Source organism: Streptomyces sp. NPDC058646 (genome assembly GCF_042716875.1).
Taxonomy (GTDB): domain Bacteria; phylum Actinomycetota; class Actinomycetes; order Streptomycetales; family Streptomycetaceae; genus Streptomyces.
This window is the reverse complement of sequence record NZ_JBHXRK010000036.1, coordinates 1-54,235: the sequence shown is the minus strand read 5'-3', so window position 1 is coordinate 54,235 and position 54,235 is coordinate 1. Positions and strand designations below refer to the sequence as shown.

Here is a 54,235-nt window from a genome sequence, read left to right as displayed (position 1 = left end):
CAGCGCGGTGTGGGCGCGGCTGATGGACATCCAGGAGACCGCAACCGATCAGTCCGCCCGAACCGGCGCCTGGCGGGCCCTGCGCCGGCTGGAGGGCCGGAATCTGATCAAGTGCAGCCGCTCAGGAACCATGATCACGGTCACCCTGCTGCGGGAGGACGGCAGCGGCAGGGCGTACGACCGTCCCGCCGGGAAGACCGAAGAGGACCGCTTCCTGCAGATCCCGACCACGTTCTGGGCAAAGGGGTACGACGAGAACCTGGACCTGCCGGCCCTCGCCCTGCTCCTGGTCGTCGCCCGGGAGAAGGCGTGGTCTGCCTTCCCGGCCGAGAAGGCTCCCGAGTGGTACGGCTGGTCCGCGGACACCCACGAACGCGGGCTGAAGAAGCTCCTCGACCTCGGGCTCGTGGAGCGCATCAAGGTCTTCAAGAAGGCTCCACTCGCCCCCGCCGGCGTCACCGAGGCGTACCTGTATCAGCGGACCGCGATCACCAGGCCCCGCAAGCCTCGACAGGCCGCACCGACCACCACGAAGTCCACGACTGTGAAGAAGAGCGCCGCGAGCCCTTCCCGGAACAAGGGGTGACCTGATCAACCAGACCCAGGGGGGACCCCACTCCGCAGGCAGGCAGAAGCCGGCCTGGCTGGACGAGTCCTTCTACGAGAACAGCGAGAACGGCTTCTACATCCTCGCCGCCACCATCATCGACCCCACCGTCACAGACGACGTCCGTGCAGCAATACGCGCGCTGAAAGGGCGACGGGACACCAGCAAGTCCCATTGGACCGAGATGGACCATCGGCAGCGGCGCGACGCCGCCCAGCTCGTAGCCGGTCAGAGCGGCCTCCACGTTGTGGCCGTCGGGACACCGGTGCCCAAGCGGAGGCAGGAACGGGCCCGGAGTAAGTCCTTGACCGCGCTCGTCGTCGAACTGCACGGGTTCAAAGTCGACCAGCTGTACATCGAGTCACGCGAGGCCGCACTCAACAAAAGCGACATCAGCACGGTCGCCCGCGCCCGGCAGACGGTCCTGCCCAAGGGGGCCGTGTTCCGTGCGGATCATGTGCACGGCCACGTTGAGCCGCTGCTCTGGATCTCCGACATCGTCGCGGGAGCCGTTCACGCCCATCGCAAGGGCGATCCGCAGTACACCGCGCTGTTGGGAGACGCCTTGCTCGACTTCGAGGTGCCCACCGACTGCTGAAACGCCCCCGGAAATGCGCCGAGCCAGGCTCCCGGTCTGCCCCAGGTCACCTGGCTCCACTTCCGGCAACCCGCGGTCACCGGCTCGTTCACCACACTACATGCCCCATTACAGGGCGCCAACAGGTGCGATTCCACACGCCGCGCACGGAACCGCCGGGGGCACGGCCGATATAGCCGAGGTCAGACCCGTTGGGTCTAACAGGTCTGACCACATCCGGCCCCGGCTCCCGCGCCCAGCCTCGCCGTGGGCTAGGCCGGGCGATCCGCGATACCCCCGACAGAAAAAGGCCACCATCACCATCGTGGTCATCCACGTCGGCCGCCTCGGCTGACACCCCGCGCAGCAGACGGCGAAGGGCCGGACCGATCACGGTCCAGCCCTTCGCCGTCTCCGCCAGACCTGTTAGTCCTAACAGGTCTGACCTGTTCTGAGGTGGCCGTCTCCCCGGCGCAGGGGCCTGAGGGGCGGCGCTCCTACTGCTGTGCGCGGAGCTGGTCGCGGCGGGCCTGGACCAGGCCACGCCAGCGGGCACGAACGGAGTCGGGGCCGTCGAGCCAGGACACCGTCGAGGGCTCGGGCATCCGCAGGTCGGCCATGTGGTGGGCGGCGTCGACGCAGTAGCGGTAGTCGCCGGTCCGGGTGAGTTCGGCGAGGCGGCTGATGGCGGCCTGGGCCTTGTCCTGCTCGCCGATGACGGCGTGGTGGAAGACGAGCGCGAGTTCGAGGACGGCCTGGGCGGCGGTGATACCGGCGTCGTGGATCTCGGTCCGCAGGGCGCGGGCCTCGTCGAGGGTGTTGAGGGTTCCAGCCTGGCGGGCGAGGGCGGCGACCTGGACGGTGAGGGCAGTCGCGCGCTGGTCGAGCCCGGTCAGGAGGTGCTCGGCGAGGGTGATCTCGTCGCCAGCTCGGCCGGGGTCGGCGAAGGCGTAGGTGAGGGCGAGGTTGGCCTGGGCGATGGCCTGCTCGCCTCGGTTGCCGTGCTGCTCCGCTTCGGTGCGGGCGGTGGTGAAGGCGGTGGCGGCCTGGGTCATGTCGCCGTGGGCGAAGTGGATGTCACCCAGGACGCGGCTGCCGCGGCCGGGCCAGCCCAGGTTGCGGGCGGTGGCGAGCGCGGCGGGGAAGTCGCCGCTCACGCGGGCCAGGTGGGCGAGGCCGCGGGCGGCGTCGGGGGCGAGACGGCCCCCGCCGTCGGCGACCCGGCGCATCCCTTCGCGGGACTCCGTCGCCTGACCGAGGTCTCGGTAGGCCTTGGCCCGGTAGTACAGGGCCAGGTCGGCGAGCTCGGCGGGCAGCAGGCCGCTGTCGAGGACTTCGGTGAGCCGGGAGACGGTGGTGGAGCGGTGTTCGTGCTGGCGCCGGGCGAGCGCGGACAGGAGCTCGGCCAGGGCGTCCGCGCCGGTGGCGATCTCCTCGTCGCCGTCCCGGGCCGGGAGGGGCAGCGGTTCCCACACGTAGTCGTCGGTGTAGGCGAACGCGGCGTCGGTGAGCCAGCTCAGGTCGAGCCGGTGGTCGCGGGCCAGGGCCAGGCCTTGGCGCAGGCAGCCGACGAGCAGGCGCCGGTCCGGACCGGGTGCCGCCTTCCACTGCGCGCCGAGCGCGGCCAGGGCGCGGGAGGCGGCCTGCTTCCAGTCGGTGTCGGTCCAGCGGTCGTCGGTGGAGTCGTCGGCGGTGCGCAGGGTGGAGCGGATCAGCGCATGCAGGTGGTACGGCCACAGGGCGAAGTCGTCGCGGCGGACGAAGGGCCGCTCCACCATCCGGGCGGCGGCCGACAGGTGCGGCAGGCCGGCGGTGGCGGTGGCCAGCGGCAGGTCGAAGGCGTCCAGCAGCGACACTGCGCGCAGCAGGTGGCGCTCGTCGGGGGTGAGGTCGGCGAGGGTGCGGGTGAGCAGCGCGGGGAAGTCGGTGCCGAAGTCGCCGGCGGACGGGGTGCGGCCTGTGCGGTGCATCTCCAGGAAGCGGTGGGCGGCGAGGTCGAGGTAGAGGGGCAGCCCGTGGGACTGGTCGGCGATGACCTCACGCAGCGCCGGGGCGATGAGGGGCCGGCCGTCGCGGGTAAGGCGTCGGGCGAGGTAGTCGGTGCAGTCCTCCGGGGAGAAGTCGCCGATGAGGACCTGCCGTCCGGCCCCGGTCGGGTTGCCGCCGGGGCGGGGGCCGGGGACGGCCTGCCCTGCCAGGCCCGGCCAGGCCGTGGGGCCGGTGTAGTCGAGCTGGCCCTCCAGGCCGGCGTCGGCCCACTGCAGGCGGCCGCGGCCGGTGACGACGAAGAACGCGTTGGGCATCAGCCACACTAGGCGCTGCAGCAGGCGTTCGAGGTCGCGGTGGGTGCGGGTGCCGGTGTCCTCGAAGGTGTCCAGGAGCACCACCGGCACGACGGCCTGGTCGACGGGGAGCCGGGCGAGCTCGAAGGCGAGCAGGTGCGGGTAGTAGGAGAGGGCGTCGAGGTCGGGCTCGGCGTCCAGGAGGTCGGCCAGCCGGTGGCAGGCGGCCAGGGCCCGTACGGTCTGCCTGCGCTCGCGCAGCGCGGTGGTCAGCGCGCCGGTGAGGGCGCCGACCGCGGTGCCGACGGTGCCGGGCAGCAGCAGGGCCTGGGCGACGTCCGAGAGCACGGACTGCACCTGCTGCGGCAGTGCCTTCCCGAACCGGGCAGCGAGTCCGCCGCGGGTCAGGTACTCCTCCAGGCTCTCGCCCTGGTGCTGGTGCTCCCAGTACCGCTTCAAGGCAATGTCGAAGGCGGGCAGCGGGCGGCCCAGGTGCGCGGCGAGGGCAAGACGCAGCGTCAGGATGATGCGCTCGAAGTCGGTGCCGGCGGACCGCGCGAGGTCGACGCGGACGGGCAGCAGTGCCGGGCGGGCGGGCCAGGCGGGTTCGCCCCACCGGGCCGGACGTTCCCCGGCTCCGGCGAGGGTGGCTTCCAGGGTGCGCGAGAAGGTGGTCTTGCCGATCCCGCCGACCCCGTGGAACACCAGGACGTTGGTGCGCGGGGCCTCCAGGTCCTCGACGTCGATGGAATTGATGCGGGCCAGGTGTTCGGCGAGCGCGCCCTGGACCAGCTCCCACTGCCCCTGGCGGTTGGTGAAGGCCTCGGCCGCCTCCAGCCTGCGGTCGTTCGAACTGAACAGCGCCCGCAGATCTCGCCCGTTGCCTGTCATCGCATACCCCCCGTGATCGCCTGTAGGGCCAACCTAAGCCCAGGTAGGACGTGGTGAGGCTGCGTCACGGACAATGGCCGACCACGTACGCCAGCACGGCCTTGAGGTGCACCACCATGACCGACCCGCTCCCTCCCGAAGACCTTGACCGGGCCCCGTTCCAGCTGCCCGGCACGGACCGCGATCAGGCCCATCGGCTGGTGATGCGGGTGGTCGAGGCGTACAACGCCCGCCTCGTTGCCGCCCGCCGTTCCCCCGACCCAGAAACGGCAGACGTGTTGACCGCGTGGCGGGATTCCCGAGACCGCGCGGTCGAGGACGCTGACCGGCTGGCCGACGCGGATGCGGACGAGACCGCGCGGATCGCGATGGCCTATGCCGCCCGGCTCCATGAGCTGCAGGAGGACGGTCTCGCATAGCCGCGATCCCTCAACGCGCGGCTGCACGCCCCCTACTCTGACGGCCAGATCTTCCCGGACCTGAAGGGTGGCCGACGTGCCCGACCAGAACGCCCGCAATGAGGACGGCGGGAGCACTCCCCCCGCCGACGGCGCAGCCTTGAGCATGCTCAAGGGCGCCGCCGCCGTAGCTGCCATCGCGGCAGGCCTGCTCATCAAGGCCGCCGTGAAGCGGTCCGGCACCAGGGTTGCCGAACCCGACAGGTCGCCCGGCGCCCGCAACCTGACGCCTGAGGAGATCGAGTTCGACGCCATCGTGCGCGCCGTCGCCGAGAGCAGCTTCAAGGTCAGGAGCGTCGTCACGAACGGCTTCAACGTGGAGGCGCGGTTCCGGTCCAACTCCGGAAGGGGGACGTGGACCGCTTCCTTCGTTTTCGACCCAGAGACATGGACGTACGACTGTTGGGTTCCCTACGGCGCGAACGCGCCTCGGTTCTTCGGTAACGAGGTCAGTCGCCGGATGAGAGAAGCAGCGGCGGCCGACTAGCAGTCGGGCCCGGCCGCGGGGGCCATTGCTGGCCAGGGAAGGCGGGCATCGGCAGGTACTCGCGGTCGGCTCTGCTCTCCACCTGGCGGGCCTGCCACGCCGGAGGCATCAGGGCCTGCGCCTGGACGGTCAGGCCGTTCAGCTCGTCGCCCAGACGCGGCAGGCGCTGGTGCAGGGCCCGCTGGACGGCGTGGAAGCGTGCTGCCTCCTGCGCGGTGTAGGGGCGGCGGCGGGCTGCGGCCAGGGACCAGCAGGCCCAGTGGTCCGCTCCCAGTGCGCGGTGGTCGCCGTCGATCACGCGGACCGCCGTGATGGCCGGGTCGGCGGCCGCGGCCGCCACGATGTCAGCCCCGACGGTGCAGGCCCGCGCGTGTGCTGCGGGTGTGGGCAGTTCGGAGTGCACGTCGAGTTCCAGGGCCCTGGCGTAGTTGACGAGGGTGCGCTGGCGGCTGTCGGTGGGCCGGGCGGCGATGGCTGCGACCTCGATGCGGTAGCCAGCCCGGGCGAACCGGGCCGCGCTCACGATGAACTGGTCCACGTCCGCGAAGGCGGATTTGATCACCAGCTCGCCGCGCCACTCGCGTACGTACGCCTCGGCCTCGGTCTGCCACGCCTCGGTGTCTGGGCGGACCGCCTCCGGTGCGGTGCGGGGCTGGTCGATGACCAGCTGGAAGTAGTCGGGGTGTGAGCCTCTCAGCACGCCGGGGTCCAGCAGGACCGTGCCCGGCCTCATGGCCCGGCGCAGCATCCATCCGGCTTCCAGGGACCGTGCGCCGGGTTCGGCGACGAGGTAGACCACCAGCGGGTCCGGCCGGAAGACGGCCCGGCGCAGGAACGAGGGGGCGATCAGCTCGTCGAAGACCCAGGCGTGCTCGTCGGCGTTCAGCCGGTGGTAGCCGGTGCCGGGCGGGCCGGGAAGAGGGTGGGCGATACGGCGGACCGGCTCGGCGGCGGCGGCGGCCCGCTCGGCGTCCCGGGACACGGCAAGCCTGCGGTCCGCCGGCAGACGCTCGTCGTGGACGAGGACTTCCGCGCGTACGAGGTCGCGGCGGAAGACACGAGTCTGGGGGCCGTCCCAGGGGCGCAGCCGTTCGGCCTGCAGCACGGCGGCCGCGGCTTCCGGGCCGATCCACCCGTCGGCGGCCAGTTCGTTGTCGTAGAGCGGCACCAGTCCGCGGCGGACCACCATCACCCGGTCCACCAGCCGTTCCGCCTCGACCAGCGCCACGGTCTTTGGCAGGCCGGTCGTACAGGCGTCCTGGTTGTCCCAGGCGACGTAGCGGCCGTCCGGGCCGAAGAACCTCTGCAGGACGGCCAGCTGGCTGACTGCGTCCGCGACGGCCAGGACCACCAGCTCGATCCGGTATCCGGCCGCCCGGTAGACGGCGGACACTGCCCGGATCTCGGACGGATCCGCCAGTGCCAGTTCCAGCACCACGTCGAGGCGGGCCGAGCGCGCGTACGCCTCGACCTCGGCCTGCCAGCGCCTGGTGTCCGGGCGGACCCCTGTTCCGGCCGTCCGTACGTCCTGCTCCCGCAGTCGGGCGTACTTGCGGTGCGCACTCTTGTAGAGGTCGCTGCTGATCCGGACGGCGCCTCCGCGGGCGGACAGCGCGGTGTGCAGCAGTTCGGCGATCGTGGTCTTGCCGCTGCCGGGCTGACCGGCGACGACCACGAGTACGGGCTGGTCCTGCGGGACCGCGCCCGCCGTCCACTGGGGTAAGCACGCGGCGAGGATCTGCTGGTGCTCTGCCTCCCCGAGGGGCACGGCGGACACGGTGCCGGTGGTCACTGCTCCTTCCTTCCTGGTGCGGTTGTGCGGGTCGGGCGACTACAGCCAGCGGAACGCGTCGCGGACCTGTGAGGCCGCGTCGGAGAGGTTGTCGACGTGCAGGCGTCCGTCGAACTCGTACGGGTCCTCCAAGTCGTCCATCACGGCGGTGGAGGCGGCGGTGAGGACGTCGGCGAACGCGTCGTGCACCCCGGCCTGCTTGAGGGCCTCGACGACGACGTCGTGGTCGGTACCTTGGCGGATCGCGTCGGCGAGGAGCCGCAGGGCGGCGGCCGCGGCGGGGGCCAGGTCGGCCAGGCCCTCGTGAGCCTCGGCCTGTCGGGCCGGGGACTGGATGCCGGTGATGCGGGCGATCTCCTGCGACGGCTTCATGGTGGGTCTCCTTCTCCGGCCGGGCCGGGGTGGGCGGTTCAGCGGGCGGTGATGAGGGCGAGCGCGGCGGCCGCGGTGTCGTGGAGGGTCGTGAGGACCGGGACGCCGTGGCGCCGGGCGACGTAGATCAGGTACCGGTTGCGCTCGGGGTTGGGGCAGTCGGGCGGGCAGCCGAGGACCGCCCTGCCGGACGCGACGTCGAGGCCGAACTCCACGTTCGTCGTCATGCCGGGCAGGGTGCGCAGGTCGCGGGGGATCCAGAAGAGGATCGCGCTCGCGGCGGCGCGGGCGTCGGTCTCCCAGTCGACCTGGTGCTCGTAGCGGTCGGCGCGCTTGCCGTCGCGGGACTCGGGGGTCAGGACGGTCAGCGGCTGCTCGCCGGTCCACTGCGCGGCCAGGGCTTCTACGGCGGCGGGCCTCCAGGACGGGACCGGGGCGCTCTTGTCGGGGGTGGGGCCCGCGAGGAACACGGAGGGCCCGGCGGGGAGGGGTTCGCGGGCCATGACGACGTCGATGGCGTTCACCGGTGGTCTCCGTTCTCGGCGGTGGCGCGGGCGGCGTGCTGCGGGGTCCAGGGCAGGGGCAGGCCGTCGTCCTCCTGGCGGGGCACGACGTGAACGTGGAGGTGGAAGACGGACTGGGTGGCCTCGCGACCCTTGCTGGTGATCAGGTTCGCGGCGGGCTGCTCGGCCATCAGCTCGGCGGCGCGGCGGTACACCGCGGCGGTGACCTCCGGGTCGGTGCCGGCGTCGGCGGCGTGGACGCGCGGCATGACCATGACGTGGCCCTCGGTTACTCCGCCGGTGCGCGGGCGGATCGCGAGAGCGTCGGGCCATTCGCGGACGACGGCGGCCGGGGCGGTGCCGGCCGCGATGGAGCAGAAGACGCAGTTCTCCATTCCCATCCTTCGGGTTAGGGGTGTTAGGTCTAATGGGTCTTTTGCGGTGCTGCCGGGTGATCCCGACACCGGAAGAATGCCAACTCAAAGTTGGCATGTCAACGTGTGCTTGGCCAACAAATAATTGGCTAACGGGGATTGGGGACACGGGTGCGCCCCCGACCTGCGCGGATGGTCGGGGGCGTTGGGTCTAACAGGTCTAAAGCGGGGTGAGGTGCAGTGCCCTGTCCAGGGCCCGCAGCAGTTCCGGCTCCCATCCCGCGCGCGGGGCGTCGACGGCGAGCAGGCCCCCGGCACTGAGTGCGGTGAGCTGGACCTGATGCTCGACGCCCAGGCGCCAGGCCTCGCGCAGGACATGGCGAGCCTTGTCCCGGGCGGCCCGGCCGGTGGTCGCCGCCTCCCGGGCAACGGTGAGTGCGGCAAGTTGGCGGGCGGCCTTCTCCAGCCGGTCCATCAGCTCGGCGGCCTTCTCCGCATCTGGGGCGGGCGGCACCAGGTGGAGCTCGGGGGGCGCGACCCCGCGGCGCAGCTGCTCCATCCGTACCGGCAGCGGCGACCAGCCCGGCGTCCCGGCGAGGTCGATGTTCACCCGGGTCACCGTGGCTCCGTAGGCGCGGCCGGTGCCCCACGCCTGCAGGGCGGTGCCGGCGGGCCGGTACTCGGGCTCGGCGTTCTCGGCAACGACGCCGCCGTGGTTGCCGCGTACGGACACCCACAGCCAGTCGGCGCCCCCGGTGACATCACCCATCAGCATGCGGCGCACCAAGAGGTAGCGCTGGAGCGCAGCCCGGGTGGCCCGGCGCAGCGGGTAGACCTCGACGGACACCGGGCTGTCGGGGTGGGCGTTCTGCGGGTGGCGCCGGATGCGGACCTCGCCCAGGGCGGGGGAGAGGTCCTCCAGGCGCAGCGCGCACAGCTCTCCGACGCGGGCGCCGGTGTCCAGGACCACCGAGGCCATGGCGAGCATCCGCACCCAGCGGGGGTAGCCGTGTTCCATCAGGCCGCCCTCGACGCTCCAGCGGGTGCGGCGACCGACGTAGTCGGCCAGGGTCACCAGGCTCTCGCGCAGCTGCTCGCGCCGGGCCACGTCGACCGGCTCCTTACGGGGGAGCTCCTTGAGCTGGCGCAGGTAGTGGACCTCCAGGCCGAGCTCGCGCTGGAGCAGGGCCATCACCCCGGAGCGCACCATCGCCGTCGCCTCACTCGTCGGGCGCTTCTCGCCGCGGTCGCGGAGCTCGCCGTCGAGGGCCAGGCGCTCGTACGCCCGGAGCGACTCGAGGTCGAAGATGTCGGCGAGGTCGTCGCCCGTGCTGAGCGGGTGGCCGGGGTGCTGGAGGGCGCGGACCAGCTCGCGGGCGTGGGCCCGGATCTGCCGACGGCGGGCGTCGGAGGGCGCCGCTTCGCATACGGCGTCCACGGCTTCCTGCAGCTCGGGCACCTCGTCCAGGAGGTCGGGCTTCTTCGTCACGCCCCGCACGGTAGCCACGTCCGGACAGCCGCACACACGGAACCCTGGATTAGACCCATTAGAACCAATAGGCCCAACCGCCCCTGACATGGTCCGGCTGGAGAGGGTGGCGGCCTGCCGTGGGCCGCCAGTCCGGCGACTTCCTGATGCGCGACAGCCCGGCGCGGACAAGGGTGGGGAGATGTCGATCCCCAAGCTGGTGGTCTATGAGCCCGACGAGCGCGGCTGGAGGAAGGTCCGCTTCGACGGGCAGATCCTCGGTACGGCATACCGGGCCTCCGACATTCCGGAGCTGCTGAGGCAGGCCGGGATGGAGAACGCGGAAGATTTCGACCTCACGCCGGGCGAGTTCGTGGAGTGGCGTGGTGGCGGCCCGGAGACGTGGGCGGAGTCACCGCCCTGACCGCGCCCTGAAATGGCGAGGGCCCCACCGGCAGCGGTGGGGCCCTCGTGGTGCGCCGGCTACTTCGTGACTGGCGGGCCGCTCTTGAGGTTCTTGTTGCGGCGCTGCGGGAACGGAGCGCCGTTGTTGTACTCGCGCTCGTCCCGGCGCAGCTGCGCAAGCACGGCTGCCTCCACGTACGCGGACAGCGACACCGGCACGTCGGCGTCCTCGTCGTCGATCCGCTGGAGCGCGACCACGGCGTTGCGCAGCCGGTTCATGGTCTCCGGGCTGACGTAGGCCGGGATCTTCTCCTTCGTGCCCGGGCCGGACTTCTGCGCGCCCAGCTCCTTGCCGAGGAGGGTCCCCTGCCCGAAGGGCATTCCGTTGCTCATTCTGCAGCTCCCCGCGGCGCCACCAGCATGTGACCGAGCTGGTCGAAGTCACGCGTGGTGGTGGACCGCTTGTTGTACTCGCGGATGGACTGGTTCTCGTCGGGCGCGGTGGTGGCGTCCACCGACCTGCGGATGGGGCACACGAGCGCGTCCGGGTAGTGCGCGGCCATCTCGTTGCCGACCGAGCGGGAGATGATCGTCTTACCCCAGGCCGTGAGCACGGCGGCCCGCACCCTCACGTCGTACTCCTCCTGGGCGTCAGCGATCGTCCTGCGCAAGGGCTCGTTCGACTTCTTGTCCAGGCCGCTGAGCTGGCTGGGCACCAGGACCTCGCCGCCGATCGCCAGGGTGAACGTGCTGAGCTTCCCGACCTTCGGTGGGCAGTCGACGATGGTGATGTCGACTGGCGCCTCGCTCCGCTTGATCGCCCGGCGCAGTGTGCGCTCGCCGTTGACTGCCGGGTCGTACTCGACAACCGCGCAGTCCTCGTAGCTGGGCACGATGTAAAGGTTCTTGTACCGGGTGTAGTAGGTCGCCTCGTCCAGGCCGGCCTCGCCGTACATGACGTTCTTGAGCGTCAGCCGGTGCTTGGGGTCCAGGCCTTCGGGATAGACCGGCGCCAGCCACCCGGTCAGACCGGCGTCCTGCGGGTCGGCGTCGATGATGCGCACGGTGTAGCCCATCGCCGCCCAGGCACACGCGAGCTCCAGGGTGGTGGTCGTCTTTCCGGCGCCGCCCTTGCGGTTGAAGACGATGAAAACGCGGTGCTCGCCCGGGGCGATCGGGGACGGCCCGGTGAATGCGGCCGGGAGCAGGATGCGCGGGCGCAGCTTGTTGGCCGGCTCCGTCCACTCCCGTTCGAAGACGGTCGGCATGCGCAGCCGGTCCGGGATCTTCAACGGCTCCAGCGTTACCTGGACCATGGCTCGCTCCTCATTCGGGTCTCTCCCCGTCCACTCGTCACCGCCAGACCGTACCGCCTCCTCCCGTCCCGTACGCGGACCTGGCGGCGCTCCGTCTGATCGAGGAAAACCGCAGGCCAGCCTGGTGCCCCTAACAGGGTTGACCCCATTAGGTCCAACAGGGCCGGGACCCTGGTGCGTTGACCTGGGCGGACCACCCGGGACTCCGGTGAGACCCCCGCGCCCGCGCGCGCGTAGGACCGTCGCGTAAATCGCAAAATGCGTGACGCCGGAGACGCAAGCGACCAGGTGTACGTACGGTCCGCCCGCATGAGAAGAAGCACCCGACGCCCGGGCCGGCCCTCCCTGCTGACGCCGGAGCGAATCGACAGCATCGTCAAGGCCACCGCCGTGGGCGTCGCCACCTCGCTCGCCGCCGAGGGCGCCGGAGTTTCCCGGGCCACCCTCGCCCGGTGGATGGCCCGCGGCCGCGACGCCGCCCAGGCCCGCGAGGACGGGGAACCCGCGAACCGCGCCGACGATGTGTACGTCGAGCTGTACCGGCAGGTGAACTCCGCGCGGGCACAGATGGCTGCCCGGGCGCTCGCACGGGTTCTGCAGGCCGGTGCCGGGAGCCTGGTCCTGGAGGAACGCGTGCGCACCTACAACGACCCGGTCACCGGCCTGGACGTCGAGGAACGCCAGACCCGGTACCTGCGGCCGGACTGGCGGGCGGCGGCCTGGTGGCTGGCCCATGTGTTCCCCGAGCACTACGGCCCGAACGCCCAGAGCTGGGAGCAGGTCCTCGACGCGTACGACGCCGAACAGGCCGCCATCGAGCACTCCGCCGGCCCCAACGACCCGCACCTCGCCGAACTCGCCGAACGCCTCGCCGCCACCCTTGCCGCCCAGGACTCCGAACTACCCCCTCCCCTCCCGGCCGCTTCCCCTGATTCTCCCGGCCCTCTGCGACACCCGTCCGCGTGAGCAGCATGCGAGGAATCCAGCGAAAGCCCGGTGCGCTGGACTGCACCCGGGCCCTACCGTCGGCCCGAGGGCAGTTCGGCCCACCCGCACAACGAGGACGTAGCCGTGGACCAAGAGCAGTTGTTGCGCATCATCGACGGCATGACCGCGGCCACGGTCCGGCGCGCCCCACGGACACTCCAGCGAGTCGTACGCCGCCGCCAGATGTTCGAACGGCGGCTGCGTCGACACTGGGGCCGCAGCCTCGACCTCTGCCTGCTGACCTTCGCCCAGGCCGAGGAACTGGGATCGGAATTGAGCCGCCTCACCCCGACGCCCTGCGACATGGTCACCGCGGCCCTCATACAGCTGCACGCCCGCGCATGCCGGGCCGCCGACGAGGTGTACTGCCTCCTGTCGGCCGGCCACGGACAGGGGGCGATGAAGCCGGCCCGCCTGCTGTACGAGCTGGCCGCCGTCACGAGTGTCATCGGTGCGCACGGCCGGAGCCCGGGACATGAGGACCTCGTCGACCGGTACTACGCGTACGAGGACTACACGGGCTTCCGGGCCATGCAGACCTACCAGAAGTACGCCAGCGAGCTGGGAATGGAGCCTTACCCGGAAGAGGAGGTCGAAGAGGCGCGCCAGGCTTCGCAGGCGGCCTTGGACCGGTTCGGGCCCATCATCAAACAGCAGATCGGGTGGGCCGCAGGACCTCTCTCCAGCGTTGGTGCCCACGTCAACACCGAGGGCCTGGCCTCACTGGCAGGCCTCGCCCATCTCCACCCCTACTTCGAGTGGGCCTCCGCCGAAACCCACGCCGGCGCGCAGGGGATGCGGCTGAACCGGGCGGAGACTTGGCGCGGTCCCGTCCTGCAGACCGGCCCGAGCGTGGTGGGCCTCGTCGACCCGGCATATCTCGCCCTGCAGTTCATCTGCCACGTCACTCATGCCGTCATCGAGTACAGCCAGCCGAAGCCCGAGTCGGAGTTCTGGGTACACGTCGCCGTCATGCACAAGCTCCAGATCAGAGCACATGCCGCTCTGGAGGCCGCTCACCGCAAGACCCGGGATCTTCCGCTCATCGGGTAAGAGAGCGTTCTCGCGCTACATGTAGCCGAGCGTCGAGCAGGCCGCAGATCTGGAGAAACTGGCACGGCTGTCCCCGACGCCCCCTTGGCGCTCGCGCTGCTCCCGGGGTGCGGGCTTCCGCGTACGGTGATCCAGACATGAGCGCCGGCCATGAGGCATCGACGGGGCGCCAGCCCGGTAGCGGGTGAGGCGCCCCCGTCGACTAGATCAGTGGTGGGTGTTCCACCACAGGACCGCCGCAGAGACAAGCAGGGCTCCGAGAGAGGTTGCGGCCCCCTTCACGAGGCCTTCGGCAGCCGTATCGACCAGCCGTCGGGCTGCTCCCGGACTGTCAGACCTTGGCTCCGGGTCGTGCTTGCGCATACGGTCGTCGTTGGTGTGGATGGCTTCTCCTTCGGTCGAATCGTCCATGCATTCGTGAAGACGGCTCCCTGTTGGCGCAGGGGGCCGTCGCCGTTTCCGGTGACGGCCGAGTGCCGCGGATGGCACGCTACTGAACCACTAGTCGTCGCAGGACATCACGGGACATGGAAGGGGAGGCGATGCCCGCACACTGGAAGCCAGTTGATCCCAGTTCAGGCGAGTTGTCGGAGTTCGCCGAGCGGCTACGGGACGCGGTCAGCAGCAACGGATACGCCGTACGGGAGATCACCAAGTGGCATGGCATTTCGCGATCCACCGTGTACGCCGTGCTGGCGGGCGAACGGCTACCCAGCCAGCGGCTGCTTGAGCAGATCCTCATGCACCAGGCACCGAGAAGGAGCGCCCGCTCCGCCGACCCCAACTGGCTCTTCGCGAGACAGAGAAAGTTGGAGAAGGCGCGCAGGAGCCGTTCGCAGCCTCCGAGGCCTCCTGTTCAGCTGGGACCTGTCCCCGAGCAGGAGCGTTTCGCAGAGGCGTTGAACACCTGGGTGAAGAACTACCGCTCCCACTTCATGTACTGGTGGCCGGAGGGCACACAGCCAGGCGAGGGAGTTTCAGCGGGATGGCTTCAGCGTTTCCTCGACGGCAGGGCGATCCCCTCTGAGTCGGGCCTGGGAGCACTTCTGCCGCGAGAGTGCCCCCACGACATGGATCGGCGGCTATGGAACAGCTGTGTCAGCGACCATGAGCAGCTGCAGAGGCTGGCCCTGGACGCCCGAAGAAGTCGGCGTACCGCCCGGGAGGTCATGCGCATCCTGCAGGGCGGTCGCTGATCAGTGACCCCCGGCAGCCTCGAGATCCCGCGTGGCTGTTGCGGCCGCCCTCTCGTCGTGTTCGCGGAGCATCCGCATGATGGTGGGCGGGGAAGGGTGCTGCCCCTTCTTCGCTCCGGTGGTGATGACGAGCCGGGGCGCCATGTCGCGCAGGCTCACGCCTTCGGCCCGCATCTGGAGCGCCATGGTGAGCATGTCGGAGTTGGTGACCGTGGGCCCGCCGATGGTCTTGCCGCGGTTGCGGGCGGACTCGTGGCCCTCCAGGGTGCGGTCGCGGATGTATTCGCGTTCCATGCCGGACAGCGCGGCCAGCACGTTGAAGACGACGCCTGAGGGGTCGTGGGAGCCCTGGAGCTCACCGGTGAGGAATTGGAGGCCGACATCGGCGGCCTTGAGGTCCTGGGCGAGCGTGACCAGTTCGATGCCGCGCCCGAGTCGCTTGTGCTCGTGGACGACGAGGGTGACCCGGGCTCCGGAGGTGCGCAGCTCGCGGGCGAGGGCGACGGCCTTCTCCAGTTCGGGCCGCTGGGCGACGCGGGTGGAGATCTTCTCGGAGAACACACGGGTGATGCCCTCGGCGGCGAGGGAGTCGAGCTGTGTGTCCAGGGACTGGCGCGCGGTAGAAGCCCGGGCGTAGCCGATGCGGATGTGCCCGACCGGCTCGACGCCGGCGGCGGCCGGGCGGGGGAGCTCCACCCAGACCGCTCCGGGCTTCCGCACGGCGGGCGTCGGCACGTTCAGGGCTTTGGCGAGCGCGGGCACGAGCCGGAAGCGGGCGGTGTGGTACTGGATCGCCACCTTCCCCTTGGTCGTGCGGCACGGGGAGCCGGCCGGGGCGGCGCAGCTGGACATGGGGCAGTCGTGCGTCTCAACGCGCTGGAAGTCACTCACCCCGCCAGTGTTTCATGTGTACGTTTCAAGAGTCCAGTATTTTGAAACGACACATGAAACAACAAATGCCCAGCGTAGACCTGTTGGGGCCGGGCGTTTCATAAGGGACCACCTATGAAACACCTGGGGCCCACCCGATTCACCAACGGCCTGACGCCCCGCCCTTGATCCGGCAAGCTGCTCGTGGGGAGAACATTTCGAGAGACGGCGTAACGACAATGCTCTCCCCTGCCCTGATACAGGGCGTCCTCTCTGAGTTCGTCGGCAGCCTGGGTGCCGCCTTGACCATCTCTGCTGTCGCCTGGACGGTGCGGAAGGCGCGCGCTCGCAGGCGTCGCGAGCCGGACGCTCCTGCCGAGGACCACTCATGAAACAGGCCGCGCACTCGCGGGCCGGCCACCGGCACGTGGCCCCGAGTTGGTACGCCGTGCAGACGTTAGGTGGCGCTCATGCCTGGCGGCGACGAGGTGTGGCTGCGCATGTCCACCGACCGATCCAGCGTCGCCGTGTGGACCATCCAGCAGTGGCTGGACTTCACCGGGGAGCTGCCCGGGGCGACGCCTCCCGACTGAACCACTCGGAGCAGGCGGCTACGGCTGGACGCTCGGACCACCCTCGCCCTGTCCGCGATTCTCGGATGCCGCCCGGACAGCCCGCCACCAGCGGCCCGGACAGCCATCCCCCAGGGCGACAGCCACCCGGGCCGTGCCGGTTCGCCAGCAATCCCCCTTCCCCTCGCACTCCCCACCCCCACCTACCCTCCAGCCATCCAGCGCCGACCTCGGCTTCGCCAGGAACAACCCTGCGCAGGAATCTCCCCCTCGCCCCTGTCGCCGAAGGCTTTCGCCGCCTCAAGGGCCGGAGGGCAGCGCGCCCTTCACGGGCGTGTTGCCCGCAGGCCGAGGGAGAGACTGCGATGGAGTGGATGGACACCGTGCGCGAGCTGGCGGGGGACCCGCTGGTGCGCCTGCTGGTGGGGGAGGGCGTCCGCGGGATCGCCCGGCGTGTGCGGCGCGGGCCCAAGGCGACGGCCGCGCACAGTGAGGCGGGGCCGGCCAACGCGGCCGGGGCCACCGAGAGAACGGAGACGCCGATGATGGCGGTCACTGACGGCACGACTGGCAAGCAGCTCGCCGAGGACCTGCTGCGGGGCGTGGGCAACGAGGGAATGCGGGCGGCCACCCGGCTGCTCGGTGCGCACCAGGACGGCTTCTGGCTGCGGCGCCTGCTGGAGGAGGAGACGGAGCTTTCGGCGGCCGCCGACAAGCCGGTCATCGACCGCAGCGGTTCGCACCCCTCGGTGGACTGGGACATGATCGGACTGCTGATGATCTCCCGGCCCGGGGCGCTGAAGTGCTCCAGTAGCGAGATGGCCGTGCTGGAGATCGCCGCGTCGCTGGTGTCCCGCTGCGCGGTGCAGCTCGGCGAGGTCGTCCGGGTCGTCAACGAGAAGGAGCTCCGGCTGATCCTGCGAGCGCTGGAGGAGACCGCGTACGGCGACGGACGCTGACAACGGCAACCGCCCGGCTATCGGGGTGGCAACGGCCGTGAGCTGTGCGTTATCCACTCCGTAGCCACGCGCCGCGGGCGGCGTGCTGGGCTGCCCGGCGGGCGACGGCCGGGTCCACGGAGGTGAACGGCCGCAAGCTGAGCTGCCTGCCGGTGCCCGGGCGGGGTTCGCCCTGCGGGAGCAGGCCGAGCTCCTGGGCGACGCCGTCGGCCCACCGTCCGTCCGGGCCCGGGCTGCCCTGCAGCTGGCGGACGACCGGCTCGGTGGCCATGTAGAGGACCCGGCGCTGTGCCTGCCGGTAGGCCCGCAGGATCGTCCGGATCGCGGTGGGGGACTTCGCGGTGAGTTCCACTTCGACGGCGATTGGGAACCTCGGGGTGGGCTCGACGACGAGCAGGTCCGGCCAGTGCACGGCGTGGGCGCCGACGGGCACGGCCAGCGTCTCCCCGCGTCGAGCATCGGCGGGTACCCCGGGTACCCCATGTACCCCGGGTACCCCAAGGGCTTCCAGGAGTTCCACCGCGCGGCCGGGGACGGCTTCGACCGCGTGCACTTCCCGCTCGGAGAGCACGCTGTACCCGTTGGCCTCCAGCCCGATCCCGGCGTCCGCGACGGCCAGGCGGTGGAGCAGCCGCTCGCCCGGCGGCCGCGGAGCACTCAGGCCAGTGTCGGCGATCCGGGCACCGCGCTCGGTGGGCCACAAGACGGTCCGCGCCCAGCGCACGTCCGCGTTCCGGTGCAGCAGCCCGGCCTCGACCATGAGCCTCACCCGTCGCCGCGCGGCCTCTATCCGTCCGCCCCAGCACGCGTACGCGGCCTGGTGGAGCGTCAGCGTGCTGTACCGGGTCGCCAGCCGGAGCAGCTGCTCGTCCTCCTCGGTGCGCTGCCACCCGTCGCCGCGGGCCTCGCCCGTCCCCTGCGTCCGCCGCCGGCGCTCCGCCCGCTCCCGATAGACCCCCGTCGTACCCATCTCCACCTGTCCCTCTCCCTGTAGTTGGCTCGCGGCCGTGTGCATCGCCACGGCGCGAAAGGGAGCCTGACCTGCGAAGCGGACACCGGCGGCAACCGGTGTTGTCCGCCGCCGGGCGGAGGACCCGGCGGAGGAGCGGACGGAGGAGCGGGAGTCTCACATTCGGTCGAGACCCAGCATCCGGTTCACGGCCTGCTTGATGGTGAGGACACCTTGCTCACGCTGCGGAGGGACTGCGGGCGCGGGAGTGGAAGGGACCTCGACGGCAAGGACCTCGACGCGCTGGCCGGGGGCTGCCTGGGCGGCGATACGGCTGCGTTCTCGCTCGGAGGCGGCAAAGAGGACGAGCGGGGCCAAGCGGTTGCGCAGGGCGGGAACGCGGCTGGCCACTGGGCAGATGACCGCGTACGGCTTGCCGCGCACGTACACGGGCACGCCCATGGCGAATTCGGGGATGCCGTCGCGGGCAACGTTGGGGTAGGCGCCGGCCTCGTGGTAGACGAACTCCACCACCGGCTTGACCAAAGCCTTCTGGCGCTGGAGCAGGGCCTCGATCGCCGCCAGGTGCTCCTGCTCGGCGGCTTCCCGTGCCTTTCGCTGCCGCTGCTGGACGGCGAACAGGCGGTCTATGATCTGCTCGCGCCGGGCCGTCGCCTGGACCTGCTCCTCCTCAAGCTCGAAGTACGAGCGGGTCACCCATCGCCATTTGCCGTCGTCTCCCCATCCCTTGGCCCGCAGGCGGTGCGGGCGGGTGGTGTTCGCGCAGATGGCGGCGATGAAGCGGTCCAAGGGGAAGGGTTCGACGGTCGGCCATTTGCCGTGGCCGCCGCAGGGCAGGGGCCCGTCGATCCCCGGGCCGCAGTCCTCGCACTCACACAGGCCGCAGTCGGCTCGGTCCTCACACCACTCGGGAACGAAGCGGGCGGCGCCGGCGGTGATCTGGACGGGGCCGCCGTCGTCCGGCCGCGCGATCTGGACGGAGGGAACGTTGTCGAGCCAGGGAGCGGTCTTGCGGTCGGTGAACCAGCACACCTCGACGTCGGCCGCACGGTACCGGTCGGTGCGGGCCTCGATGTCGGTGACCGAGATGGCCGACATCTGTGCCTCCAGGGCAACGCGGCGGCTGCCGTCCGGAGAAGTGGCCATCACGTCCGCGCGCCAGGAGCCGTCCGGGGCGGCGACCTCGTACTCGGCGGTCCAGCCGGTCGCGCGGACGTGATGGGCGAAATCGAGTTTGAGGAGGTGGTGGGCCATGCCCTCGCCCGCGAGCCGCGCCTCGCAGTGGGGCGCGTTGTTGGCATGCCGCAGAAACCAGAGGTCGTACGAGCCGTGGGTCTTGTGGACCAGGTGAAGACGCCACTCGCACTCGTAGCAGGTCAGCGGCGCGGGCAACTTGGTCTTGTAGATGCTGCTTCGGTCCTGGCCGCATCCGAGGTCAGCCTGGGTAGCGTCGATGCGCCCCCACTCTCCGTGGACCCCGACGAACACCATCGCTTTCTCCTTCGTCCCGTGGCGGAGCCGTGTCAGCGGCGGACGATATGGGCCTCGTCTGACATGGCATCCCCCGGACGGAGCAGCGCGCTACGCCATTCGCGGTATTGGTTTCGCCCTCCGTGGGGGCGGGGCCAGTCTCTTGTTGACGGGGGCGGGGAGCGGTCAGCGGCGGGTGCTCTGGCCTCAGTCAGACCTGTTGGTTCTAACGGGTCTGACTCAGCTGGGCCAGGTGCTCGCGCACGGGGTCGGCCAGCTCGGCGTAGAAGTCGACGCGGTCCTGGGCCTGGAGTACCTGGGCGCACACGGTCAGCAGGCCGGCACGGGCCTCGGGCCGGTCCAGGACGGGGGCCAGTTCGGCCCGGACGCGGGCGGCCGCCCCGGGGGACAGCAGCGCGTACACGTACAGGGTGGCCGCGTCGTAGCCGTACGGGGCGCGGCCCCATCCTTCCCAGTCCAGGATGTGCGGGCCGCGGGTGATGTTGCCGTAGTGGAGGTCTCCGTGAGCGGTGGCCCAGGTGACGTCGTCGACCTGGTGGCCGGTGAACTCGGGGATGACGCGGCGCAGGTACTCCTCGCGTACGGCCTCGCGGTCCGTCGGTGGTGGGACGTCGGCGAGGGCGTCCAGGGCGGCGACCATCTCCTTCCACCACGTCTCGGGCAGGCCCGGGTCCTCGTCGAGGACGGGGCGTGGGGAGACGATCGGGTCGGGTGCGAAGGCGTACAGCTCGGCCCGGTAGGCGTAGCCCTCGGTGGTCCAGTCCCGGATGCGGAACAGGTCGGGGCGCGGCACCGACGCGGGGAGAGCGCGGGAGGTGGACGGGCCGTTCCACAGCTTGCCGCCCTCAGTGCCGGCCTCGGCGCAAACCACGCGCAGCCAGTGCGGGCCCGCGGCCGCCGACAGGGTCCGACCCCGGTACCCCCACACCCGGCGGCCGGTGGCACGCAGGCCGAACTGGTCGGCGGCGTGCTGCTGGGCGGCCAGCATCCGGTCGACGGTGGCGGGGGCGGGGGCCTCGAACATGGCGGGTCCTACCTGTGGGAGACGGCTGCCGCGTCCTTGGATACCAGCTCGGTGGCGAGCGCCGCGACCTGTTCCACGGTGAGACCGGAGCGCCCGGCCAAGTCCCCGAAGGTGAGCCGGGCGCCGGACACCAGGGCCTCCAGCGCGGGGCGGACGGACGGGTGGAGCTCCCATTCGTGTCCGGCGGCGCGCAGCACGACGGCCCCGTCGGCTCCCTCCAGCGCGGCCCGGGCGGTGGTGAGGGTCAGGACCAGGCCGGAGTCGGCGGGGACGTCGCCGATGTACGGGAGGGATGGGGCAGGGCGGCCGGGGTCGCGGGCGTCCAGCGAGGCGGCGAACTCCGAGACGATGTGGGGATGGAGGGCCTCGGACACCTCCTTGCGCAGCTGCTCGGCGTACGCGGTGCGCTCGGCGGGGCCGGCCACGGTCGGCACGCCTGCCCGCAGGGTGGGGGAGTGGAGAAGCTGTCCGGCGAGCCACACCAGGAGGTGGTGGCCGGTCGCCGGGGTCAGACCGCACGTCAGGTGCAGGGAGCGGCCCTCGGTGGCGGCCACCGCGTGCCACCAGCCCCGCGGCAGGTACAGCATGTCCCCGGCCTGCAGGACCACTTCGGCGAGTGGCGGCCCGTCGGGCTTGGCGGGGGCTTCGACGTCCAGGCGGAGTGGGTCCGTGCGGGTCGCCCCGTACAGGTTCCAGCGCTTCGCCCCTTCGAGCTGCACGACCACGACGTCATGGTCATCCCAGTGGACGCCGAAGGCCTCGGTGGGATGCCAGGACGCGTACAGGTTGGCCTGGACGTCGGTGCGGAAGTGCCTCTCCAGCGCCTCGGCCAGGGCCTGGACGCCGGGGTGCAGCTTGTCGACCGCGTCCAGCACCAGGGAGGCGCCGTCGGCGATCTGCCGGTGCAGGCCAGAGGGTTCGACCCGGTGGCGGACCTCGGAGCGCTTGGTGACCGAGGTGTGCAGGTACTCGTACGGCGGGATCTGCTCCCCGTTGTTGAACAGGCGCAGGCGCGGGGCGTCCAGGCGGTGGCGTGCCACCAGGTCGTTGAGGTCGTCCCACGTGAACAGGCCGCGCAGCCCTGCGGCGGCCTGTGACCAGTGCTGGAAGGAGCGGCCGAAAGCCCCGGCGAGGAAGTCCCCGCCGAGGCTACGGACCGCCGCGTCAATCGCGGTGGTCATGGTCGGCGGCCGTTAGTCGTTGCCGTCGCCCTTGCCGGTGCCCCCGCCGTCGGGGGTCCGGGTCGCGGCTCCCTTGATGGAGCGGCTGGAGAGGATCAGGTTCATGACGTACTCCTTCTCTGTGTCGGATGGAGCGCTGGACGGCGCCCGCCGCCCCCAGGCAAGGCGGGCGCCCAGTGCAGGACCGGCCGGAAGGGGGAGCCCCTGGAGGCGTTGTCCCGGCCGGTTCCGTTCGACCATTGAAGTCCCGGGGAACACCCCAAGGGAGGGCCGCACTGGGGGGCCGATTACCGCTGCGGGGTGCCGTGTTGGGGGGCCAGGATGGTCTTTCGACACCCAGACAGGGGAGGCCCCAGCATGGTGAGCCCGGACGGAATCGGCGAACTGCTGCGCACCATCAGGGAGCGGGCGGACCGGACCCGCGAGCAGCAGGCCAAGCGCATGACCGACGCCGGCCTCGTGTGCACGGTCGAGAACCTCAAGAGGTGGGAGACCGAGAAGCGGTTACCGACTCCGGTCTGGCGCTCGGCGATCCGCACCGTCTACGGCCTGACCGACGAGCAGCTGGACCAGGCCCTGGACAACACCCGGCGCCACCGCAGGCAGCGCAGGAAGGAGAGCGACGACATGAAGCGACGCAAGCTGTTTACCCTCGCGGCGGCCACGGGGTTCGCCGTACTGCCCGGTATCGCACAAGCCCGGGAGGGAATCGACACCGGCCTGGACGCCGACGGCGCCGGGGACCTTGCCTACCTCGAGGGCGCCTTCGAGCGGCACCGCGGCGGCTACAACGGGCGGGCGCCCGACGCGGTCCTGGGCGAGATGCGCGAGGACCTGGCGCTCCTCGCCGCCGTCCTTCGCCGGCCCCACCCCGCGCGGGACCGCACCGACCTGGCGCGCACGGCCGCCGGAATCTCCGGCCTGGTGGCGATCGTCCAACACGACCGGGGTGACCAAGCCGACGCGCACCGCTGGTTCGCCACCGCGGCGAAAGCCGCCCGCGAAGCCGGAGACCGGCGGATGACGGCCTGGGTTCTCGGCCGTCACGCCATGGTCGGCCTGAACTACGGCGCCCCAGGGCAGGCCGCCCGCATCGCCGCCCAAGCCCGCCGCGAGGCCGGCGCCCGCCCCTCCGGCGCGGCCGCGCTGGCAGCCGCCGTCAACGCCCGCGCCCTGGCCGCCGTCGGCGACCTCCCCGGCGCCCGCCGGGCGGTGGACGACGTCCGCACCCTGGCCGAACAGCTGGACGGACCCGAGGCGGCAGACACCTGGTTCGGGTACCCGGCCCAGAAGCACCACGTGCACCTGTCCCAGGCGTACACGCTGCTCGGAGATACCCGCGCGGCGTACCGGGCGCAGGACGACGCCTTGACCCTCACCACGTCCCCGTCGGTGATGACGCGCGCGCTGATCGCCATGGACACCGCCGCATGCCTGCGGGTCGACGGAGATCCGGGCGCGGCCGCCGCGATGGCCGCCGCCGTCTACGACCGGCTCCCGGCCGCGTACCGCAGCGGCCTGGTGCATTCCCGCGCCCAGCTGCTCCACCGGCACCTCGACGGCGCTCCACGCCAGCTGCTCGGCGACGCCCTCGCCTGATCGACCCATTGGGTCCGAAAGGTCCAATTAGTCAGGCTCGTCAGCGTACGGGAAGCCGGGCTCCTGCCTTCCTGCACGCGGGGGCTTTCTGAACGCTCCTTCTGGACGCCCGAGATGCACAGCCGGAGTGCTCGCGGGCGTGTGGGCGGGGGTGTGCGGAAACGGATCGATGCATGGACACGGCCCAGCCCACTCAGTCCTCGATCAGGGCAGTGAAGGCGGCGGTAGCGGTCGGGGGCTCGTTGGGTTTTTGACTTCCACCTCGATCACTTTGAGACGCTTTTCCCTGTTGGTGCGGTCCCAGTTTCCTTGGCGATTGTAGAGGGCGAGGTCGCCGGGGCTGTTGGGCTGGAATGTGTCTTTCAGGCCCTCCTGGAATGCCTTCTTGATCGGTTCAGCTAGCCAGGACTCTTCGTAGGTCTCGGCGCCTTTTACGAACAGGGCGCCGATCGCCGTAGTGACGGCTGCACTTAGCGCGGTGACGAGGGTCTTGGCCTCGTCGGTCCAGCTATCCTTCGTCTGCAGGTAGACCTCGACGAGGATGATCCCAGCGGCACCTGCCGCAGCTAGAGAGCCGGGCAGGAGGATCTTCCACTCCATTAGCCGCATGGCCTGTCGCGGGTTGATGGGGACCCGGCCGCGCCCGGAGCGGAACAGTGCCCATCCAGCGAGGCATCCGAGCACAGCCAGGACGGCGGGAAGCCACCAAGCTACGTAGAACCACAGGCAGGCCATACCGGCCCCGGCGAGAGCCACGCACAGGACCGCGAGTGCTGCCACGGCAGGTCTCTACTTGCCGATGGGCTGGGTGCAGTGGCTGGGGTCGTGGCCGCAGCAGTAGCGCAGCCCCTCGTCGTCATAGACAGGGAACAACGGCTCGAAAGGCCGGCCTCGACGGCATTCTCCGTTGCTGTCCTCCAGAAAAACAGCTAGCCCACGAGTTACCAGTTGAGCATCGAACGATCCTTGCCTCAGCTGGGACGCCACCAACTGCCTGACTTCCCGAACCCTGGTTCCCTGCCTGCCGCGAGACTTCTTGGCGAGACCGGCGAGAGCCAGGGTATTGCGCCTCTGATTAGCCATTCGCTACTCCCGGGGCATATGCAGGCCAGATTCAAGAGCAGGCTGGCACGGTGCCATGTCACCTGCACGACGGCGAGGGCCGGACGGGTGCAAGCCAGCGGTCCGCGCTGGCTTCGCGTACAGGAACGGCGCCATAGCCCACCACCTATGCGACGTTGCCCTGTCGGGGGTCGCGCACGGGCGGGCGCGGATTCGGTCGCGGCTTGCCGTCGCCCTTCGTGATCTCTTTGATCACGCCTTTGACGCCATCCCAGATTGCTCCGGCAAGCACGCCCCCCGCGATACCTCCACCTCCACCGGAGGTGCCTCCAAGACGATCCGTCCAGGCGTGGCGCAGAGGCTCTACGTCTGCGCCCAGTACCACGAGGCGCAGGTCGCTTCCGGGGGGAAGGGTTTCAAGGGGCTTCATCGTTCCAGGGAGCAGTCCAGCCTTTCTGAGCTGGACAAGCCATGCCTCGTCCGGAAGCAAGTCGGGGTCCGGGTAGTAGCAGCCTCCCGCGCCAAGCGTCAAGACCACGTTGTGGTCGAGTGAATACGCGTGCTGTGGAGAATCGGTTTTGCTGTCCATACAACCAGGTTGGTTCTTGATCACCCGATTCGCACGTTTTGACGCCTAGAGGTGATCAACCATAGCTTCCGACGACCCCTCACCGGAGGGGCGCACCCTCCATGATTGAGGTCCAGGTGCAGGCGTGTGAAGCGCATCAGAACCCTGCCCGCGGTGCCGTCGGGGAGGCTGCGAGACTTCGGCGGTGAGCACCCTGCGCCGCCCGCTCGGGCACGGACCGGATCCCGTCGTCGAGGACCAGGAGCCGCGTGTGGCGCGGGGCCGTACCGCTGCGGAGCGGGCCGCCGAGGACACCGAGCCACTCCAGCCGCGAACCGCAGGCGGTACGACCGCCCGCCGGACGCTGGGGGCCGGCCCCCGGACCTGAGATCCGGCCGAGAGCCGACCTGGGCGATCACCGCAGCCTGGGCCCCTTCTGAGCCTGCTGCTGTGTCGGGGCCGCGCTGGCGGCCGGGACGTGCTGCTGCTGGACGACCTTCGGCTTCGGCTGTGGCTGGGTGGCGCGGGCCTTGACCTCGGTCTCGTGCAGCTTCGGGTACTTCTCCGCGATGTCCCGGCGCTGCTTCTGTTCACCGGCGGCGAGTGCGGCGTAACCCCGCGCGTCGGCAGCCTTCTTCGCCTGTGTGCGGGCCGTCTTGCTCAGGTCGGCCAGCTTGTTCTCGTCCAGCTCGTCCTTGCGGTGCCCCTGCTGCGACAGGGCGGCCCGCATCTCGGCGAACTTCTCGGCGATCTCGTGCAGCTCCTTCGGAGCGAAGCGGCCGACGGCGAAGGCCTCGGCGTACTCGCTGTCGCGGACGGTCTCCCACGCCTTGGCCTTGGCCTTCTCGCTGGCCCGCTTGGCGCGCATGGCCTCGTCCTCCCCGGCGATGGCCTCGCCGAGGACGTGCTCGTGCACTCCCTTGACCTCCTTCTTGCTGGTGAAGGCCAGGCGCAGGCTCAGCCGCGTTGCCTTCAGGCGCTTCTCAATCTCCGGAAGGATCTCGCGGGCACCCTTGGCTTGCTTCTCGGCTGCGGCGCGGGCCTCGGCCTCCTTCACCGCTGTCGTGAGGTGGCCGACGGCGGTGTCGAGGACAGCGCCGGCCTCTTGCGCCCACTTGGTGCCGCGGCTGGTGCCTTGAGCCTTCTCCTGCTCCATCTGCTCGTGCAGGACGCGGAACGCCTCCGCGGCCTTGGCTGCCCTCTCCTCGGCCTCCTCGGCGCCGTCGAGGAAATCGCCGATGGCCTTCTGCAGGGCGGTGTCGCTGTATGTGCCGTACGGGCGCATCTCCCATCGCGGGACGGTCCGCATGTCGCTGTCCAGCCTGAGCTGGTCCAGCTGCGCGCGCTGCTCGTCGCTCATCTCGGGGAGTTCGGCGGTCTGCCCCTGGGGGTCCCCGGCGACGTCGCCGGGGACGTCGGGGATGCCGGGGCCGGGGGCGCGGGCGGGCTGGGGGTCCGGCTCGGGGGCGAGGCCGGTGTCGACGAGCGGCGTGCGCAGCTGGGCTTGCCGCTCGGCCTCGCGCCAACGGGCCTGGGCTACGGACGGGGATACCGCCCGTGCGGCGCGCGCGGAGACGCGCCGGGGTGGCGGTCCGGGTGCCTGCTCGGGGATCTCGACGTGCTCGGCCTGCCGGGGTGCCGCCGCGACGGGCTCGGCTGGGGCCCGCAGTTCGTGGCTGATCAGCCCGTCCGGCTTCGACTGGTTCAGGAAGTGGGCGAACGCGGTGATGGCGCGGTGCAGCTGCTCGGTCTCGGAACGGGCCTTGCCGAGCTGGGCCCGGGTGGTCTCGTTCTCGATCGCGGCCAGGGGCAGCCACAGGTGGTTCGCCTTCTTCGCCCGGGTGATTCCCGGGTACGTCGCGAATGCGTTGGCCCCGTGGCCGTAGAGGAGCGAGGTGTGACAGGTCAGCCCCTGCGACGCGGCGACGGTCATCGCGTAGCCGAGGGAGAGCTTGCCCTCGCCGATGTCGGCCGGCTTCATCCACGCCGACTCGGTCCGCACCGTGCCGTCGGGGTTGCGGTCCTTGGTGCGCCAGGTGATCTCGACGTGCCGGTCCTCGCGGATGGCGGTGACCACGGCCCGGTAGCCATTGAGGACGTCGGGCCCCTGCCCGCGCCGGGAGCGGTAGTCGTTGGCGCGGACGCGGACAAGGTCGCCCTCGGCGAGGGAGATCTCGCCCCCGCCGGGCAGCGCGTACCGGTGGAAGTCGCCGAGCTCGTCGGCCTCGCGGCGGATCTGCTGGGCGCCCAGATTCAACGCGTTCACGTCGACGTTGCGGGCCGCCAGGACGACAAGATTCTCCAGCAGATCCTGCTCGTCCGGCCACGCCCGGCGCAGCTCGTCCCAGGCGGTGAGCATCTCGGAGCGGGCCTCGTCGGCCGTCTCGACCGCGTGGACCCGGCCGCCGGCGGCGAGCATCTCCAGCGCCTTCTGGTGGTCGCCGGTGCGCCACACCTCCAGCGCGGAACGTTCGGCCTCGTTCTCCTGGCGCCGGTTCTCGGTGAGGATCTCGCCGTCGACCAGACGGTGGACCTCGGCGAACCAGCCGCCGATCGCGACGGCCTGGAGCTGCTTGGGGTCGCCGATCGCGACCAGCTTGGTGCCGGTCCGTACGGCCTCGGTCATCAGCTTCGCCGCGGACCGGTCATCGGTCATCACCGCCTCGTCCAGGACGAGCACGTCGATCCCGGTCAGCCCGCGGCCGGTCTCGATCTGCTGGATCCACGACTTCACGGTCCTCGAGGGGATCGCGGAGGCATCCTGCAGGCCCTTGGCGCCGACCGCCGAGAGGCAGGCGCCCGCGTACGTGGTGCCGGTGGCGTCCCACGCGATCCGGCAGGCGTCCATCAGCGTGGACTTGCCGGCGCCCGCGGTGCCGATGACGGCGTCGATGCCGTGGCCCGCCGTCAGCAGCCGGGTCACCACCTGCCGCTGTTCCTCGGACAACGGGAACCCGGCGGCGATCTCGAAGATGCCGAGAGCGGCCTCGGCCTGGTGGAGGGTGAGGACCGCGCTGCGGTCGCCGTAGCGGGCCCGGGCCTGGGCGACGGCGACGTCCTCGGCGTCCAGGACGTCCTGGGTCGTGTACCGGTCGGTGGCCGACATGAGGGTGGAGCCGATGTGCGGCAGGCCCACCGCGTAGCCCTCGACGCGCAGCACGTCGTCGGTCAGGCGGTCGAGGTCGCGGAGGTCCGCGCCGATCCCGTACGGCAGCGCGTTGGCGACGGCGGCCAGGAGCTCGGCGCGGTCGAACGCCTTCCTCGACGCGGTCACCCCGGTCTCCGGGTCGAAGACGATCGCCGCGATGTCCGCCGGCGGCGGGATGCGCGGCCCGCCTCCGGCCGGATCGATGCCGATGCCGCCGTCCGGTCCGGGCGGTCCCGGCGCGGCCGCGGCCAGCATCGCCTCGACGTCCACCCCCATCGCCTCGGCCCGCTCCCGCCACGACTCCCGCATCTCCGCCGAGCCGGTCGCGTGTTTGGCTCGCCGCGTGTCCGCCGATGCCCGCGCCATCTCCTCCCGGCTGGCCCCCTCCCCGGCGATCTCGACAACCTTCTTCGCCCGCCGGGAGTACGCGTCCCGCACCTCGGCGGGGATGCCCGCGACCTCCCACGCTCCGGTCCGCTCCGCCTGCTCCCGCCGCACCCCGAACTTCTCGTACGTGAGGGCACGCAGCCGGGCTTTGAAGAACCCGTCGATCGCGCTCGCGTGCCGGTGCATGTCCTTGCCCCGGGCGGCGATGGAACGCCACACGCCGTCCTCGCAGAGCCCCAGATTGGCGATGCTGATGTGCAGGTGCAGGTGCGGGTCCCCCGGGGTGCCGTCACCAACCGGGCGCGCACTGCGGTGCTCGGTGGACCACGCCAGCAGACCGCCGGTCGCCAGGCGGACCATCTCGCCGTCCTCCCCGCCGACCGAGTACCCGATCCACTTCTCGTACAGGGCGATGGCGTCGCGGCTGGCCTCGTGGACCAGGTCCCGGTACGCCTGCTCCGCATCGTCGGGCAGCAACCCGGCGAGCACGCTGTCGGACTTGGAAATGTCCAGGACGAGGTCGAAGCCGCGCGTGCGGGAGTCGACACGCTCGTCCTGGTACTTGCGCACCTTCGCCAGCTCCGCCTCGGTGAAGACGTCCGCGAGGTCGACGCCGGCGGCCCGCGCGAGCTTGCCGAGGGTGGCGACCTGGAGCCGGTGCCCCTCGCCGAACCGGTGGACCATCCGCTGCTGCTGCGCCAGGAGCCGCTGCTGCTTGGGCTTGCCCGCGAGGAGCTCGGCAGGCTCGACGCCCTTCTCGGCGGCGGCGGCCTCGATGGCCGCGGTCACCCTGGCCACCGTGAGCTTCGACTCCGGGTGCGACCTGGAGGAGTTCCTCGACTTGAACAACCGGGCCCCCGTCAGCGGGTGGCACCCGTTCATCAAGTTGCGCGCCGCCCGCTTGCCGTCCTCGTCGAGAACCTGCCCGGCGGTCAGCCCCACGGCGTCCAGACCCGAGCCCATCCACACCAGAGGGGTCTCCCCCTCCTGTTGCGTACGGTAGTCGACCACCTTGTCGACGCCCTCGACCAGTTCGGTCTGCTCCGCGACCACCAGGTCGCAGCCAGCCCGCTGCTTGAGCCGGTACTCGACCTGCTCATCCGTCGCGATCTTCGTCAGCCATGCCAAGCGGAATCCCCCCTCTTACTTTGCCGTTGACCGGCGCCGCCGCAGCTCCCCCCGAAGGGGGGAACTGCCTTTGTCCATCACCCGTTTTTGATCATCACCCAACCAACCCCCACCCACCTCCACCAACCAACCAACCCAACACCCCAACCAACCCCCCATTCCACCCCTCCAACCCCCAGCCAACCAGCATCGATCCACGGTAGACCCACATCCCCGGTTGACGAAAAGACAGCCCATCCGACGGCCAGATCAGCCCCTGGAGCCCGCCCGGCGGGACACTCCACCAACCGGCCGACCATCACACTGTGTGGTCTTGAGCCTCGGCCACAGAAGGTGCGCCCACCCGATGCCAGCGGCCGAAGACCGGCCCGCAGGGCGCTACTCCGCACCACCCCCGGTCCCAGCCACTGTGCTCGCTGTGACGGCGCTCGAGCCGGGTCTGCCGACGGCTGCGGTCGGACAGGTCTGTCAGCGGGTCTGCCAGCAGGCCTGACGGCGCCCCCGAGCGGCGTCCGCGATTCGCGGACGGAATCGGCGGCCGGTCGCGGACCGCGATCAGCGGGCGGGCGACTCCGGCGGGGCCGACGGGCATCGAGCCGGACCACGATCGGCGCCGGGGCACGGGCGGCAGTGATGCCCGCGCCGCTCTCCAGTGCGCCGACGCGGAGGCGCCGGGCGGGGTACCGCACGTGCCAGACGGCGCCCTTCCGATACCTCCGGGCCGCGGTCCCCGCGCGCTCAAGGCCACCCGCGCTCTGCTCGTTCATGGCGTCCTGCGGGGACCGTGACGCGCACGCTCTTTGCGTTTGCTTTACCCGTTGGTCCGAGCGGTTTCGTGGTCCGCGGTCCCCCGTTGTTGGTCCGCGGGGGCCGTCTTGGGCGGACCGGTTGGCGCGCGGTTCCTGTCGCTGCGGACCACGCCGGAGTGACGGTCCGGGTGGTTCTTGGTCCCCCGTTTCTGGTCCGCTGGTCCGCTGGGACCGGTCCCCGATGTTGGTCGGCGCGGTCATCGCACCCTGCCGCAGGGGCCGCCTGGCGGGCACGGTGCTCAGCCCCGGGCCAGATTTCTGGCCCGGGGCCGGCGGTGCCCGGAACGCAGAAAGGCCCCCGCTCCGTCCGGAATTAATCCGGCGGAGCGGGGGCCTCGGCTGTGCGGGTCGGTCCTACCTGCGGACCAGGGATGCGGGGTCGAACGCGATCGGGAACGGCTCGTCGATGTGCGCGACAGCGCCCGCCAGGAATGGCGGCAGGTCGGCGTACACGCCGTTGTGGAGGTGGCCGATCAGGAGCCGGGGAGCGGGCTCCAGCTCGATGCGCCAGTAGTGCTCGATGCCCGCCGCCGCGTACAGCGACGGCTTGAGCTTGCGGTCGGTGACCCGGGTCGACGGCGAGGCGATCTCCACCACCGCGAGGACGTGGCGGGCGGAGACGGCGACGCCCGACTCCTCGGCGGCGGCCACGTCGATGATGGCCAGGTCCGGGATCAGCAGCCCGTCGGGGACGATGACGTTGATCCCCTCGAAGACCTCGGCGTCGGAGCCGGCGGCCGCGGCGGCCCGCTCCAGCAGGTTGTGCAGCCGGTGCGAGGCGCGCTGGTGCGGCAGGCCGGGCGCGGGGCTCATCATCAGCTGCCCCCCGACCAGCTCGACGCGCTGCGTCCTGTCCTCGGGCAGGGCCAGGACGTCGTCCAGCGTCCAGGGCCCGGCGTGGCTGTAGGCGACACTCACGGTTCCTCTCACCTCCTCCCGGACTGGCTCCAGTGTGACCCGGCGCGGTGGCCGTTGTCTCTCCTGGAGCCGTCCGGCGTGGTCGGCAACGGTCAGGCGCGGAAGTCGGGCAGGCCGGTCACCAGTGGGCGCCCTCGTCGCCGATGAGCTTGGCGACCTGGTGCCCGGCGGAGGCGTTGATCTGCTGCACCGCGAGGGCGACGGCCTGCTTGGCGTCGTCGATCAGCAGCTCCTCGACCGGCCACGTTCCGGCGGGCTGGTGCAGGGTCCAGCCGTCCGCCGGCAGGCGCAGGGTCGCGGTCAGCAGCAGGGTGGGCTTCGACTCGTCCTCGGGGGCCTGCAGGGCTTGGGGGCCGTCGGAGTGCGAGTACCGGTCGGTCTCCCAGTCCCGCACGGTGTACGGCGGGCGCACGCCCTGGGCGAGCTGTCCGTGCTGGACGGGGGTCTCGATGACGACCACGAGGCGGCCGTCGTACTGGGACTGGACGAGCCGCACCGCGCCGAGGTCGGGGCGGACGCGGACGTAGCCGGGGGACATGATCGGCGGGGTGGCGATGGACCAGGCCCAGGCGAGGAAGGCGATCGGGTCCTTGCGGTCCTCCTCCCACAGTCCGTCGAGGTTCTGGGTGAGGTAGCGGCCGAAGCGGGAGTCGAGCGGGGCGCCGGTGTCGCCCATCTCGCGGTCGTAGTCGTCCGCGACGCGGACGAGGGTGGTGGCGGACCAGTCGGTCACGGGGGCTCCTCAAGAGGAGCGGGGCCGGTTTCGGCGGCCCCGCCGGAGGTCGATCGTGGTGGTCAGTGGCGGAAGACGGGGCCGAGCTCGCCGCGCACGAAGGCGCGGATGACCTCGGCAACCTGGGAGGCGCCGGCCTCGGTGGCCGGGGCGACGATCGACATGACGGAGGCGCCGTCCGCCGCGTACGAGAAGTTCCAGCCGCCGTCGCTGTGGATGCGGACCTCGACGTCGGCGTCGCCGTCGCGGCCGCCGCGCGGGGTGTCGGGGCCGCGGTCGACGATGACGCCCGGGCCGCTGAGCCGGGCGGTGAGCCCGATCTCTTCGGAGGTCAGGGCGCCGATCAGGTGGCCCTGCAGGGCGACGACCTTCGCGGGGGTGCGCACGGGGTCCGGGGCGCTCTCGTACTGGCGGGCGACGACGTCGAGCGTGCCGCCCGCGAGGTCGGTCGTCCAGCTCCACTCGGAGGAGGCGACGCCGTACTTCTCGCCGGTGGCCCACAGGCCGGTGAGCAGCTCGGCGGCGTGCTCCAGGACGCTGGGCACGTACAGGGCGCGGCGGCTCTTGGCGGCCTTCTCGACGGCGGCGTACGCCTCGGTGGAGAAGACCGGGCCGTCGGCGGTGGTGGTGTCGGTGGTGCTCATGCTTTCCTCTCGTTGAGCCCGGGGCCGGTTTCGGCGGCCCCGGGCTTCATGCTGTCGCCCCGTGGTGCCCCGGCGGGCTGGAATGCCGGGACGAACCCGTTGGGGGCGTTGGGTCTAACGGGTCTGATCCGGATGTACGGACGTGTCGAGGTGGTCCAGCGCGCGCTGCAGAAGGGGCCGGTGCGCGGCGTAGAGGGTGCTTCCGGCGGCGGTGATCGCGGCGTCGAGCTGGGCGAGGGTTCCGAACGGCCACCAGGCGACGGCGACGGCGTCGTCGCCCGCGACGGCGTCGACCTCGGCGGGGATCTCGTACAGGGCGGCGGTGCTGGCCACCCACGCGTGGTCGGAGGCGCGCCAGTCGTCGACGATGCCCCGGCTGAGGATGACCGGCTGGTGGTCGGAGAGGTCTACGCCGGCCTCCTCACGGAGTTCGCGGATCAGGGTCTCCGGTGCGGTCTCGCCCGGATCCACCATCCCGCCCGGGATCGCTTGCACCCCGATGTCGCTGCGGGTGATCAGCAGCACCTGCCGGTGTCGGCCACGGCCTGCGACGACGATCGGGTCGGCCGCGCGATTCTCCCCCCACAGGCCCAAGTTCCGGCCGACGCGGCCGGTGGGGCCGTCGGGGTGCATCGGCCAGCCGCGGGCGTCCAACTGGAACGGGACGAGCGCTGCGGCCCGGCGCGCGTCCCAGTCGGTCACGCCGTCCGGCGTCGGCGCGGCCTCCGCCCAGTCGGGCACGTGGTGGGCCAGGGCTGTCGGCCGGAGCTCGGGGGGCGTGATGTCCTCGGGCGTGTACTCGCTCATGTCTTGTCCTTCTCTTCGGGGTGGGCGGCGTCGATGCGGACGCCGGGCAGACGGGTGTCGATGGCGTGGCGCTGGCCGTCGTCGGTGATGACGAAGACGGTGAGGTGCTGGTGTCCGTCGGCCCCGCGGGTGAGCCAGGCGGTGTCGACGTCGGCCTCGAAGGTGACCTTCACGCGGCGGCCGCGCCGGGCGAGGGCGCGGTGGCGGGCCTCGTCGTCGTCGAGGGCCTGGAGGCGCGGGGCCGGCGGGGCGGGCAGCACGGTGACGGTGGTCGGGTGCAGGGTGCGGACCGGGGTCTCGCAGCTGCACGCCGCGTCGACCAGCGGCGGCGCCGACTTGTAGGCGGCGCGGCAGCGGCCGCAGTACCAGACCCGGCAGGTGCCGGGCCTGGCGCTGGCGGTCACGGGCCGGTGGGGGCGGCGAGGGCGGCCCGGGCCCGGTCGATGCGCTGGGCGGGGTAGTCGGAGGCATACCCGGCGGCCTCGTCGAGCTGTTCGGCGGCGTCGCCCTCGGGGAGGTCGCGGCTGGTGTCGGTGATGAGGTCACCGAGCAGGTGCAGGAGCCCGTCGTCCCCGCCGTCGGGGCGGTGCAGGGCGTCCAGGATGAGCTGGCGGTGCTGGGGCTGGAGGGGTCCGGCGGAGGCCTCGCGGTGGGCGTCGGCGAGGGCGTGGCGGGCCAGGTCCAGGAGGTGGGCCAGACGGCGGCCGGTCGAGTCGGGGCTGTGGGTCATCGCTGGTCGCCTCCGCGCGTGGTGAGCAGGACGGTGACGGCGGCGGCGCTGACGCCGATGATTCGGTGGAGGGACTCGTCGAGCTCCATCCACGCGGTCCCGGGTCCGTTGATCTCCGCGTGGACGCCGCCGTCGGGGTCGAGGCGGACGGCCTGGCAGTGGTCGATGTAGCCGCGCTTACCCGACCGGTCGGCCAGCCACAGCAGAAGTCCGCCCCTGTCGATCGCGGCGTGGGTCAGTCCGTTGATGGCGGCGCCGGCCAGGAGCGCGGTCGGGCTGACCCGGTAGCCGAACGCCCGGGTGAGGGCGAGGGCTACGCCGGTCTGGGTCGCGGTGTACTCGGCGGCATGGCGACTCGCGGCCCTCTTGCCTCGGGTGGAGGCGGTCGTGGTCGGCTCGCCGGTCCGGCCGTCGCCCTCCCGGGCGGTGGTGCCGTCCGCGTAGACGAGGTGCTGGCCGTAGAGCCGCTTGCAGCGGGCGACGGCCGAGTCCTGCCCCCAGTGGTCACAGAATCCGTGGACCGCTTCGAAGGAGGCGAGGAGGGCGCCGAAGAGGGCCAGGCGCTCGATGGCGGAGGCCGGGCGGCCGAGGGTGGCCGCGGCGCGGGTGAGGCGTAAGGCAGAGCGGATCATGCGGAGCTCTCCATGGGTCTGGTGCAGGCGGGAGGGGCTTGGGGTGGCCCGGCGGAGCCGGTGCTGCGCCGGGCCGGGTGTCAGCTGGTGCGGCGGCGGGGGCCGCCGGCGGTGCGGCGGTAGGGGACGCGGACGGTTCCGGTGACGCTGCTGGCGATCACGTCGATGTCCTCGTCCTGAGCCCCGTCGATGGCGGTCACGGTGATGGCGCCGGACACCGACTGGGCGGTGATGTCGCCGCCGGTCGTGGCGTAGACGGTGATGTCGCCGGAGATGGTGTGGAGCCGGGCGGTGCCGCCGAAGTCGCCGATGGTGACGTCGCCGGACACCGCGCTGACCTCGGCGAGGTCGGTGCGCCCGAGCCGGATGGTTCCGGCCTGCGTCTGGATGTGGAGGCTGGGCGAGTCGTACACGTCGATGGCGCCGGACTGGGTGGAGATGATGGCCTGCTCGACTCGGTCGTTGACGGCGACGTCACCGGACTGGGTGTTGGCGGCGACGGACGTGAGGAGGCCGGAGGCCCGGACGTCGGCGGAGTGGGTGCGGACCATGACCGAGCTGCCCTCGGGGACCACGGCCGCGATCTCGACCAGGGAGCTGTCGGTGCCCGCGATCGGGTGGGTGCCGCCGATGACGACTCCGCCGACGATGGTCTGGCTGATCACGCCGTAGTTGTTTCCGAAGACCTGCACGCCGCCGCCGGTCACGGCGCCGGTCTGGGTGCCGCTGCCCTCGACGTGTGCGACGACGGCTCCGCGGGCGTCCCAGTGGAGGCGGGCCTCGCGGACGGCGTCGGCGGCGGGGCCGGTCTCGTCGGCGGTGCGGATGGCGATCGTGGCGGCCGTGGCGGTGGCGTCGGCGCGGACGGTCACGGCGCCGCGGGTGCCCAGGAGGCTGGCGTCGATGGTGATCGGTCCGGTCTGCGGGGCGGTGAGGGTGCGCTCATGGGACATGCTGGTGATCTCCTCGGTTCTGTTCTGGACGGGGAGCCCCGGGCGGCCGTGCCTCTGGCCGATGCTGCGGCCGCCCGGGACCTGCGCCGGCCTACTGGTCGGCGGTGTAGCGGATGAGCTGCTTGCGGACGTGCTCGCGGCTGAAACCGAGGTGCGCGGCGATGGCGGCCTGGGTGAGGTTCTTCGCCTCCATCTCGGCCTTGACCGCTGCCCAGTAGGTGCGCTGGGCGGTCTCGACGGCCTGGTCCCGGGCGGCGGCCGCCTGGTCGAGGCGCTTCTTCGCGGCGGTGGTCTCGGGGGTATCGGGTCGGGTGGGGGTCATGGTGGTCGGGCTCCGTCTCGGGTGTGAGGGACGATGTGGCTGCCCCCTGCTCCGGGTTGGAGCGGGCTGGGACGCGGGGCGGTCGGCGTCAAGGTTGGTAGCCGGGTGGCCGACCGCCCCGTGCATCAGGTCCGCGGGCCGGTGCAGCCGTGGGCGTCGGGGTCTCCGAGGAGCCGCTCGGCGGTGTTGATGTCGTGGTCGGACCACCGGTCCGCGCGGATGGAGGTCCCGCAGGAGGCGCAGGACCAGGTACGGCCGCCGCGCAGTTGCCCGTTGATGCGGGCGGTGGTCTGGCGGAGGGCGTCGCCGAAGTACGTCTGGGCGACGATTCCGGCGGCGACGGCGAGGCCGCCCAGGAGGGCGAGCCGTCCGGCCTCGGGCCCGGAGTCGTGGAGGTAGGCGTTTCCGGCGAGCAGGGCGGCGACACCGGCGAGGATCGGGCTCACCAGCTCGGCGCCGATCACGGCGGCGTAGCGGATGCGCAGGCTGATGCTGCGGGGCGAGGGTGCCGGGGTGTTGGTGGTGATGACCTCGGTCATGGAGGGGGCCTTCCTGTTCGCGGGTCGGGCGGGATGGTCAGACGAGGGTGACGGCGAGGGCCAGGGCGAGGGCGCCGAGCGCGCCCGCCGTGGTGAAGATGGCGATCCGCAGGGCCCTCATCTTCTTGAGGGCGATCTTGGAGAGGGCCACGAGCCGCTCGGCGCCGCGGTCGACGGAGAGGTCGGCGGTCACCTCCTCGGGCGTGCAGGTGGCCCAGTGGAGGTAGGAGCCGCGGGTGTCCCCGCCGAGGCGGGGCAGGACGATCGCGAGCACCATGAGCATCGCGGCGGCCAGGCCGGCCACGCCGAGTCCGACGAGGACGGCGGCGGCGGCCGGGAGGTCGCGGCCGGGGACGGCGGCGATGAGGACCGCGAGCGGGATGCCCAGGACGGTGAGGAGCGCGCTGGCCTTGGCGTCGGTCCGGCCCATCTCGGCGATGACCTCGGTGCGGGCCTGCGTCAGGCGCGCGGTGGTGGTGTCGGCCGGGGTGGTGGAGGACTGCGTCATGGCGTTCGGCTCCTTCGTCTCGGTCTGTGCGGGCCGCTGCCCACACCCAAAGAATGCCAACTCACAGTTGGCATGTCAATAGAAAGTTGGCCAACTTCAAGTTGCCCAACATGAGTGAGCGGATCAGACCTGTTAGCCCCAATGGGGTCAACCGCGACGGAGCTGGGGTCACGCGTACTGCGGGGTGCTGGCGGGCAGGGCGCAGGCGCGGGCCAGGGTGGACCACAGCAGGTCGTCGCGTCCGTACTCGGGGTCGACGATGGTCAGCTGCGCGGCGCGCACGACGGCGGCGTGGGCGCCGGGGCCGATGAGGCGGCGGGGCCAGGTCGACTCGAGGACCTCGTACCCCTCGTGCACGCCGAAATCGGTGAGGGGGTGGCCGTCGAGGGTGGTGACGACGAAGCCGTCCGGGCAGGGTCCGGCCGCCACGACGGTGTGGAGGGCCACGCGCAGGCCTGCCTCGTCGGCGGCGGCGACCAGGCGGCGCAGGAGCACGATGTCGTCGACGAAGCCGCGGACGCCGGCGCGCTGGCGCCAGTGCCCGGTGGCGTCGCACTCGTCCAGGCCGGGCTGGGAGTCGACGGTGACCAGCCCGGCCCGGTTGAGTCCGGCCAGGACCGGAACCAGGTGTTCGGTCTCGGGGTCGGGCCCGTAGCGGGGGATGAGGCCGGGCGCGCTGGCAATGGCCCCGGTGAGCCACAGGACCATGCGGTCACCGAGGTCCTGCAGGGACTCAGCGCTGCGCCACAGGGTGCGGTCGGTGTGGCTCATCCAGGGCAGTCGGATCTTCACGGTGGTCGCCTTCCGTGGGGCGTTGGGAGTGTTGGTTCCAACAGGTCTGACCGGTGCTGGTCTGGGGTTCAGCTGTACGGGTCGCCCGGCTGGGCCGGGGCGGTGTCCTTGGTGCGCACGGGCGGGTTCCAGCGGGGGACCGCGTCCCGGTGGCCCCATTCGTGACCGCAGTCGGCGCACCACCACAGGCGGCCGCCGTCGTCCTTGTCCTGCCAGAGCAGGTCGCAGCCGTCGCAGCGGGGGCACCAGTGGCTCGGGGGCCGCGGGCGGCGCAGGGCCGCCCACCTCACGGGTTGATCTTCGAGACGGTGGAGGTGACGCCGTCGATGCCGTCCTGGATCTGGGGGGCCATGGTGGTGCCCGCGAGGAAGAAGCCGAACAGGACGGCGACCAGGGCGGCGGGCCACTTGAGGTGGCCGCCGCGGATGAGGACGACGAGCACGAGGGCCAGGAGCAGGACGAGGGAGAGCGAGAGCTGCACGGCAGCCTCCTTCGGTTCGGTGATGGCCGCCGCGCCCGCGCCGGGGGGAGCCCGGGCGGGCGCGGCGAGAGGGGTTGGACCTGTTGGGGCTAACAGGTCTTCGGGGTCTTCGCGAGAGGCCGTGGGGCTTCCGGAGTCAGCCCGCGATCATGTGGGCGGGGTGGCCGTGGAGCATGTGGTCCACGCACTCCGGGCAGTCCTCGCGGGGGCCGAGGTGCTTGTGCATCTCGCGGGAGTCGTAGGCGTGGCGCCAGCACTGCGCGCACTCGCCCCGGGGCGGGTTCAGGGCCGTCTTGCTCGGCATCGCGCTCTCCGTTCAGCGGGGTCGGTGGTGTGTGCGGGGCCGTGTTGGACCTGTTGGGGGCAACAGGTCCAACACGGGCTGAGCTGTGCTATTCGCCGTCGCCGGAGTCGCCTTCGCGCATCTTGCGCTCGTGGCGGCGAGATCCGTACGCGCCGGCCTCCTTGACCCCGTCGCGGGCCAGGCCGACGCCTTCCTTGCCGAGGTCGGCGGCGGATCCGACGATGCTGGCGGCCGATCCGGCGACCTGTCCGGCCGCGCCCGCGATCTGTCCGGCGGCTCCGGCGGTCGCGGCGATGGCGCCGAAGAAGGCGGTCATCGCGCCGCCCCCGCCGCGCGGCACCCGGGCCGGGGCGGCAGGGGCCGCGCCCTTGCCGTTCTTGGCGGCGGCGAACGCCTGGGCGGCCTTGCCGCCGCCGGCCTGCGCTCCGGCCGCCGGGGCGCCGAAGGAGATGATCTCCGCGTCGACGGCCTTGCCGGTGGGGAGCTTGCCGCGCACCCGGCCGGTCTTGTTCGGGGCGGCGAGCGCCTGGAGCTCCTCCTTGGTCACCTGGGCGACCTGGAAGACACACTCGGCGGGCTTGGCCTTACGGCCGTCGTCACCGACCGGGCGGTGGGTCTGCCCGCAGGTGCCCACCACCCCGGCCGGGGTGACGTACAGCTTGATGACCTTCGAGCCCCAGCCAGGCTTCGCCTCGGGGCATTCGACCCAGTGGCCGCCGAAGGAGGGCCGGCCCTTGAAGACGATCTGCAGTGCTCCGGCGGCCATCAGTTCTCCTTCCAGGTACCGGAGCCGGAGAAGGTGAAGGTGCCGGACTTCTTGCGGCGGCCGCCGACGAGCACGCGCAGGACGACCAGGGCGACGACGGCGACGCCGATGACCTTGAGGGCGGTCAGGGTGGCGGCCCACACGCCCGCGGCCGCCGCGCTGATGCCCGCGCCGACGGCCGGGCCGTAGATCGCGGCACCGGCGGCGATGGCGCCGCCCCCGGCGAGGTAGACGGCGGCCTTGAGCTTGCGGGTGTTGGCGGTGAGCCAGTCCGGCAGGCTGCGCCGCCCGGCGCCCTCCGTCTCCGCCCGGGCCGGGGTGCCGGCGGGTGTGAGGGGGGCGAGGGGGACGATCTCGTACTCGACGCGGCTGCCGCCGTCCGGGGTGGTGTGGTGGACGGTCTTGAGGGTGTAGCCGGGGGGCGGGACCGGCACGGTGGGGGCGGCCGGGGCGGCGGCCGCGCGCGGGGTGGGCTCGAAGGCGGATTCGAGGAGCTTGGCCTCGTCCAGGAGCTGGCGGACCTTCGCGGCGGCGGTCGGGTCGACGGTGGTCTCGGTCATGGGCTTGGCTCCTTCGGTCCGGGCGGAGGCGGGGGCGGAACGGTCGGCGGTGGGCATGATCGGCGGGGCTCCCTCGCGTGATCGTTTTGCGGTGGTTTGTGGATGTGTCATGGGATGCGACGCGATACGTCGTCGCAGGTCAGCGCTTGCGACGGGGTTGCGATGAGGGGTTCTGCGATGCGACGCCGTCGCATGATCGGCGGCGGCGTCGCATCGGCGTCTCATGTGCTGACCAGGCATGACGCATCGCGTCGCATGGCCGTCGCATGGGTCATTCCGGGGCAATCCCGGCGGCTTCGCGGACCTCGGCGAGGTAGTAGCCGCGGCCCCGTCCGCCCTTCGTCCACCCCTTGGCGATGAGCTCGCGGCCGGTTCCCTCCAGGGCCCGGGCGATCTCCTCGGCGAGCTTCTTGCCGCCCTGGCGGCCGTACGCGTCGACGGCTGCCTTGGCGTCCTCGGGGCTGGTGTCCTCGGTCGGCTCGTCGAGTCCGAGCGCCTCGTAGCTGAAGGTGTCCGGGTCCATCGCGGCCAGGTACGCCAGCAGGTCCTGCGTGCTCATGCGCTCGGGGTTCTCGGCCTTGGTGAACGCGTCGAGCAGCAGGGTGAGGACCGTGGTCCGCTCGAGCACGGCGGTCCCTGCCAGGGGACCGGGGCGGCCGGAGCCGTTGGGGCCACCGCCGCTCGACGACAGACCGGTGGCGGCCCGCAGGTAGTCCTCGATGGGGTCGGTGAACTGTCCCGGGGCCCGTCCGAGTTCTTCGCGCAGGGCACGCCCGGCGGCGATGATGTCGGCCGCGCCGTCGTATTCCTCATCCTCGATGAAGAAACTGCGGATCAGCTCGCCCGGGGCACCGTCGATATCGACGATCGCGCCGCCAGGAATCGACTCGGGGATTTCATGCGCCCGCAGACCTGCGCCGGTAGCGCCGTCCTTGAGAATCGCATTGGTCTGGATCGGCCCGCCGGTGCGAGTAGCGACCCGCGCACCCGAGTTGGACTTGAAGCCACGGGGAATGGTGTTCGCGTCCGGGTCCTGGGTGACGACCGCGACCGTGATGTTCAGGGCGGCGGCGAACGCGGCCAGTTCCTCCAGCAGCTCGGCGATCCGGTCGGCCGCCTTGATGGTGCGCCCTCCCTCCTCGCGGTCGTCGGTCGGGTCGGGAATCCGCAGCGAGGAATTCGCGTACTGCTTGAATTCGTCGATGATGAGGATTTCCAGCGGGAACTGGTCCAGGTCCCGCTCACCGAATTTGGCGCGGGCCTGGTCCTCCAGGATTTCCTCACGCCGGTACGCCTCGGCAAGCAGCGCTTCCAGAAGGGCGATCAGGCGCTCGGGCCGCCGGCCGAAGAACGTCGCGCAGACCGGGGCGTATCCGCGGTGCTCGCCCGGCTTGGCCCCGGCTACCAGCCGCAGGTTCACGCGCGGGTCCAGGCCCAGCCCGCACAGCAGGTTGCGCAGCAACATGCCCTTGCCGGTGCGGCTCATCCCGCCCAGCAGCGCCATGACGTGCCGGAGCTTGAGGTAGATCGGCAGGCCGCGCCGGTTGAAGCCGATCAAAATTCCGCGCTTCCACACGTCGGTGCGCTCGGGGCTCTCCACCAGCGGGGAGGTGCGGGGCGTGGCGAAGGGGTCTGCGGTGCAGTACCAGAAGGACACGCGGTTGGCGGAGCCGTCCTTGCGGATGTCGAGCCAGCGCTCCTCGACGTCGAGCGCGCCCGCGATGGCCTCCTTCTTGGCCATGAGCTGGGAGAACGTGACGTCCTTGGGGAGCCTGAACCGTGCTTCCACGCCGTTGATCTCGGCGGCGCGGATCGGCTCGACGAGGAGGATCTCCTGGTCGTCCTTGAGGACCTTCGCCGTGCGCAGGACCTTGTTCAGCATGTCGTCGGTGAGCGGGGGGTGCTCGCCACCGGCGCTGTCGGGCAGGGCGAACACCTGGGAGAGGGCCGCGTCGGGGTTGCGGCGCTTGTGCTCGCGCAGGCCCATGGCGGACAGGATGCCCAGCATGAGCACCGCGGCCGGGGAGGAGGCGAGCAGGCCGTAGACGTCTGCGACGGCGACGGCGGCCGCGATGACGGTGAGCACCGCGGTGGTCGCGCCGACGAGCATCGCCTCGCGGCGACGGCCCCGGGCGGTCTCGTTCCGCTCCTCGCGCAGCGCGGCGACGATGTCGGGGTTGAGGTTCTTGCGGCGGGCCGTGTCGACCATGTCCGCGTATTCCTGGGCGGTGTAGTAGTGCCAGGAGTCGCGGGCGCCGGCCATCACGCCGAGGCCGGAGAGCTTCGACAGCCGCCAGGCGTAGACGTGGGTGTGTCCGGCGTGCCGGGCCAGGCCGTGCAGGAACACCTTCTTGCGGTGGGCCCACACGCCGGAGTCGAAGGTGCCGGTGGGGAAGGCGTCCTGCCACGTCCAGCCGTCGGAGGAAGGCCGGGGGGCCGGAACGGCGGCGGCGCCGTGCTCCTGGTCGTCGTCCTCGAAGACGAGGCCGCCGGCCACCGTCCCGGCGGGCGGCACGGGCACGGGGATCTCGTGCGCGCTGCCGGTGGTGGCGTCCGCCATCCCCGCCCGGGTCTCGCGGACCGAGGCGCGGGCCGACTTCTCCAGCCGGTCGAGGTGCGCGGGGTCGTCGGCGAACAGGCTGGAGAGGTCGTCGGGGATCCGCTCGTCGCCGGGGCCGCCGGGTGCGGACTCGGGGGAGATGTCGGTCATGCTGAAAGCTCCTCGCTCTCTGGTTCTTGGGGGGTGGGGGTACGCGGGGCCCGGCGCCGGCAAGCTGCGGGCCCCGCGGTCGACTACTTCGCCTTGAGGGCGGCCTTCTCGGCTGCGGCCTTCGCCTTCGCGGCTTCCTTCGCGGCCTTGATCTTGCGGCGGGCCGCGTTCTCCTTCTGGGCGCGGGCCATGGCCGCCATCGCCTGGGGGCCGTAGAGCCCGGCGAGGATCAGGCCGCCGCCGGTGAGCAGGGCCGTGAGCCAGGTGAAGGTGAGCATCGGCGTGATGCCGGGGATGCCGCGCCAGATGGCGACGAAGGCGGCGGCGGGGACGAGCACCGCGAGGCGCCAGGGCATCCGGCGGGCGGGCTTGGCTGCGGAAGCGCTCACTGGGCGAGCTCCTTCGGGGTGGTGTTCGTGGCGTGGTGTGCGGCGGGCGGATGGGCCAGCGCGCCGCAGGTGGGGCAGGGGGCCAGCGGGCGGCCCGCGACCAGGTGGCGGACCTGGGTCATCCAGGGCTCCGGGAGGACGAGCACCGCTCCGGCGGCCAGCAGGCCGAAGACGATCGCGGCGGACATCGCCGCCGAGGAGCTGGTGTCGAACGGGAGGGTGTAGCCGTGCCGCCAGGCCCAGCCGCCGGCCGCCGACCCGGCCCACAGGGCGAGCAGCATGTGGACCATGCCGACGGCGAGGGAGGCGGCGTAGCGGGCGCCTCGGGTGATGCGCTGCTTCATGTGCGGTCCCTTCCGGGATTCGGGCGCGTACGGCTCAGGCCGCGTCACGCTGCTGCTCAAGGTGGGTTAGACCCGTTGGGCCTAACAGGTCCGACGGGAAGAGGGTGTTCTCATCCGAGAGGAGCGCCTCCTTGTTGCGGGCGGCGCGCTCCTTATCGGCCTTGTTGCGGCGGCGGACGAAGCAGCCGCGGCACAGGACCATGACCTCCGAGGCGGGCAGGCCGATCGCGTCCCGGTCGGAGACCTCGGGGTCGCGGGGCGCCACCACGAGCGGGGAGCGGTACGCCTCCCGCTCGTAGCAGCGCTGGCCGCTGGAGTGGAACTTGGCCGGGCCGAGTCCGCAGTTCCCGGGCTGCTGCAGGTCGCACTCGCAGTGCCCGCCACTGCGTCCCACGGCCGCCTCGTAGACGGTTCCGGCTAAGGCTGCGGGAACCGTCATCGCCTGATTCCCCTCTCGGCCAGGACCTGGGTCAGGTACTCCCGGGCGGTTCCCGGGCGGCACCCGAGGTGCCGGGCCATCTGCCGGTTCGAGGGGTGGCGGCGCAGGTTCCTGCCCTCGAGGGCCGCCTGCTCGACGAGCGCGCGGGCCTTGTCGAGCCGGTCGTCCGCGACCTGTTCCCGGACCTGCTCCTGTGCCTCGTCCGGCTGCGTCCCGTCCTCATCCTCGGATGCGTCCGGGGAGGGGTCGGGAAGCGGCTCCTGCCCTTGCGGGAAGCGGGTTGTGGCCGTTTCGCTTCCCGGTTCCTGGCAGGGCCGCCAGGCGGGCAGCGGGTGCACCGGGACACGGTGGGCGATCCACTGCCCGTCGAGTCCGGGAACCGCGAGCGCGACTGGGAGGTACGGAGCCGGGATCAGCTCCGGCGCGGCCTCGGACGCGAGTTCGGGAACCGTTTCCGGCTCCGGCTCGACGGCGGCGGGAACCACCACCGCCGGGGCGGGCGCGGTGCGCGAGAACCGGGTGCGTCCGTCCCAGGCTTCGGCCTGGGTGCGCTTGAAGGCCGCCCGGCGCGAGGCGCGGATCTCCCGGATCGACGGCTCACCGGGAGCCGCCCCGTTCGCCCGCTGCCACACCATCGCGTACGCCTCCGGCAGGCTCAGGCCGGTGTTGTCGACGACGCGGCGGGCGCGGCGGACGAGGACCGGGTGCCGGCGGGCGAGCCGCTTCCACCGGGTCGTCTCCTCGGCGCTGCGCCCGGAGATCGCCGCCCGCTTCGAGCGCATGACGATCCACCACAGGACCAGGCCGAGCATGGAGGCGCCCGCGTACAGGACCGCCCGGTAGAGCGCCTTGTCCGCGCCGTCCTCGACGCCGGCGATGTAGTGCCCGGCCGCGTTGATGGCGGCCGCGCCGGTTGCGGTGGCCCAGGTGGCCCGCATGAGCCAGCCGTGCGGGCGGCGCTGCTCGATCGCCTGGGCGGTCAGGCCGGCGAGGGTCAGCGTCATGCCCTCGGTGAGGATCGGGACTCCGCCGGACGCCCAGCCCATCCCGGCGGCGAGCGCGGCGTCGGCCTGCCCGGAGGCGCCGACGGCGAGGGAGACCAGGACCACCGGCAGGCCCCACAGGGGCATGTGGTGGGAGAGCTTCTCGCGCAGCTCGACCAGGCGGCCCGCCCGCTCCTTGCGGCGCTTGGCCCGCAGCTTCTGCCGCTCGGCCTTCTTCTGGAGCGCGAGGCCGACCTTCGCGTTCTTGGCCTCGGTCTTCATCCGCCGCTTGTGCTCGCGGTCGCGGCGCCGCTCCTCGGCGGCCTCGCGCCGGTCGGCGCGGTCCTCGGTGCGGCGGGCCTGCAGGTGGGCCCGCTTCTCCTCGCCCCGGCTGCCCGGGATCGGGGCCGTCCCGAAGGGCGGCACCTCCTGGTCCTGGCCGTTGACGGGGGTGTCGGTGCTGTACATCGTCATCGGCTGACGACCTCCTTTCGGATCGGGGCGGGGATGAGGTGGAAGACGGCGGCGGCCCGCAGGGCGGCGCGGTACGCGCGGCGCAGCGGCCGGCCCCGGCGGGCGTGGGAGACCTTGGCGGCCGGGCGGTCCACGCCGAGCTCGGCGAGCACCGTGTAGGAGTCGAAGTCGGCGGCGGTCCAGTCGTTGCGGGGGCCGCGGCGGAACTTCAGGCTGGCGGCGCTCATGCGGCCGCTCCCTTCGTCTCGGTGGAGGCCTCACCGGCGAGGCCGGGGCCGTGGGGGTCGATGCAGAGCACGTCGGCGTAGCGGAGCAGCAGGGCGCCGACGTCGACGATCGAGCCGACCGGGTCGCTGGCGGACAGGGCGTGCGCGATCTTGGCGGCGACTTCCGCGACCGCCGCCCGGTGCAGGGCGAACGCCAGGGACTCTGCGGTCAGCGCGGTCGCGGCGGTGTCGGTGTCCTTCATCGCCGTGCCGCGCTGGGCACGGACGGTCTCCAGCGCGCCGGTCAGCTCCTGGATCCGCTCGGCCTCTGCCAGACGCTCCGCGTCCGGGCGCTCCACCCTCTCCAGCAGGTCTTCGATCTCCTGCGCGTTGGGCGGGGCGGCCAGCCGCGGCGGGGTGGCCCGCTCGATCATCCAGCCCAGCGGCTCGGGGGCGGGGTCCGGAACAGGGCCCCACCCGCGGTCGGCAAACGGGGTGGAGGCCATCGCGGCCGCCCGGTCCCGGTAGATCCCCTCGACCCGGCCCTTGTGCAGGACCACGTCGAGCGGCGCCTCGGCCTTCTCGCCCGCGTAGTCGAGGGCGCGGAACAGCAGGCCGGTCAGCCGAATGAGGTCGTGGTTGCGGGTCTCGGCGGCGGCCAGCTCGGTGCGGACCCCGCCGAGTTCCTCCTCCAGGTCCCGGTTCTTCTCGTCCTGGGTGTCCAGGTCTCCCCGGAACGCCTCGACCGCGCCTTCGGCTTCTTCGAGCTGCTCCTCCAAGACGGAGGCGAGGGCCGCGCCCTCCTGGAGGGTGCGCAGGTTCTTGGTACGGATCATCCGGATCATGCGGCAGACTCCCGGGTCTCGGAGGGGGCGGCGGCGGGCGGGGCGTTGCGGAAGTGGTGCTCTACCAGGCGATGCAGCAGGCGGGCGGTCACGGCGAGCGCGGCCAGCCAGAACACGGCCTTGGTGACGGCGGCGACGGCGGTGACCAGCGCGGTCAGCGCGTCGAGGAGGACCGTCCCGGAGCCGTAGGCCAAGACCGCGAGCAGCGGCACCAGGAGCAGGAGCATCTGCGACGGCATCCGGCCCGTGATCTCCAGGCCGGAGCGGAACAGGTCGCGTAAGGCGGAGGCAGTGCGCGTCATGCCGGCACCCCGATCCACCGGGCGGCGGCGACCTTCTCGGACGCCTCCTCCCACTCGGCGGCCGCGCGGAGCCGGGTGATCGTCTGCGTGTCGCGGACCGTCCACTCCTCCGGGCGGGAGCTGACGCGCTCCAGGACGTGGGCCAGGAGCTCGCGGGTGGTGTTCGTCATCAGGCCACCGCCCCGAGGTCGAGGTCGAGCAGGCCGGCGGCGAGCTCCAGCTCGCCGAGCTCGCGCAGCTGCTCGGCGACGGCCAGGCCGCGGCTGTGGATCGCCTCGAAGGAGACGAAGCCGGTGTCGACCATGTCGGCGAGGGCGTCCTCGCGGGCCCGGCGGGCGGCGGCGCCCTCGATGCCGACGGGCGGACCGAGGACCAGGGCGACGTCGATGCCGAGGATCTGCGAGGCGTCGTCGCGGAGCTTGAGGGCGGCGGCGAGGGTGCCGGCGGCGGGGTTGGGGATACTGATCATTGCGGGTCCACTCCTCTGTCGAGCTGGATTCCGAAGTGGCCCCGGGGGTGTTCGAGCACCTGTTCCGGGGCCGCGCCCGTTCCGGGCGGCGGGGTAGTCGTTGGCGGCCAGACGGCCACGGCCACGGCACATCCCGTACGGGCGATGCGCCGGGCCGAATCTGTCTGGACGTTCACCTCGCGCTGGCGGCCCACATGGCCATCTGACCTGCGCAAAGGGTGGATCTGTTCCTCGTTGCACGCTGTTGAGTTCTTCTCCCGGTACGCCAGCTCGGTACAGCTCCGAGGCGGTCCGACGTCGCCGTTTTCGGCATGGAGGTGCCGTCCGCAGCCGCCTGGTTTTCAGCGACTGCGCTGGTACAAGAAGTGCTTTGACGTGCAGGTACAGCGCACTCAACCGATTCGGTTAAGGCCGCTTAACCTGGCGACATCGAAACCATAGGGCGGACCCGCCGAAGCGTCAAGCACCTTGAACAGTTACGGTTAAGTGCGCTAAACAAGACCCTACGAAGGGAGGCACGAATGGATCAGGAACAGCTTGATGCGGCTCTCGATGCCGCGTTGTCCCAGCTCAAGGAACTGCCCGACCCTCTTGAGCGGGCGAAGTCCGCCCACAGCCTTACCGGTCGGGTGCAGGACTACGGCAACGAGCTTCAGGCCGTCCGCAACGAAGCCATGAATGAAGCCCTGCGCGTGGGCAACCTGAACAGCACCCAGTTGGCGACGGAGCTCGGCATCAGCAAAGCCCGCGTCAGTCAGCTGGCCAAGGGCTCTCCCCCCGAACGCCTCTTCCTCGGTTCCGGCACGGTCATCGTGGCCTTGGCCGAGAAGCTGGAGGACGGGAAGGAGAAGGCTGTCCAGGGCCCGGTGATCGCAACGCCGGATGTTCAGACGTACGGAAAGCTGAGCGCGCTCGCCGAAGACGTCGGCCTGGCCTGCACCCTGGAGCCGATCCCGGTAGGTGGCAACGTCCGCCTCAACCGGAACAACCTCGTCGTGATCTGCGGTCCCCGACTGTCTCCGCTCCTGGAGCAGATCCTCGAGGGCGACCCTCATCTGCGCTTCGCCAAGGACGCTCAGGGCTGGCATCTGACCGACCGGACCAGCGGAAAGACCTACCGCTCGCCGATGGACAGCGGGGAGAACAGCGACGTCGCCTACTTCGGCCGGCTGCCGCGCCCCGACGGCCAGGGCACGTTCCTGTACGTGGCGGGCATCCACGCCATCGGTTCCGGCGGCGTGATCCACTGGCTGACCCAGGAGCTGGCCAACGTGCACAGCGAACTCCGGGCCAAGCGGTTCTCCACGCTGATCTCCAGCCGCTTCGACCCGGAGACGGGGGAGATCCTCGCGAGCGAGCGCATCACGCCCTTCTACCGCCCAGAAGGGGCCTGACATGCAGATCACCACGGCGTCATCCAAGGGTGTGGGGGACGAGAACGAGGACGGCGTCTTCACAGGCCCCAGCGGTGTCGTGGTGCTTGACGGGCTGTCCGCACCGAAGGACTTGCCGATGGCTTGCTGCCACGGCACGCCCTGGCTCGTCCGGCAGCTCGGCGCGCGCTTGGTCGCCCTGATGGGAGACGACGAACAGCCGCTCGCCGAGGCGCTCCGGACCGCGATCGAAGACGTCAACGCGATGCACTCGGACACCTGCGCTCTCGACCAGGAGGCAGTCCCCGCGGCCACCGTCGTCATGCTGCGTCAGCGCCAGGGCGTCCTCGACTACCTCGTCTTGTCGGACTCCGTGCTGGTGCTGGACACGGCCGGGATGGTCAAGGCCGTGGCGGACACCAGCGTCGAGGACGTCGCGGGGGAAGAGATGGCAGCAGCACTGGCCGGCCCGGCGGGCACCCCCGAACGTGCTGCTCGGGTCTCTGAACTGGTGGCCGTCCAGCGCAGTCTTCGAAACAGCCCCGGCGGCTACTGGGTCGCATCAACCGATCCGACAGCTGCGGACCACGCCATCACGGGCAGCATCCCGGTTGCTGAAGTCCGACGAGCCGCACTGCTGTCAGACGGTGCTAGCCGTCTCGCCGATACCTTCCACCAACTGTCCTGGGAGGAGCTGCTCGACGTGCTGGACGGGGCCGGGCCGGCCGCGCTCATTTCCAGGACTCGATCCGCCGAGGCGTCCGACGCGGATGGCACCCGCTGGGCCAGGTTCAAGGTGAGCGACGACGCGACGGCGGCCTACATCACCTTCGACGAAGCCCGACACACCCAGAGTTCGCCCGCTGACCACGATCGGGTCGGCTGAGGAGGATGATGGGCCCGCAAAACGCGAACAGGCCCCCGTGGGGGCCTGTCGGTCGCAACGTCGGTGTGTGGAAGCCCGACGTGCGCGATCAAGCACCTGAATCGGAGGTGCCTGCGATGGCAGGCTACGCGTACCCGCACGCGAACACGCGCACGTTGGGCTCGGCGACACGCCGTCGGCCCGCCCTGCGGGACGCCCACGCAAGTTCGCGCCCGGCAGACGGGACAGCGGCACCAAAGCGCGGCTCGGCAAGTTACAACAGGTTGACGGCCGTGCATGATCGCGGTCAGGCCTGCTTCTACCACGGACTTCCCGGTCAGCCCAACCGGCGAACGGACTCGACGATGGACCCGTAAAAACAGACGATGACCGCCGCCCTGTGTCCAGCAGGGTGACGGCCATCGACCTCCATGCACCACGACTCGTAACAGGCGCCCTGAGAAGCCGCTAATCCTCGAGTCGTACGTCGGCGGTAACGCCGGGTACCAAGTCCAAGGGACCCGGCTACCACTACCAGAGTATCCGGGAAACCGGGTTCTACGCAGCACCGCTCGTAGACCCGTCCGGGTACCTGTTGGTGAACCCCCGACGTGCGGCTCTCCACCGAATCGGAGAGAACGCCCCCCATGCACCGCCCCCTCCGGCCCGCCTCCGCGGAGCCCGCGACAGTAACCGTCGCGGCCGCGTACGAAGGCGCCGTGATGACTACGAACTACACCCTGAGTCGCCCGCTGACCTGCTCTGAGCAGGGTGTCCGCTTTGGCGCATACAACGGCCCGGTGACTACGAACCTGCTCGACAGCACGACCTTCACCGCCGCGCCGGCCGCCGGGGCGGTGGCCCGATGACTGCTCCCGTCATGGACGAGAACGCCGAGAACATCGAGTTCGTCGGCGACATCACCGACTACTGGTCTTACACCCAGGTCCGTGACTGGGTGCTCCTGGTGCCCGGCATCACCCGGACCGCCCTCCACCTGTACCTGCTGCTGCGGGCGATGGTCTCCGAGACGGCACGGCGGACCGGCGGTGGCCTGCGCCGGATGTCGGTGGACCAGCTGTGCTACCTGCTACCCGGCATCAACGACAAGCCCTGCAGCCCGACCATGGTCAAGGACGCCCTGCGCCTGCTCGCAGAACACGACCTGGTCGTGAACCCCGACGGCGACGAACGGCTGGTCACCTCGACCGGCAAGGGCGGCATCCAGAACTCCTTCCGCAAGTACCAGGTCAACGACCTGCCGCCGGACGCGTACGTGGGCTGGCGGAACGTGTGGGACAAGCTCGACGCCTACACCCCCGACTGGCGGGAGAACCCTCCGCAGCCCCCGCTCCACACCCGGACCGACGACGGCAAGGTGCGGCGGACCTCCAACCAGCCGCAGCCCGCTGCCGCGCCGGCCCCTGCGGCCGGGGCAGAGCAGCCCGCGGCCCCGGCCGGGCCCGGTACCGCCGAAGGAGAGGACACGGCAGGACCTGCGGCGCCCAAGAGCCGTCGGTCCGCACCCGCCGCGAAGCCGCCGTCCCCTAAGGCCGCACCGAAGAAGCAGGCGAAGAAGGCGGCCGCGCCCGCGCCCGCGCCCGCCACCGACCCCAATGCTGACGTCTCGGCAACCGCCCCCGTGGTGGCGGCCTGGGCCAGCGGCATGACGGCCAGCGGCCACCCGTACCTGCCCAAGCGCGCGGCCGCCATCGGCGCCGAGGCCGCCGATCTCCTGGCCGCTGGCGCGGACATGGACCACCTGTGCCGACTGGCCGAGTGGATGGGCCGGGTGAAGCCGAGCTGGAAGAGCATCGAGGACGCGATGACCTGGCCCGAGGCCCCACAGGCGTCGGTCCCGAAGCAGCGCTCCGGCCCGGCGATGTGCGAGCGGCATCCCGCGTTCGAGGAGGGCGACTGCTCGCCGTGCCGTCTCGCCGAGCGCGAACGTCGCCAGCGCCAGGAGTCCGAACCCGCCTCCGTCAACGGCGCCGACCTGCTGGCCCGGCTCCGCGCCGGTCAGCCCGCGTGACCCGTACCCGTAGTTCCGCACATGCCTGTGGCGGCCACTCCCGCGAAGAACCGGCCGCCACAGAAGACCTCACCAAGGAGATCCGTATGACCATCGTCGCACCCCACGCCGCTCCTGACGACGAGTACCCCCGTCCTCGCCGGGAGGGGTTCGAGCTCGTTCCGCCGCACAACCTCGACGCGGAAATGTCCGCGCTCGGCGGGCAGCTGCTGAGCAAGGACGCGATCGGCGAGGTTCTCGAAACCCCGATGCAGCAGCGGGACTACTACCGCCCCTCCCACGAGATGATCCAGGCCGCGATCCTGTACCTGTACGGCAAGGGCGAGCCGGTCGACCCAATCACCGTCGGCGCCGAGCTCACCCGGCGCGGTGACATCAACAAGGTCGGCGGCGCCTCCTACCTGCACGCCCTGGTCCAGGCCGTGCCGACGGCCGCGAACTCCGCCTACTACGCCGAGATCGTCCACGAGAACGCCGTCCTGCGCCGCCTGGTCCAGGCCGGGACGAAGATCACGCAGCTCGGCTACTCCGGCGTCGGCCAGCTCGACGAGGTCCGCAGCTCCGTCGAGGCCGAGGTCCTCGACGCCCTGGCGACCCGGGAGCAGACCGCCGGCTACGCCTACGTCCGCGAGGACGTGCCCTCCTTCTGGGACGAACTCGACGCCCGGATGAAGGGCACGGACAAGATCGACGGCATCCCCACCGGCCTGGCTGACCTGGACAGTCTGACCAACGGCTTCCAGCCCGGTCAGTTCATCGTCATCGGCGCGCGCCCGGCGATGGGCAAGTCCACCCTCGCCCTGGACATGGCCCGGGCCGCGGCGGTCCGCTACGGCAACACCGTGGCCTTCTTCTCGCTGGAGATGGGCCGCTCCGAGATCATGCAGCGGCTCTACAGCGCCGAGGCCCGCGTCGCCCTGCACCACATCCGCGCGGGCACGGTCACCGAGGACGACCTGAACCGGCTGGCCCGACGCACGCCCGCCATCGACGCGGCCCCGCTGATCGTGGACGACTCCCCGAACCTGTCGCTGACCGAGATCCGCTCGCGGGCCCGCCGGATGAAGCAGAGCAAGGGCGGCCTGGACCTGCTGATCGTGGACTACCTCCAGCTGATGAAGTCCGGCGGCATGGGGCGCCCGGAGAACCGCCAGCAAGAGGTCTCCGACATGTCCCGCAACCTCAAGCTGCTGGCCAAGGAGCTGGAGATCCCGGTCATTGCGCTGTCCCAGCTCAACCGCGGGCCCGAGCAGCGCACCGACAAGAAGCCGCAGATCGGCGAACTGCGCGAGTCCGGCTCCATCGAGCAGGACGCGGACATGGTGATCCTGCTGCACCGCGAGGACGCGTACGAGAAGGAGTCGCCCCGCTCGGGCGAGGCGGACCTGATCGTGGCCAAGCACCGCAACGGGCCCACGGCCACGATCAGCGTGGCCTTCCAGGGCCACTACAGCCGGTTCGTCGACATGGCGAACACCTGATCGGCCTGTGACCTGACTGTTTTCCCACCCTGGGGTGGCCGCACCGGGGCGGCCACCCCTTCGTCGAAAGGACGTCCTCCGAGATGGAGTGGACCGAGCAGTCGCCCGCGCTCACGATGGCGGAGCTCCTCGCCAGGAGCGGGGAAGCGCCGGCGCACAGCCTCGGGCACCGCCCGGGTCTTCCGACCGGGCTGCGGGGGCTCGATGCCGTGATGGTCGGGCTGGAGCCGGGCACACTGACGGTCCTTGCGTCCCGGCCCGGCCTGGGCCGCAGCACCCTGCTGCAGAACATCTGCCAGTGGAACGCCGGCGGCACGCTCACGGGCCGGGACCAGGAGCGTGTGGTGGTGCCCGTGCTGCTCGCGTCGGCGGAGCAGAGCGCGGAGCAGATCATGGTGCGCGCGCTGGTCACGGCCGGGCGGGTGGCGAGGGACCACGTCCGGACGGGCCAGCTCGTGGGGGAAGACGTCCGCCGGCTGGAGCGTGCGCGCTCGATCCTCGAGGCGGCCCCGCTGTACGTCCTGGCGCCGGCCCTGCTGGCGGACGGCCAGCTGGTGGAGCACGCCCGGCGCCTGGTGCACGAGCACCAGGTCCAGCTGGTCGGGGTGGACGGGCTGGACGCCGTGGGGCAGAGCTTCTCCCCGGGTCAGGCGGCCCGCGCCCTCAAGGCTCTGGCCCGTGAGCTGGCCGTCCCGATCGTCGTCACCGCCCCGCTCGGCGCCGTCTCGCGGCGGCCGCACTGGATGCCGGCCTTGGAGGACCTGGACGACGAGGTCGCCTTCACCGCGGACACTGCGGTCCTGGTCCACCGCGAGGACGCGTACGACCCGACGTCCCGGCCCTCGGAGGCCGACCTCGTCATCGCGAAGGCGCGCAGCTCCCGGACCGCCATCGCGCCCGACGTCGCCTTCCAGGTCCACTACGCGCGCTTCACCGACATCGTGTCCGCGTGAGCCCGCGACAGTGTCCGCTCCGTCTGCAACAGTGCCGTCCGTAGTCACACACCGGCCCCGCCCCCGGCGCACTCCCGCGCTGGGGGCGGCGTCGTTCGCGGCGTCCAGGCCGGGCAGCTCCACGGTGCTGGTCGGATTTCCGACC

The 54,235-nt window shown here is 71.5% G+C and carries 61 protein-coding genes (1 of these 61 cut by a window edge); 18 read left to right on the top strand and 43 right to left on the bottom strand.

Annotated elements, in window-relative coordinates:
* Together ACFWUZ_RS32140 and ACFWUZ_RS32135 are read left to right on the top strand one after the other, a co-directional pair.
* Positions 1-586 carry the 3' portion of a hypothetical protein gene (locus ACFWUZ_RS32140; protein ID WP_384380905.1) on the top strand. Its footprint begins 263 nt before the window's first position, so only the last 586 of its 849 coding nucleotides appear in the window; its start codon lies off the left edge, out of view; its stop codon occupies positions 584-586.
* Positions 587-911: 325 nt separating this feature from the next.
* A complete protein-coding gene (locus ACFWUZ_RS32135) occupies positions 912-1,205 on the top strand; it encodes a hypothetical protein (RefSeq protein WP_384380903.1) in 294 nt (97 codons plus the stop codon).
* A gap of 476 nt (positions 1,206-1,681) precedes the next feature.
* Here ACFWUZ_RS32135 and ACFWUZ_RS32130 read toward each other — a convergent pair whose 3' ends face one another.
* A complete protein-coding gene (locus ACFWUZ_RS32130) occupies positions 1,682-4,357 on the bottom strand; it encodes an ATP/GTP-binding protein (protein WP_384380900.1) in 2,676 nt (891 codons plus the stop codon).
* A 116-nt stretch (positions 4,358-4,473) separates the two neighbouring features.
* Between ACFWUZ_RS32130 and ACFWUZ_RS32125 the strand changes: the two genes are divergently transcribed.
* Entirely contained in the window at positions 4,474-4,776 is a 303-nt protein-coding gene (locus ACFWUZ_RS32125) for a hypothetical protein (protein ID WP_384380898.1), read from the top strand.
* 76 nt (positions 4,777-4,852) lie between these two features.
* Positions 4,853-5,302 (top strand): hypothetical protein, encoded by a 450-nt coding sequence (locus ACFWUZ_RS32120; RefSeq protein ID WP_384380895.1) that lies wholly within the window; start codon positions 4,853-4,855, stop codon positions 5,300-5,302.
* Here the strand turns inward: ACFWUZ_RS32120 and ACFWUZ_RS32115 are convergent.
* The 5 genes from ACFWUZ_RS32115 to ACFWUZ_RS32095 form a co-directional block, all read right to left on the bottom strand.
* Positions 5,265-7,094 (bottom strand): zeta toxin family protein, encoded by a 1,830-nt coding sequence (locus tag ACFWUZ_RS32115; RefSeq protein ID WP_384380892.1) that lies wholly within the window; start codon positions 7,092-7,094, stop codon positions 5,265-5,267. The two genes, ACFWUZ_RS32120 and ACFWUZ_RS32115, sit on opposite strands and share 38 nt — an antisense overlap.
* 39 nt (positions 7,095-7,133) lie before the next feature.
* A complete protein-coding gene (locus ACFWUZ_RS32110) occupies positions 7,134-7,466 on the bottom strand; it encodes a hypothetical protein (protein ID WP_384380889.1) in 333 nt (110 codons plus the stop codon).
* 38 nt (positions 7,467-7,504) lie between these two features.
* A complete protein-coding gene (locus tag ACFWUZ_RS32105) occupies positions 7,505-7,969 on the bottom strand; it encodes a nucleoside 2-deoxyribosyltransferase domain-containing protein (RefSeq protein ID WP_384380908.1) in 465 nt (154 codons plus the stop codon).
* A 17-nt stretch (positions 7,970-7,986) separates the two neighbouring features.
* Positions 7,987-8,364, bottom strand: coding sequence for an HIT family protein (locus ACFWUZ_RS32100; RefSeq protein ID WP_384380886.1), 378 nt, complete (start codon positions 8,362-8,364; stop codon positions 7,987-7,989).
* 199 nt (positions 8,365-8,563) lie between these two features.
* Positions 8,564-9,832, bottom strand: coding sequence for a hypothetical protein (locus ACFWUZ_RS32095; protein ID WP_384380883.1), 1,269 nt, complete (start codon positions 9,830-9,832; stop codon positions 8,564-8,566).
* Positions 9,833-10,013: 181 nt separating this feature from the next.
* Here ACFWUZ_RS32095 and ACFWUZ_RS32090 point away from each other — a divergent pair, with 181 nt between their 5' ends.
* Positions 10,014-10,235 (top strand): hypothetical protein, encoded by a 222-nt coding sequence (locus ACFWUZ_RS32090; RefSeq protein ID WP_384380880.1) that lies wholly within the window; start codon positions 10,014-10,016, stop codon positions 10,233-10,235.
* Positions 10,236-10,294: 59 nt separating this feature from the next.
* Here ACFWUZ_RS32090 and ACFWUZ_RS32085 read toward each other — a convergent pair whose 3' ends face one another.
* Together ACFWUZ_RS32085 and ACFWUZ_RS32080 are read right to left on the bottom strand one after the other, a co-directional pair.
* Positions 10,295-10,609 (bottom strand): hypothetical protein, encoded by a 315-nt coding sequence (locus ACFWUZ_RS32085; protein WP_362060692.1) that lies wholly within the window; start codon positions 10,607-10,609, stop codon positions 10,295-10,297.
* The gene (locus ACFWUZ_RS32080) at positions 10,606-11,532 is read right to left on the bottom strand and encodes a ParA family protein (protein ID WP_384380877.1); all 927 of its coding nucleotides are present in this window, start codon (positions 11,530-11,532) and stop codon (positions 10,606-10,608) included. Before ACFWUZ_RS32080 ends, ACFWUZ_RS32085 begins: the two co-directional genes overlap by 4 nt.
* 309 nt (positions 11,533-11,841) lie before the next feature.
* On the opposite strand from ACFWUZ_RS32080, the gene ACFWUZ_RS32075 reads away from it, so the two are divergent.
* The 3 genes from ACFWUZ_RS32075 (at position 11,842) to ACFWUZ_RS32065 (ending at position 14,768) form a co-directional block, all read left to right on the top strand.
* Positions 11,842-12,498 (top strand): hypothetical protein, encoded by a 657-nt coding sequence (locus ACFWUZ_RS32075; protein WP_384380874.1) that lies wholly within the window; start codon positions 11,842-11,844, stop codon positions 12,496-12,498.
* Between the two features lie 105 nt (positions 12,499-12,603).
* On the top strand, positions 12,604-13,572 hold the full coding sequence (locus ACFWUZ_RS32070; RefSeq protein ID WP_384380871.1) for a DUF5677 domain-containing protein: 969 nt from the start codon (positions 12,604-12,606) through the stop codon (positions 13,570-13,572).
* Between the two features lie 527 nt (positions 13,573-14,099).
* Positions 14,100-14,768 (top strand): hypothetical protein, encoded by a 669-nt coding sequence (locus tag ACFWUZ_RS32065; RefSeq protein ID WP_384380868.1) that lies wholly within the window; start codon positions 14,100-14,102, stop codon positions 14,766-14,768.
* On the opposite strand, the gene ACFWUZ_RS32060 is transcribed toward ACFWUZ_RS32065, so the two are convergent.
* Entirely contained in the window at positions 14,769-15,659 is an 891-nt protein-coding gene (locus tag ACFWUZ_RS32060; protein ID WP_384380865.1) for a recombinase family protein, read from the bottom strand.
* Positions 15,660-16,108: 449 nt separating this feature from the next.
* On the opposite strand from ACFWUZ_RS32060, the gene ACFWUZ_RS32055 reads away from it, so the two are divergent.
* Both ACFWUZ_RS32055 and ACFWUZ_RS32050 read left to right on the top strand, forming a co-directional pair.
* Positions 16,109-16,231, top strand: coding sequence for a hypothetical protein (locus ACFWUZ_RS32055; RefSeq protein ID WP_384380862.1), 123 nt, complete (start codon positions 16,109-16,111; stop codon positions 16,229-16,231).
* Positions 16,232-16,575: 344 nt separating this feature from the next.
* Positions 16,576-17,169 carry a hypothetical protein gene (locus tag ACFWUZ_RS32050; RefSeq protein ID WP_384380859.1) on the top strand — a complete coding sequence of 198 codons (594 nt, stop codon included), beginning with the start codon at positions 16,576-16,578 and terminating at the stop codon, positions 17,167-17,169.
* A 49-nt stretch (positions 17,170-17,218) separates the two neighbouring features.
* Here ACFWUZ_RS32050 and ACFWUZ_RS32045 read toward each other — a convergent pair whose 3' ends face one another.
* From ACFWUZ_RS32045 to ACFWUZ_RS32030, 4 genes are all read right to left on the bottom strand, one after another.
* Positions 17,219-18,145 carry a hypothetical protein gene (locus ACFWUZ_RS32045; protein ID WP_384380857.1) on the bottom strand — a complete coding sequence of 309 codons (927 nt, stop codon included), beginning with the start codon at positions 18,143-18,145 and terminating at the stop codon, positions 17,219-17,221.
* A 150-nt stretch (positions 18,146-18,295) separates the two neighbouring features.
* Positions 18,296-19,630: a competence protein CoiA family protein gene (locus ACFWUZ_RS32040; RefSeq protein ID WP_384380854.1), complete on the bottom strand. Its 1,335-nt coding sequence runs from the start codon at positions 19,628-19,630 to the stop codon at positions 18,296-18,298.
* 205 nt (positions 19,631-19,835) lie between these two features.
* Complete coding sequence (locus tag ACFWUZ_RS32035; RefSeq protein ID WP_384380851.1) at positions 19,836-20,654, bottom strand: hypothetical protein; 819 nt, start codon at positions 20,652-20,654, stop codon at positions 19,836-19,838.
* A gap of 8 nt (positions 20,655-20,662) precedes the next feature.
* Positions 20,663-21,835 (bottom strand): cupin domain-containing protein, encoded by a 1,173-nt coding sequence (locus ACFWUZ_RS32030; protein WP_384380848.1) that lies wholly within the window; start codon positions 21,833-21,835, stop codon positions 20,663-20,665.
* A 357-nt stretch (positions 21,836-22,192) separates the two neighbouring features.
* On the opposite strand from ACFWUZ_RS32030, the gene ACFWUZ_RS32025 reads away from it, so the two are divergent.
* Entirely contained in the window at positions 22,193-23,434 is a 1,242-nt protein-coding gene (locus ACFWUZ_RS32025; protein WP_384380845.1) for a transcriptional regulator, read from the top strand.
* A 204-nt stretch (positions 23,435-23,638) separates the two neighbouring features.
* Here ACFWUZ_RS32025 and ACFWUZ_RS32020 read toward each other — a convergent pair whose 3' ends face one another.
* Together ACFWUZ_RS32020 and ACFWUZ_RS32015 are read right to left on the bottom strand one after the other, a co-directional pair.
* Positions 23,639-24,214 (bottom strand): hypothetical protein, encoded by a 576-nt coding sequence (locus ACFWUZ_RS32020; RefSeq protein ID WP_384380842.1) that lies wholly within the window; start codon positions 24,212-24,214, stop codon positions 23,639-23,641.
* A gap of 448 nt (positions 24,215-24,662) precedes the next feature.
* Positions 24,663-25,085 carry a hypothetical protein gene (locus ACFWUZ_RS32015; protein ID WP_384380839.1) on the bottom strand — a complete coding sequence of 141 codons (423 nt, stop codon included), beginning with the start codon at positions 25,083-25,085 and terminating at the stop codon, positions 24,663-24,665.
* A gap of 184 nt (positions 25,086-25,269) precedes the next feature.
* On the opposite strand from ACFWUZ_RS32015, the gene ACFWUZ_RS32010 reads away from it, so the two are divergent.
* Positions 25,270-25,452 (top strand): hypothetical protein, encoded by a 183-nt coding sequence (locus ACFWUZ_RS32010; protein ID WP_384380836.1) that lies wholly within the window; start codon positions 25,270-25,272, stop codon positions 25,450-25,452.
* Between the two features lie 27 nt (positions 25,453-25,479).
* Here ACFWUZ_RS32010 and mobF read toward each other — a convergent pair whose 3' ends face one another.
* The 28 genes from mobF to ACFWUZ_RS31870 form a co-directional block, all read right to left on the bottom strand.
* Positions 25,480-29,727 (bottom strand): MobF family relaxase, encoded by a 4,248-nt coding sequence (gene mobF / locus ACFWUZ_RS32005; RefSeq protein ID WP_384380833.1) that lies wholly within the window; start codon positions 29,725-29,727, stop codon positions 25,480-25,482.
* Between the two features lie 1,163 nt (positions 29,728-30,890).
* Positions 30,891-31,454, bottom strand: a complete 564-nt coding sequence (locus ACFWUZ_RS32000) for a Uma2 family endonuclease (protein ID WP_384380830.1) — start codon at positions 31,452-31,454, stop codon at positions 30,891-30,893.
* A gap of 118 nt (positions 31,455-31,572) precedes the next feature.
* Positions 31,573-32,187, bottom strand: coding sequence for a hypothetical protein (locus tag ACFWUZ_RS31995; protein WP_384380827.1), 615 nt, complete (start codon positions 32,185-32,187; stop codon positions 31,573-31,575).
* Between the two features lie 62 nt (positions 32,188-32,249).
* The gene (locus tag ACFWUZ_RS31990; protein ID WP_384380823.1) at positions 32,250-32,831 is read right to left on the bottom strand and encodes a hypothetical protein; all 582 of its coding nucleotides are present in this window, start codon (positions 32,829-32,831) and stop codon (positions 32,250-32,252) included.
* Positions 32,832-32,945: 114 nt separating this feature from the next.
* Positions 32,946-33,638, bottom strand: a complete 693-nt coding sequence (locus ACFWUZ_RS31985; RefSeq protein WP_384380820.1) for an NUDIX domain-containing protein — start codon at positions 33,636-33,638, stop codon at positions 32,946-32,948.
* The gene (locus tag ACFWUZ_RS31980; protein ID WP_384380817.1) at positions 33,635-34,042 is read right to left on the bottom strand and encodes a hypothetical protein; all 408 of its coding nucleotides are present in this window, start codon (positions 34,040-34,042) and stop codon (positions 33,635-33,637) included. Before ACFWUZ_RS31980 ends, ACFWUZ_RS31985 begins: the two co-directional genes overlap by 4 nt.
* Positions 34,039-34,368 (bottom strand): hypothetical protein, encoded by a 330-nt coding sequence (locus tag ACFWUZ_RS31975; protein ID WP_384380814.1) that lies wholly within the window; start codon positions 34,366-34,368, stop codon positions 34,039-34,041. Before ACFWUZ_RS31975 ends, ACFWUZ_RS31980 begins: the two co-directional genes overlap by 4 nt.
* On the bottom strand, positions 34,365-35,000 hold the full coding sequence (locus tag ACFWUZ_RS31970; protein WP_384380811.1) for a hypothetical protein: 636 nt from the start codon (positions 34,998-35,000) through the stop codon (positions 34,365-34,367). Before ACFWUZ_RS31970 ends, ACFWUZ_RS31975 begins: the two co-directional genes overlap by 4 nt.
* Before the next feature lie 80 nt (positions 35,001-35,080).
* Complete coding sequence (locus tag ACFWUZ_RS31965; RefSeq protein ID WP_384380808.1) at positions 35,081-35,953, bottom strand: DUF4097 family beta strand repeat-containing protein; 873 nt, start codon at positions 35,951-35,953, stop codon at positions 35,081-35,083.
* 91 nt (positions 35,954-36,044) lie between these two features.
* Positions 36,045-36,275, bottom strand: coding sequence for a hypothetical protein (locus tag ACFWUZ_RS31960; protein ID WP_384380805.1), 231 nt, complete (start codon positions 36,273-36,275; stop codon positions 36,045-36,047).
* Positions 36,276-36,400: 125 nt separating this feature from the next.
* Positions 36,401-36,814, bottom strand: a complete 414-nt coding sequence (locus ACFWUZ_RS31955; RefSeq protein WP_384380802.1) for a hypothetical protein — start codon at positions 36,812-36,814, stop codon at positions 36,401-36,403.
* A gap of 37 nt (positions 36,815-36,851) precedes the next feature.
* Positions 36,852-37,322, bottom strand: a complete 471-nt coding sequence (locus tag ACFWUZ_RS31950) for a Pycsar system effector family protein (RefSeq protein WP_384380799.1) — start codon at positions 37,320-37,322, stop codon at positions 36,852-36,854.
* 168 nt (positions 37,323-37,490) lie between these two features.
* Complete coding sequence (locus ACFWUZ_RS31945) at positions 37,491-38,114, bottom strand: DUF6919 domain-containing protein (RefSeq protein WP_384380795.1); 624 nt, start codon at positions 38,112-38,114, stop codon at positions 37,491-37,493.
* A 68-nt stretch (positions 38,115-38,182) separates the two neighbouring features.
* The gene (locus ACFWUZ_RS31940; RefSeq protein WP_384380792.1) at positions 38,183-38,404 is read right to left on the bottom strand and encodes a hypothetical protein; all 222 of its coding nucleotides are present in this window, start codon (positions 38,402-38,404) and stop codon (positions 38,183-38,185) included.
* Entirely contained in the window at positions 38,401-38,595 is a 195-nt protein-coding gene (locus tag ACFWUZ_RS31935; protein WP_384380789.1) for a hypothetical protein, read from the bottom strand. Before ACFWUZ_RS31935 ends, ACFWUZ_RS31940 begins: the two co-directional genes overlap by 4 nt.
* A 136-nt stretch (positions 38,596-38,731) precedes the next feature.
* Positions 38,732-38,899, bottom strand: a complete 168-nt coding sequence (locus tag ACFWUZ_RS31930) for a pRL2-8 (RefSeq protein WP_384380786.1) — start codon at positions 38,897-38,899, stop codon at positions 38,732-38,734.
* Positions 38,900-38,987: 88 nt separating this feature from the next.
* Complete coding sequence (locus tag ACFWUZ_RS31925) at positions 38,988-39,665, bottom strand: hypothetical protein (RefSeq protein WP_384380783.1); 678 nt, start codon at positions 39,663-39,665, stop codon at positions 38,988-38,990.
* Positions 39,665-40,225, bottom strand: coding sequence for a hypothetical protein (locus tag ACFWUZ_RS31920; protein WP_384380780.1), 561 nt, complete (start codon positions 40,223-40,225; stop codon positions 39,665-39,667). The genes ACFWUZ_RS31925 and ACFWUZ_RS31920 overlap by 1 nt, the downstream gene beginning before the upstream one ends.
* A gap of 271 nt (positions 40,226-40,496) precedes the next feature.
* On the bottom strand, positions 40,497-42,935 hold the full coding sequence (locus ACFWUZ_RS31915) for a hypothetical protein (RefSeq protein ID WP_384380777.1): 2,439 nt from the start codon (positions 42,933-42,935) through the stop codon (positions 40,497-40,499).
* An 83-nt stretch (positions 42,936-43,018) separates the two neighbouring features.
* The gene (locus ACFWUZ_RS31910; protein WP_384380774.1) at positions 43,019-43,324 is read right to left on the bottom strand and encodes a hypothetical protein; all 306 of its coding nucleotides are present in this window, start codon (positions 43,322-43,324) and stop codon (positions 43,019-43,021) included.
* A complete protein-coding gene (locus tag ACFWUZ_RS31905) occupies positions 43,321-43,668 on the bottom strand; it encodes a hypothetical protein (protein ID WP_384380771.1) in 348 nt (115 codons plus the stop codon). Before ACFWUZ_RS31905 ends, ACFWUZ_RS31910 begins: the two co-directional genes overlap by 4 nt.
* Positions 43,669-43,702: 34 nt before the next feature.
* On the bottom strand, positions 43,703-44,107 hold the full coding sequence (locus tag ACFWUZ_RS31900) for a hypothetical protein (protein WP_384380767.1): 405 nt from the start codon (positions 44,105-44,107) through the stop codon (positions 43,703-43,705).
* Complete coding sequence (locus tag ACFWUZ_RS31895; RefSeq protein WP_384380764.1) at positions 44,104-45,564, bottom strand: hypothetical protein; 1,461 nt, start codon at positions 45,562-45,564, stop codon at positions 44,104-44,106. Before ACFWUZ_RS31895 ends, ACFWUZ_RS31900 begins: the two co-directional genes overlap by 4 nt.
* Positions 45,561-45,791 carry a hypothetical protein gene (locus ACFWUZ_RS31890; RefSeq protein ID WP_384380761.1) on the bottom strand — a complete coding sequence of 77 codons (231 nt, stop codon included), beginning with the start codon at positions 45,789-45,791 and terminating at the stop codon, positions 45,561-45,563. The genes ACFWUZ_RS31895 and ACFWUZ_RS31890 overlap by 4 nt, the downstream gene beginning before the upstream one ends.
* Positions 45,788-46,615 carry a hypothetical protein gene (locus ACFWUZ_RS31885; protein WP_384380758.1) on the bottom strand — a complete coding sequence of 276 codons (828 nt, stop codon included), beginning with the start codon at positions 46,613-46,615 and terminating at the stop codon, positions 45,788-45,790. Before ACFWUZ_RS31885 ends, ACFWUZ_RS31890 begins: the two co-directional genes overlap by 4 nt.
* Positions 46,612-46,917: a hypothetical protein gene (locus ACFWUZ_RS31880; RefSeq protein WP_384380755.1), complete on the bottom strand. Its 306-nt coding sequence runs from the start codon at positions 46,915-46,917 to the stop codon at positions 46,612-46,614. The genes ACFWUZ_RS31885 and ACFWUZ_RS31880 overlap by 4 nt, the downstream gene beginning before the upstream one ends.
* Positions 46,914-47,087, bottom strand: coding sequence for a hypothetical protein (locus ACFWUZ_RS31875; RefSeq protein WP_384380752.1), 174 nt, complete (start codon positions 47,085-47,087; stop codon positions 46,914-46,916). Before ACFWUZ_RS31875 ends, ACFWUZ_RS31880 begins: the two co-directional genes overlap by 4 nt.
* Positions 47,087-47,386, bottom strand: coding sequence for a hypothetical protein (locus ACFWUZ_RS31870; protein WP_384380749.1), 300 nt, complete (start codon positions 47,384-47,386; stop codon positions 47,087-47,089). The genes ACFWUZ_RS31875 and ACFWUZ_RS31870 overlap by 1 nt, the downstream gene beginning before the upstream one ends.
* A 521-nt stretch (positions 47,387-47,907) precedes the next feature.
* Here ACFWUZ_RS31870 and ACFWUZ_RS31865 point away from each other — a divergent pair.
* The 6 genes from ACFWUZ_RS31865 to ACFWUZ_RS31840 all read left to right on the top strand — a co-directional run bounded on the left by ACFWUZ_RS31865 (position 47,908) and on the right by ACFWUZ_RS31840 (position 54,090).
* On the top strand, positions 47,908-48,780 hold the full coding sequence (locus ACFWUZ_RS31865; protein ID WP_384380746.1) for a sigma-70 family RNA polymerase sigma factor: 873 nt from the start codon (positions 47,908-47,910) through the stop codon (positions 48,778-48,780).
* A gap of 1 nt (position 48,781) precedes the next feature.
* A complete protein-coding gene (locus ACFWUZ_RS31860) occupies positions 48,782-49,645 on the top strand; it encodes a hypothetical protein (protein ID WP_384380743.1) in 864 nt (287 codons plus the stop codon).
* Between the two features lie 701 nt (positions 49,646-50,346).
* The gene (locus ACFWUZ_RS31855; protein WP_384380740.1) at positions 50,347-50,493 is read left to right on the top strand and encodes a hypothetical protein; all 147 of its coding nucleotides are present in this window, start codon (positions 50,347-50,349) and stop codon (positions 50,491-50,493) included.
* Positions 50,490-51,656 (top strand): hypothetical protein, encoded by a 1,167-nt coding sequence (locus ACFWUZ_RS31850; protein ID WP_384380737.1) that lies wholly within the window; start codon positions 50,490-50,492, stop codon positions 51,654-51,656. Before ACFWUZ_RS31855 ends, ACFWUZ_RS31850 begins: the two co-directional genes overlap by 4 nt.
* 86 nt (positions 51,657-51,742) lie before the next feature.
* Positions 51,743-53,137: a replicative DNA helicase gene (gene dnaB, locus ACFWUZ_RS31845; protein WP_384380734.1), complete on the top strand. Its 1,395-nt coding sequence runs from the start codon at positions 51,743-51,745 to the stop codon at positions 53,135-53,137.
* A gap of 83 nt (positions 53,138-53,220) precedes the next feature.
* On the top strand, positions 53,221-54,090 hold the full coding sequence (locus tag ACFWUZ_RS31840) for a DnaB-like helicase C-terminal domain-containing protein (RefSeq protein WP_384380731.1): 870 nt from the start codon (positions 53,221-53,223) through the stop codon (positions 54,088-54,090).
* Positions 54,091-54,235 lie beyond the last annotated feature (145 nt).

Bases quoted from the DNA above. Each gene is read 5' to 3' on its own strand.
- ACFWUZ_RS31850 (WP_384380737.1), top strand. From the start codon at position 50,490: ATGACTGCTCCCGTCATGGACGAGAACGCCGAGAACATCGAGTTCGTC.
- ACFWUZ_RS31865 (WP_384380746.1), top strand. From the start codon at position 47,908: ATGGATCAGGAACAGCTTGATGCGGCTCTCGATGCCGCGTTGTCCCAG.
- ACFWUZ_RS32125 (WP_384380898.1), top strand. From the start codon at position 4,474: ATGACCGACCCGCTCCCTCCCGAAGACCTTGACCGGGCCCCGTTCCAG.
- ACFWUZ_RS32130 (WP_384380900.1), bottom strand. From the start codon at position 4,357: ATGACAGGCAACGGGCGAGATCTGCGGGCGCTGTTCAGTTCGAACGAC.
- ACFWUZ_RS31930 (WP_384380786.1), bottom strand. From the start codon at position 38,899: ATGCCGAGCAAGACGGCCCTGAACCCGCCCCGGGGCGAGTGCGCGCAG.
- dnaB (WP_384380734.1), top strand. From the start codon at position 51,743: ATGACCATCGTCGCACCCCACGCCGCTCCTGACGACGAGTACCCCCGT.
- ACFWUZ_RS31895 (WP_384380764.1), bottom strand. From the start codon at position 45,564: ATGACGATGTACAGCACCGACACCCCCGTCAACGGCCAGGACCAGGAG.
- ACFWUZ_RS32085 (WP_362060692.1), bottom strand. From the start codon at position 10,609: ATGAGCAACGGAATGCCCTTCGGGCAGGGGACCCTCCTCGGCAAGGAG.
- ACFWUZ_RS31840 (WP_384380731.1), top strand. From the start codon at position 53,221: ATGGAGTGGACCGAGCAGTCGCCCGCGCTCACGATGGCGGAGCTCCTC.
- ACFWUZ_RS31890 (WP_384380761.1), bottom strand. From the start codon at position 45,791: ATGAGCGCCGCCAGCCTGAAGTTCCGCCGCGGCCCCCGCAACGACTGG.
- ACFWUZ_RS32050 (WP_384380859.1), top strand. From the start codon at position 16,576: ATGGAGTGGATGGACACCGTGCGCGAGCTGGCGGGGGACCCGCTGGTG.
- ACFWUZ_RS32040 (WP_384380854.1), bottom strand. From the start codon at position 19,630: ATGGTGTTCGTCGGGGTCCACGGAGAGTGGGGGCGCATCGACGCTACC.
- ACFWUZ_RS31950 (WP_384380799.1), bottom strand. From the start codon at position 37,322: ATGACGCAGTCCTCCACCACCCCGGCCGACACCACCACCGCGCGCCTG.
- ACFWUZ_RS32025 (WP_384380845.1), top strand. From the start codon at position 22,193: ATGGTGAGCCCGGACGGAATCGGCGAACTGCTGCGCACCATCAGGGAG.
- ACFWUZ_RS32035 (WP_384380851.1), bottom strand. From the start codon at position 20,654: ATGTTCGAGGCCCCCGCCCCCGCCACCGTCGACCGGATGCTGGCCGCC.
- ACFWUZ_RS32090 (WP_384380880.1), top strand. From the start codon at position 10,014: ATGTCGATCCCCAAGCTGGTGGTCTATGAGCCCGACGAGCGCGGCTGG.
- ACFWUZ_RS31855 (WP_384380740.1), top strand. From the start codon at position 50,347: ATGACTACGAACTACACCCTGAGTCGCCCGCTGACCTGCTCTGAGCAG.
- ACFWUZ_RS31880 (WP_384380755.1), bottom strand. From the start codon at position 46,917: ATGACGCGCACTGCCTCCGCCTTACGCGACCTGTTCCGCTCCGGCCTG.
- ACFWUZ_RS32075 (WP_384380874.1), top strand. From the start codon at position 11,842: ATGAGAAGAAGCACCCGACGCCCGGGCCGGCCCTCCCTGCTGACGCCG.
- ACFWUZ_RS31965 (WP_384380808.1), bottom strand. From the start codon at position 35,953: ATGTCCCATGAGCGCACCCTCACCGCCCCGCAGACCGGACCGATCACC.
- ACFWUZ_RS31900 (WP_384380767.1), bottom strand. From the start codon at position 44,107: ATGACGGTTCCCGCAGCCTTAGCCGGAACCGTCTACGAGGCGGCCGTG.
- ACFWUZ_RS31860 (WP_384380743.1), top strand. From the start codon at position 48,782: ATGCAGATCACCACGGCGTCATCCAAGGGTGTGGGGGACGAGAACGAG.
- ACFWUZ_RS32080 (WP_384380877.1), bottom strand. From the start codon at position 11,532: ATGGTCCAGGTAACGCTGGAGCCGTTGAAGATCCCGGACCGGCTGCGC.
- ACFWUZ_RS32065 (WP_384380868.1), top strand. From the start codon at position 14,100: ATGGAAGGGGAGGCGATGCCCGCACACTGGAAGCCAGTTGATCCCAGT.
- ACFWUZ_RS31915 (WP_384380777.1), bottom strand. From the start codon at position 42,935: ATGACCGACATCTCCCCCGAGTCCGCACCCGGCGGCCCCGGCGACGAG.
- ACFWUZ_RS32110 (WP_384380889.1), bottom strand. From the start codon at position 7,466: ATGAAGCCGTCGCAGGAGATCGCCCGCATCACCGGCATCCAGTCCCCG.
- ACFWUZ_RS31885 (WP_384380758.1), bottom strand. From the start codon at position 46,615: ATGATCCGGATGATCCGTACCAAGAACCTGCGCACCCTCCAGGAGGGC.
- ACFWUZ_RS31905 (WP_384380771.1), bottom strand. From the start codon at position 43,668: ATGAAGCAGCGCATCACCCGAGGCGCCCGCTACGCCGCCTCCCTCGCC.
- ACFWUZ_RS31985 (WP_384380820.1), bottom strand. From the start codon at position 33,638: ATGAGCGAGTACACGCCCGAGGACATCACGCCCCCCGAGCTCCGGCCG.
- ACFWUZ_RS31990 (WP_384380823.1), bottom strand. From the start codon at position 32,831: ATGAGCACCACCGACACCACCACCGCCGACGGCCCGGTCTTCTCCACC.
- ACFWUZ_RS32105 (WP_384380908.1), bottom strand. From the start codon at position 7,969: ATGGCCCGCGAACCCCTCCCCGCCGGGCCCTCCGTGTTCCTCGCGGGC.
- ACFWUZ_RS32055 (WP_384380862.1), top strand. From the start codon at position 16,109: ATGCCTGGCGGCGACGAGGTGTGGCTGCGCATGTCCACCGACCGATCC.
- ACFWUZ_RS31925 (WP_384380783.1), bottom strand. From the start codon at position 39,665: ATGGCCGCCGGAGCACTGCAGATCGTCTTCAAGGGCCGGCCCTCCTTC.
- ACFWUZ_RS32030 (WP_384380848.1), bottom strand. From the start codon at position 21,835: ATGACCACCGCGATTGACGCGGCGGTCCGTAGCCTCGGCGGGGACTTC.
- ACFWUZ_RS31920 (WP_384380780.1), bottom strand. From the start codon at position 40,225: ATGACCGAGACCACCGTCGACCCGACCGCCGCCGCGAAGGTCCGCCAG.
- ACFWUZ_RS31970 (WP_384380811.1), bottom strand. From the start codon at position 35,000: ATGATCCGCTCTGCCTTACGCCTCACCCGCGCCGCGGCCACCCTCGGC.
- ACFWUZ_RS31975 (WP_384380814.1), bottom strand. From the start codon at position 34,368: ATGACCCACAGCCCCGACTCGACCGGCCGCCGTCTGGCCCACCTCCTG.
- ACFWUZ_RS32015 (WP_384380839.1), bottom strand. From the start codon at position 25,085: ATGGACAGCAAAACCGATTCTCCACAGCACGCGTATTCACTCGACCAC.
- ACFWUZ_RS32100 (WP_384380886.1), bottom strand. From the start codon at position 8,364: ATGGAGAACTGCGTCTTCTGCTCCATCGCGGCCGGCACCGCCCCGGCC.
- ACFWUZ_RS31870 (WP_384380749.1), bottom strand. From the start codon at position 47,386: ATGATCAGTATCCCCAACCCCGCCGCCGGCACCCTCGCCGCCGCCCTC.
- ACFWUZ_RS31875 (WP_384380752.1), bottom strand. From the start codon at position 47,087: ATGACGAACACCACCCGCGAGCTCCTGGCCCACGTCCTGGAGCGCGTC.
- ACFWUZ_RS31955 (WP_384380802.1), bottom strand. From the start codon at position 36,814: ATGACCGAGGTCATCACCACCAACACCCCGGCACCCTCGCCCCGCAGC.
- ACFWUZ_RS31960 (WP_384380805.1), bottom strand. From the start codon at position 36,275: ATGACCCCCACCCGACCCGATACCCCCGAGACCACCGCCGCGAAGAAG.